Source organism: Streptomyces misionensis, from assembly GCF_007896895.1.
Classification (GTDB): domain Bacteria; phylum Actinomycetota; class Actinomycetes; order Streptomycetales; family Streptomycetaceae; genus Streptomyces; species Streptomyces misionensis_A.
Genome location: NZ_VOGW01000035.1, coordinates 27,076 through 69,026, shown reverse-complemented (window position 1 = coordinate 69,026; position 41,951 = coordinate 27,076). Strand labels below are relative to the sequence as shown.

Below are 41,951 nucleotides of genomic sequence, written 5' to 3'. Positions count from 1 at the left end.
ACGCGACGGGGTGATCTCCGCGGTCGGGGAGGCGGCCGACACACGCGACTGGCGCGGCCCCGGCACCGAGGTCGTCGACCTGCGCGGAGCGCATCTGGTGCCCGGCCTGGTCGACTCCCACAGCCACCCGGTGTGGGGGCTGGAGATGGCGACCGGTACGGATCTGTCGGGCGTGCGCGACCTGGCCGGGCTGCGCGCGGCCCTCGCCGGGGCCGAGCGCGTCGGGGGCTGGGTGCTCGGGCACGGCCTAGACCACAACGCTTTCGAGGGCCGCCCGATCCACCACGACCTGGTGGCCGGCGTCCTCGGCGACACCCCCGCCGTGCTGCGCCTCTACGACGGCCACTCCGCCCTCGCCAACGCCGCCGCGCTGGCCGCCGCCGGGGTGTCCGGGCCGCGCTCCTTCGCGCAGCGCGCGGAGGTGGTCTGCGACGCCTCCGGGAGGCCCACCGGACACCTGGTCGAGCACGCCGCGATGGACCTGGTGACGGCCGTCGCGCCCAGCCCCACGCCCGCCGAACGCCGGGCGCGGTTGCTGGAGTTGCTGTCCGCCATGGCCGCCACCGGGCTGACCGGCGCCCATGTGATGGACGGCGGGGACCTGGAGCTGGTGACGGCGGTGGCGGAGGAGACGGTCCTGCCGGTGCGGCTGCGGTTCGCGCCCTGGTGCATGCCGGGCGCGGACGCCGAGGCGCTGGACGAGCTGATCGCGCTGCAGGGCCGGAGCGGGCGGCACTGGCAGGTCGGCGGGGTGAAGTTCTTCATGGACGGCACCGTGGAGGGCGGCACCGCCTGGCTGGACCACCCCGACTGCCACGGCCGGGGCACGGACGCGTTCTGGCCCGACCCGCACGCCTACGCGAAGGCCGTGCGCACCCTGCACGCGGCCGGGGTCCGCGCCGCCACCCACGCCATCGGGGACGCCGCCGTACGGCACGTCCTGGACACCGTCGCCTCGCTCGGGCCGGGCGGCCGGGGGGCGCACCGGATCGAGCACATCGAGACGGCCCCCGACGAACTCCTTCCGCGTTTCGCCGAGTTGGGCGTGGCGGCGTCCATGCAGCCCCCGCACACCGGCTACACCCGCGAGGACGGTTCCGACGAGTGGTCACGCCGGCTCGGCGGTGCGCGGGCGGCGCGGGCCTGGCGGTTGCGGGATCTGCGGGAGGCGGGCGCCACGGTCGCGCTCGGCTCGGACTGGCCCATCGCGCACTACGACGTCCGCGCCGTGCTCGCGACCGCCCAGCGCCCCAGGGGCGCCGCCGCGCACCGCACCGGCCTGACGCCGCTCCAGGCCCTGGAGGGCTGCACCACACACGCGGCCGCGGCGGCGGGCGAGTCCGCCGTCGCCGGCCGCGTCGCCCCCGGCCACCGCGCCGACCTCACCGCCCTCGGCGTGGACCCGGCGCACGCGAGCGCCGACGAACTCGCCGACGCACCGGTGGTGTTGACGGTGACGGGCGGCCACGTGACGCACCGGGGCGCCGTCTGACGTCAGCGCCGTGTCAGCGCCCTACGGCACTGTTCTTCCTGTGACCGGCACGGAACACCGGAACCGGTCACGGGGAGAGGTGCCCGGAGTGGCTTATCGGGGACCACGAGCACGCCTCACGGTCGGGCCCCACGGGGCCCGCGCAGGTTCGAATCCTGCCCTCTCCGCGCGACGGCCTCGTCGCGACGGCCTCTTCCAAGGATCTCGGTCACTCGAAGAGGGCGACGAGCCCGTTCACCCAGATGGCCAGGAACGCGAGCAGGGCCACCAGACACCCGGCCCCCGCCGCCGAACCGGCGAAGGAGCGCCCGCGGCCGTCCTGTTCCCCGCCGGACGGCACCGCGTCCCAGTCGACGGGGCGCCCCACGGCCCGGGAGCAGGAGACTCGTACCGCCGCCAGTCGCTCTCTCGCGAAGTCCGTCCTGGCGAGCGACTCCGGCCCCCGCCAGGCGAGCGCCCGCATGCGGTCGGCAGCTGTCCGGTACCTCGCCTCGAAGGCCGCTGTCTCCGCCGCCTCCCGGTCCGGTTCGAGGTACATCCAGCGGCCCGCCTCCGCGGGCTCGCCGTACAGGCGGTACACCTCGGCCAGCCGCCGGCGAGGCGCCGGGTCGTCGGGGTAGGACGACACCAGCCCGCGCAGACGCTGACGCGCGACGGGGACGCGGCCGGCGGCCAGATCCGCGTCGACTCGGGCGAGGGTGTCCCTCAACGGCATGAACACATGATCGGACGACGGGGCCCGGGCCGTCGAACCGGTTTCGCCGCCACGGCGGTCGCGGGGTGCCCCAGTGAAGGGACGCCCGCGCCGGGGGGCCATGATGATGCTCATGGACCGACCGAGCCAGATCATCGAATGCGAGGGCTTCGTCCTGCGGCGCTGGCGGGGGTAGCGGGATTTCGCCCAGGCGTTCACGCTCATCGAGGAGTCCCGGGACCACCTGAGCCCCTGGATGCCGTGGGTCGAGGGGCACGACGAGCAGAGCACCCGGGACTTCCTGGCGAGGTCCGAGGCGAAGTGGGCGAGCGGCGAGGTCTTCACCTACGCCGTCGTGCCGGACGGCACGCCCGTCGGCATGTGCCAGACGTACCGCTGGGACGGGTCGGCGGGATGGCGGCTGGGGTACTGGCTGCACCCTGCCGCCGCCGGCCGGGGCATCGCCACCCGGGCGACGGCGGCCCTGGTCGCGGAGATGTTCGCGCTGCCGCACGTGGCGTACCTGGAGATCACCCACGATCTGGCCAACACCGCCAGCAGCGCCGTACCGCGCCGGCTGGGGTTCACCGAGGTCCGGCGCGAACCGGCACCGCCGCCCGCGGCTCCGTCCGGCGTCGGCGTCGACGTGGTCTGGCGCCTGGACCGCCCCGCACCGTCCGCTCCTTGAACCGCCCTCCCCTCAACTCGGCCTCACTCGTGCCTCACTCGTGCGGTACGACCGCGACCGGGCACTCCGCGTGCTGGACGACCGCGTGGGCGACACGGCCGAGGCGTTCCCCGAACCGGCTGCCGGTGATGCGGCGGCCCACCACGACGAGTCCCGCCTCGGCCGTGGCGCGCACGAGTTCGTCACCGGGCCGGCCTTCGACGACGGTCGTCGCGACGGACAGGTCCGGGTACTTCTCGCGCCACGGCCGCAGCAGCGCGATGACGGCGTGCTCGGCGGCGGCCGCCCCCTCGGACGCGCTCTCACCGGAGACCGGCTCGTAGACGTGGCACACGCGCAGTTCGGTGGCGCGCCGCCGGGCGGCCTCGAAGGCGAACCCGACCGGCTCGTCGCAGGAGTTGCGGACGTCCAGGCCGAGCACGACGGCGCGGTACGGGATGGTCGGGATCTCGTCGGGCGCGAGTCCGGGGGCGGCCGGCAGGTGCTCGTCGGCGGCGCTGCGGCCGGCCCGCACCAGCACCACCGGGCAGGGCGAGCGGCCCGTGACGCGCAGGGAGACCGAGCCGACGAGGACCCCGGCCGCACGGCTGAGCCCGAGCGAGCCCAGCACGAGCGTGTCGGCCTCCTCGGCCGCCGACAGCAGCGCGGGGACCGGCGAGTCGCCGATCAGCCGGCCGGTCACGGGCAGCGTGGGATGCGCCGCCCGCACGCTGCCCACCGCCTCCCGCAGCACGCGCTCGGCCCAGCCCTGTTCGGTGCTGTCCCGGGTCGCGATCGGCGCCGGGCGCACGTTCGGCAGCCAGGCGTGCACCACGACCAGTTCCGCGCCCCGGCGCACCGCCTCCTGCGCGGCCCAGTGGGCGGCGGCGACGCTCTGCGGGGAGCCGTCGACTCCCGCCGCGATGTGACCAGCCATGATGCGTCCTCCGGATCCGGGCCGAGACTTGCCGCCGCCGTACGCCGGGCGTCGTTCCGTAGCTCAAGCGTGCCCCCTGGAGCGGCCTCCCGCCCGTGGGCCGCTCGGGCCCTCCTCCGGCCGCGTGGGGGCGATGCCAGGGCGGGCCGGCACCCTCCGTACGCAGATGGCACCCGCCGTGCCGCACGCGGCGGTGGCGGCAGCGGGGGCGGCGGTGGTCGCCGGAACCGTACGGCTGGTGAGGCCGGGACCAAAGGTCCCCTTGACGGGGGCGCCCGGCCCTCGGATCGGCGCGGCCGAGGCGGCAGGGTGGGGGGACCGGCTCGGACGGGCGGGGAGGCGCGCGGCCGGGGCGTCGCGCGGGCCGAGGGGAGGGGCGGGGCCGCCGCTCAGGGCTCGCGCACCGGAGAAAGAGCGCACCGGAGAAGGAGGAAGGCCCGTGATCCACAGCACGATCGGCGAGGTGATGACCGACGATGTCGTCACCGTGTCGGAGACGACGCCGTCCACGGACGTGGCCCGGTTGCTGGACCGGCACGGCATCAGCGGGCTGCCGGTGATCGACCGCGACGACAAGGTGCTCGGCGTGGTCTCGGCCTCCGACCTGGTCCGCGCACGCGCCGCCCGGTGGCCGGACGTGACCGGCGAGCCGCCCGCACGCGAGGTGATGTCGACGCCCGCCGTCACCGTCCACCCCGAGCAGCGGGTGCCGGACGCGGCCCGGCTGATGGAGCGGCGCGGCGTGGAGCGCCTGCCCGTGGTGGACGAGGAGGACCGGCTGATCGGCATCGTCACCCGCCGGGACCTGCTGCGGGTCTTTCTGCGCGGCGACGACGAGATCCGCCGCCAGGTCCGCGAGGAGATCGTGGCGGGCGAGCTGGGGCTGCCGCCCGACGCGGTCGGTGTCTCCGTGCGCGACGGTGTGGTGACCCTGGCGGGCGGCGCGGAACTGCGCGGCGCCATCGCCCGGGCCGGCTTCGCGGCGTGGCGACTGGACGGCGTCGTCGGGGTCGTCAACCTCGTGCCGCCCGTACCCCCGCAGGAGGTGGCACGGCCCGGGTGACGTGCCGGGCGCCCGGGCGCCGCCGGACGACCACCGGTGCGCGCCCGGTCCGACCCGTCGGACACCCGTCATGCAGAACCCCGGACCGGACCGGCGCCCTCAGCCCACCTCGATACGGCGTCCCGTGAACGCCGTCGGCTCGATCCGCACCCACAGGTCGCGCTCCCCGCCCGCCCAGGGTTCGCTGTACGCCCGCTCGGCGAGGCGCGCCGCCTCCGCCTCGTCGGTCACCGGCTGGGCGGTGCCGCGCACCAGGACGCTCCAGCCCTGGCTCAGCGCGTCGTCCACCCGGTCCACCTCGAAGGCCACCTCGCGGCCGAACCCCTCGCTGATCACGGAGCCCTCACGGGTGCGGAACACGATCGCGTCGTCCACGACGGTGTAGTTCACCGGCAGGACGACGGGCGCGCCCTCGGTGCTGACGGAGAACCGGCCGACCCCGTGCGTCGACAGCAGTTCCCTGCACTCCTGTTCGCCCAACTCGCCGAGGCGCGGGTTGCGGGAGGCCCGTCCGAGGCCGGAGGGCAGCCCGGCGTATCCGCCGCCGAGTTCCTGGGGGCTGGTGCGCAGCGCCCCGGCCAGCCGCAGCAGGGTGCCGGAGTCGGGCGCGGCGGTGCTGTGCCGCTCCAGATGGGCGACGTAGGCCTCGGCCATGCCCGCGCGGGCGGCCACCTCCTCCCGGGTGAGCCCGAGTTCCGCGCGGCGCCTCCGCAGGCGCCGTCCGAGGTCGCCCCGCGCGGGGCCGTCCTCCGGGTCCGGCGCGCCGTGCCGCGGTGTGGGGCGTTCTGCCATGCTCGCTCACTCCTCGCCCTCGGGCCGCCGGGGGCCCTGGCTCGTACCACGTGTACCACCGGTGCGCGGCGCCCACCACCGCGCTACGCCGTGCACCGGCGGCCGGCGCACCGCCGTCGTGCTCGGCCTCCCCCCACTGGAGGCCGAGCACGACGCCGTACGGGACAGACCCTAGGGGCGGGCGGCTCCCGGGCGCCCTGGGCCGAACGGCCCCCGTGGGTGGGCGGACGGCCGCCCGTGTAGCCTGCTGGGCATGTCGAGTCCCGAGTCGGTCGAGGTGGGGGCTTTCGGTCACGCCGTCAGCCCCTGAACCACCGGCTTCACCACCGTCCGGCCGTGCCCGCGAGTGCCACGGCCGGACGAAGTGCGCCCTCGGGTGCTGACCGCGGTGACGAGATGACCCTCTCGTGCTTCTCCTCACCCCGGAGCCTTCCTCGATGCCTCTCGCGCTCTATCTGCTCGCCCTGGCCGTCTTCGCCATGGGCACCTCGGAGTTCATGCTCGCCGGCCTCGTGCCGGACATCGCCTCGGACCTCGGCGTCACCCTCGGCACCGCGGGCCTGCTCACCTCGGCGTTCGCGCTGGGGATGACCATCGGCGCCCCGCTGATGGCCGCGCTCTCCCGCCGCCGGCCCGGACGCTCCAGCCTGCTCTGCTTCCTCCTGCTCTTCGCGGCGGCCCACGCGGTGGGCGCCACCGTCTCCGGTTTCCCGGTGCTCTGCGCGACCCGGGTGGTGGCGGCGCTCGCGAACGCCGGGTTCCTCGCCGTGGCGCTCACGACGGCCGCCACGCTGGTGCCGCCCGACCGCAAGGGCCGGGCGCTCGCCGTGCTGCTGTCGGGCACGACGGCGGCCACCGTCGCCGGTGTCCCGGCGGGGGCGCTGCTCGGTACGCTGCTCGGCTGGCGTGCCACGTTCTGGGCCGTGGCCGCCCTGTGTCTGCCCGCGGCCCTCGGCATCCTCAGGGGAGTCCCCGCGCCCGCGAGCACGCGGGGCGCGAGCGGTGGGCTGCGGGGGGAGCTGGCGCAGCTGCGCCGTCCGCGGCTGCTGCTGGTCATGCTGCTCGGCGCGCTGGTGAACGCGGCGACCTTCGCGAGCTTCACCTTCCTCGCCCCCGTGGTGACCGGCGTCGCCGGGCTGGGCGAGCTGTGGGTCTCCGTCGCCCTGGTGCTGTTCGGCGCCGGTTCCTTCTTCGGGGTGAGCGCCGCCGGGCGCCTGGCCGACCGGCGTCCCGGCCTCGTGCTCGCGGCCGGCGGCCCGCTGCTGCTCGTCGGCTGGCCGGCCCTGGCGCTGTTGGCCCACCGGCCGGTCGCGCTGCTCGCCCTGGTGTTCACGCAGGGCGCGCTGTCGTTCGCGCTGGGCGGCACCCTGATCACCCGGGTCCTCTACGAGGCCGCGCAGGCCCCCACCATGGCCGGCTCCTACGCGACCGCCGCGCTCAACGTGGGTGCCGCCACCGGTCCCCTCGTCGCCGCGGCCGCCCTCACCGGCGGGCTGGGCGACACCGGGCCGCTGTGGGCGAGCGGAGCGCTGATCGCCGTGGCCCTCGCCGTCGCGATTCCGGTCCGCGCCGTACGGGCGGCCGGCTGAGGTCAGCCGTGTGTCAGGGCGCGGTCAGCGCCCTCTGGCACCGTTCTTCCTGTGACCGGCACGGAACACCGGAACCGGTCACGGGGAGAGGTGCCCGGAGTGGCTTATCGGGGACCACGAGCACGCCTCACGGTCGGGCCCCACGGGGCCCACGCAGGTTCGAATCCTGCCCTCTCCGCTGCGCCGAACGGCTGACTAGAGTGGACGGCGGCATCGCGTGCCGGTCACCGACCGGGTGAGGCATGGAGGTGCCAGGACATGCCCTGGAGGCATTCCTTGCCGGTCGAGTTGAACCACACCATCGTCCATTCCCGCGACAACCGGGAGTCCGCCCGCTTCTTCACGGAGATAGTGGGCCTGGACATCACCTCGGAGTGGGGCCCGTTCATCGCCGTCGCCCTGGACAACGGCGTCACGCTGGACTTCGCCACCGTTCCCGAGGACACCATCACCCCGCAGCACTACGCGTTCCTGGTCTCCGAGGAGGAGTTCGACGCCGCGTACGCCCGGATCACCGAACGCGGCACAGAGCACTATGCCGACCCGCACAAGAAGCACCCCGGCACCATCAACCGCAATGACGGCGGCAAGGGTGTGTACTTCATGGACCCGGTGGGGCACACCATGGAACTGCTCACCGTTCCCTACGGCGGGTGGCCCACCGCGTAGGCCCCTCTCCCCGCGGCCGGCCGGACCGGCCGCGGGGTCTTCGGGGGCCGATTCGGTTCCCGCGGGGGCTCCGGGCGAGGATGGACCCCATGGTGTCGACGTGTGGGTCGATGGGACGGGCCTTCGGGGCGGGGCCGCTGGGCGCGGGTCGCCGGGCCGGTGAAGGGACGGTCCGGTGAGCAAGCCGCGGTACCAGCTGAAGGCCGAGTTCTTCAAGACGCTCGGCCATCCGGCCCGCATCCGCGTCCTGGAACTGCTCGGCGAACGCGAGCACGCGGTCGCCGAGATGCTGCCCGAGGTGGGCATCGAGCCCGCCCATCTCTCCCAGCAGCTGGCGGTGCTGCGCCGCGCCAACCTGGTCAAGACACGCAAGGAAGGCTCGAACGTCCACTACTCGCTGACCAGTCCGCACGTGGCCGAGCTGCTGCGGGTGGCCCGCACCACCCTCTCCGGGGTCCTCGCGGAACAGGCCGAGCTGCTCGCCGATCTCCAGGCGGCCCAGGGCGAGCGGCACCCACGCGCCTGAGCGGGGCCGAAGGTCACTCGCCGGGCGCCACGGTGCGCGCGACGATACGGGCCGCCTCCCTGATGAGCGCCTCGTCGACCGGCGCGTCCTTCTCGTTCCCGGTCGACAGCACGGCCAGGACGACGGGGGTGTGCCGGGTGGTCCAGGCGACGCCGATGTCGTGGGCGCTCGCGTAGAAGCCGGTGCCGGTCTTGTCCGCGAGGGTCCAGCCCTCGGGCAGTCCGGCGCGGAACCGCGCGCCGCTGGTGGTGTTGCCCTTCATCCAGGTGACGAGCCGCTCGCGGTCGGAGGGGGCCAGTGCCCGGCCGAGGATCAGCCGCTCGATGCCCGTGGCGATGGCCTCGGGGGTCGTGGTGTCGCGCAGGTCGCCCGGGACCGCCGTGTTGAGCTCCGGCTCCCACCGGTCCTGCCGGCTCACCCGGTCGCCGAGCGAGCGGAAGAACCGGGTGAGGCCGGCCGGGCCGCCCAGCTGCTGCAACAGCAGGTTGCCCGCCGTGTTGTCGCTGTACCGGATCGCCGCCGCGCACAGGTCGGCCACCGTCATGCCGGTCTCCTGGTTCTCCTCGGTGCGCGGCGAGTTGGGCAGGAGGGCGTGCGGCGGATAGTGGACCACCTTGTCCAGTGGGGCGCAGCCGGAGTGGTCGCGCAGGACGGCGGCCGCCGCGAACGCCTTGAACACCGAGCAGTGCGCGAACCGCTCCCCCGCCCGGTGGGCCAGCACCCGCCCGGTGCGCACATTGCGCGCGTACACGCCGAGCCGGACACCGAAGCGGCGCTCCAGGTCGTCCAGTTCACCGCCGGCCGACGCGGCCGGGGCAGCGGCGGCCGTGCCGGTCGACGCCACGACGGCGGCGGATGTGAGCGCGAGGCCCGCCCTGAGCAGGCCACGGCGTGCCAGCGGTCCGGAAGCGGTCATGGTGCAGTCCTCCTGATCGTCGCCCGTCGGGCGGTGCGGATCTCCGTGCGGGACAGCGAAACAGCAGGAGCGCGCTCATGTCCAAGAGTGAACTGTGCGCGCTCCATGCCTTTTTGATATGAGTGCTGGATGGACCTGCTGGCACACCTGGAGGCGTACGTGGCGACCGCCGACGAGGCGAGCTTCTCCCGCGCCGCCGACCGGCTCGGCATCGCGCAGCCGTTGCTCAGCCGCCGCGTCAGGACGCTGGAGGGCCACTTCGGCGGCCCGCTGTTCGACCGCTCCCGGCGGCAGATCACGACCACCGAACTGGGCGTGCTGCTCCTCCCCTATGCGCGGGACGTCCTGGACCGCGCCCAGCGGCTGCGGCAGGCCGCCCGCTCCGCCCGGCACTCGCGGGTGCGTGCCGTCGGGGTGCCCGCGGACTGCGCCCCGGCCGCGCTGGCCCGCGCCCTGCGCGCCGCCACCGAGCACGGGATCACCCTCGGCATGCGTGAACTGCCGCCGCTGGAAAGGGAGTCGGGTCTGGTCGACGGCTCGCTCGGGTACGCGCTCGTCCGGACCGCGCCGGAACGCGCCGCCTTCCGGGTGCCGTTGGGCCTGGCGTCCGCGCCGGGCGCCGCGGACCCGGAGGCACCACGCGCGGTCCACCTGGAAGAGCTGCGGCCGCGCCGCCGCCGTGCCGGTGCACCGCCCGCGCCCGCACCGCCCCCGATCCTGGTCCTCGCGGAGGACCAGGTCCCGTACTTCGACGACAGGTTCGCGCGCGCGGTCGCGCGCGCCGGGCTGCCCGAGGGGCGGATCCGGCCGGCCGGTCCGCCGTCCGACGCGTTCGCCGGGACCCTGGCCGGGCGCGCCCTGCTGCTGTGCACCGAGCCGTACGCCCGTCGGTACGGCGCCGCCTGGGCCCCGCTGGGCGACCCCGCCCTGCACCGGGGGTACGACGTGAGCGCGCCACCGGGTCCGCGCGGCACGCCGGACGTGCCGGACTGGCTGGCCCGGCTGCTGGCGGCGTCGGTCGGGGCGTCCGGGGCGACGCGGGAGCGGGCGCGCTCCGGTCCCGCCGGTGACCCCTCCGCCCGGCTGGCGGCCCGCGGATGAGCCCGGCCGAGGCGGGCGGCGCGCAGGCGTACCGGCCCGGCTGCGTGGGGGACGACGGCGCCCTGGTGGACGTCGCCGAGGAGATCGCGGCGGACTGGGCGGCGCTGGGTGTGCGCGGTTCCTTCCTCGCCCTGCACCTGGACACCGGCGCCCGGCTGGGCTTCGGCATCGACGAGCCGGTGCCGCTCGCGTCGGTGGCGAAGGTCCCGCTCGCCCTGGTGGTACTGGACCGGATCGCGGCCGGGGAACTGGACGCCGGGCACCCGGTGACCCTCGACCCGGGCCGCAGCAGCGTCGGCCCCACCGGCTTCGCGGCGTTCCGGCACCCGGTCACCGCGGCCGTCGGCGATCTGCTGCTGATGATGCTGTCGGTGAGCGACAACGCGGCCGCGGACGCCCTGTTCGACCTGGTGCCGGCGGCGGAGGTGGACGCGCGGCTGTGCGCGTGGGGGTGCGACGGCATCCGGATGCGGCACCGGATGAACCACATGTACGAGTGCGCGGCCGGCGCGGCGGGCGACGACTTCTCCCTCGCGCTGGAGCTGGCCGTGCGGGACGAACGGGCGGGCCGGCCCACCATCGAGACCCTGGAACCGGCGCACGCCAACACCGGCTCGGCCAGGGCACTGGTCGCCCTGCTGCGGCGGGTGTGGTGCGACGAGATCGCCGTACCGGAGGCGACGGCGGAACTGCGGCGGCTGATGGGGCTCCAGCTCTTCACCCACCGGCTGGCGTGCGAGCTGCGCACGGACACGCTGCGGTGGAGCGGGAAGACGGGCACGTTCCTGCATCTGCGGCACGAGATCGGCGTGGTGGAGGCGGAGTCCGGGGACCGGGTGGCCATGGCCGCGCTGACCCGCGCCGACCGGCGGGCCGGTCTCGCCCCGGACATCGAGCTGGCGCTCGGGGCGGCCGCCCGCGACGCCTTCGAGGCACTGCGCCGCTGAGCGGCGGGGGTCAGGGCAGCAGGCGCTGCTCCTTCGCCACGGCGACCGCGCCCGCACGGGTGTCCACGCCGAGCTTGTCGTAGATGCGGCGCAGATGGGTCTTGACGGTGGCCTCGCTGATGTACAGGGCGCGGGCGATGGCGTGGTTCGGCAGTCCCTGGGCGAGCTGGGCGAGGATGTCGCGCTCGCGCGGGGTGAGGGCGGGGCGCGGGTTGCGCAGCCGGGACATCACCCGGCCGGCGACCGGCGGCGAGAGCGCGGGGCGGCCCTGTGCGGCGGCGTGGATCGCGGTGAACAGGTCCTCGGCGCGCTCGGCCTTGAGCAGATAGCCGGTGGCGCCCGCCTCGACCGCCCGGGTGACGTCGGCGTCCGTGTCGTAGGTGGTGAGGACCAGGACGTGCGGTGCGGGGGTCGTGGCGCGCAGTCGGCGGGTGGTCTCGACGCCGTCGATGCCCGCGCCGAGTTGCAGGTCCATCAGGACGACGTCCGGTGCCGTCCGGCGGGCCAGCGCCAGCGCCTCCTCGCCGCTGCCCGCCTCGCCGACGACCTCGATGTCCGGGGCGCTGTGCAGCAGGGCGAGCAGTCCGGCACGTACGACGGCGTGGTCGTCGCAGACGAGGATGCGGACGGGGGTCCCGGTCATCGTGGCTCCAGGGGGATCGCCGCGGACAGGACGGTGCCCCGGCCCGGCGCCGACTCGACGGTGAGGGTGCCGCCGAGCTGCCGCAGCCGGGCGCGGATCGCGGGCAGCCCGTGACCGCGCCGTTCGTCCCCGGCGGTGGGCCGGACACGCGCGGGGTCGAAGCCGCGGCCGTCGTCCATGACGTCCAGCACGACCTGGTCGTCCAGGCAGGTCAGCGTGAGGGTGGCGGTGGTGGCGCCCGCGTGTTCGCGGACGTTGGCGAGAGCGCCCTGGGCGATGCGCAGCAGGGCGGACTCGACGGGTGCGGACAGCGGTGCGGGCGGGGCGCCCTCGGTGTGCACGCGGACGGTGAGGCCGTCCGTCGTCTCCCGGTCGGCGACGGCGCGCAGGGCCCGCGGCAGGCCCCCGCCCCCGGCGAGGTCGGCGGGGGTCAGGTCGTGCACGAAGCGGCGGGCCTCGGCGAGGCTGCGCTCGGCGATCGCCGCGGCCGTGCGGATGTGCTCGCGGGCGGTGCCGGGCGCGGTGTCCCAGAGCCGGTCGGCGGCCTGGAGCAGCATGCGCTGGCTGGACAGGCCCTGCGCGAGGGTGTCGTGGATCTCCCGGGCGAGCCGTTCGCGTTCGGCGAGGGTGCCCTCCCGGCGCTCGGTGGCGGCGAGGTCGCGGCGGGTGCGGACCAGGTCGTCGATGAGGGCGTGCTGGCGGGCGGTCCGGCGATGCATGACGACGTAGACGGTGGTGGCCACGGCGGCCACGGCCGGCGGGGCGAGCAGCACGTTCGGGTCGGGCCAGCCGGCGAGTTCCAGCTGGGCGGCCACCGCGAGCGCCGTCAGCAGCGCGACCAGCGGGATCGCGGCGCGGGGCGGGAGGGTGCGCAGGCCGGTGTAGAAGAGCGGGACCGCGCACCAGGCGAAGCTGGGGGCCGCCACGACGAGCAGTGCCCAGGCCGCCACCACCAGGGCGAGCCAGATCAGGCGGCGCGGGGTGGGGCGGGTGCCGAGGGCGGGTCCGAGGACGTAGAGCACGGCGAGCAGCAGGGACAGGCCGGCGATCCAGGGGGTGTGCGGGCCGTCGCCGTGCCGGGCCAGATAGCGGGCGAGCGAGGCGGCCAGCAGCACGAAGAAGGCGGTGTGCATGACGATCGTGAGGGCGCGGGTGTCGTCCTGTGCGGGCTCCGGCACCGCCACCACCTCCCGTGTCACCGCGCTGAACTGGGCAAACAAGCTCCATTGTGCCCACGCTCCGCGCGCTGTCGGGTCATCCGATCGGATGACCCCGGGGGCCACCGGTCCGACGACGGGAGACGGCCCCGGGGGGCTCCAGGATCGGAACCGAGGCGATTCGGCCTCGGCCCGGCCGTCCCTCGGCCGCGGTCTTTTGCCACAGGAAGGTTGCCCGTCATGTCCAGCCGCAGGAAGCCGTCCCGCCGTACCCGTGTCCTCGTGGGCGGCGCCGCTCTGGCCGTCGTCGGCGCGGGTGTCGTCGGCACGGTCGCCGCCAACGCCGCCGACACGAACGGCGCCGCCCCGGCCGCCGCGCCCGTCGCGGCCCGGGCCGGTGATCTCACCCAGAGCACGCACCTCACGCTGAAGGCCGCGGAGAAGGCGGCGCGGGCCGCGCTGGAGGCCGCCGTCGAGGACGGCCGGCAGGTGTCGGTGGCCGTGGTCGACCGCGACGGCAACACGCTGGTCACCCTGCGCGGGGACGGCGCGGGCCCGCAGTCGTACGAGTCCGCCGAGCGCAAGGCGTTCACCGCGGTGTCCTGGAACGCGCCCACCTCGGAACTGGCCGGGCGGCTGGCCCAGGCGCCGGGCCTGAAGGACATCCCCGGCACGCTGTTCCTCGCGGGCGGCGCCCCGGTGACCGCCAAGGGCGCCCCGGTCGCGGGCATCGGCGTCGCGGGCGCCCCCTCCGGGGACCTGGACGAGAGGTACGCCCGGGCGGGCGCGGCGGCGCTGGGCCGCTGACGCGTGCCGGCGCCCGGGGCCCCTGCCGAGGGCCCCGGGCGCCGGACAACCGGCGTACCGGCCGGATCAGGCGAGGTCGAACCGGTCCAGGTTCATGACCTTGTCGAACGCGGCGACGAAGTCCTTGACGAACTTCTCCTTCGCGTCGTCGCTGGCGTAGACCTCGGCGACGGCCCGCAGCTCGGAGTTGGAGCCGAAGACGAGGTCGGCGCGGCTGCCGGCCCACTTCAGCTCGCCCGTGGCGGCGTCCCGGCCCTCGAAGGTGGTCTGGTCCTCGGAGGTCGACTTCCACGTGGTGCCCATGTCGAGCAGGTTGACGAAGAAGTCGTTGGTGAGGACGCCGGGCGTCTTGGTGAAGACGCCGAGCTGGGACTGCTGGTAGTTGGCGCCGAGCACTCGCAGGCCGCCGACCAGGACGGTCAGCTCGGGGGCGCTGAGGGTGAGCAGGTTGGCCCGGTCGAGCAGCAGGTACTCGGCCGGCAGCCGGTTGCCCTTGCCGAGGTAGTTGCGGAAGCCGTCCGCGGTCGGCTCCAGCGCCTCGAAGGACTCGGTGTCGGTCTGCTCCTCGGTGGCGTCCACCCGGCCCGGCGTGAACGGCACCCGGACCTCGAAGCCGCCCTCCTTGGCCGCCTTCTCGACCGCGGCGACGCCACCGAGGACGATCAGGTCGGCGAGCGAGACCTTCTTGGCGCCGGAGCCGGCGTTGAAGTCCCGCTGGACGCCCTCCAGGGTGCGCAGCACCTGGGCCAGCTCGTCGGGCTCGTTGACCTCCCACTCGCGCTGCGGGGCGAGCCGGATGCGGGCGCCGTTGGCGCCGCCGCGCTTGTCGCTGCCGCGGAAGGTGGAGGCGGAGGCCCAGGCGGTGGTGACCAGCTGGGACACGCTGAGGCCCGAGTCGAGCACCTTGGCCTTCAGCGCCGCGATGTCCGCGTCGTCGATCAGCTCGCCCTCGGGCTCCGGCAGCGGGTCCTGCCAGATCAGGGTCTCCTCGGGGACCTCGGGGCCGAGGTAGAGGGACTTCGGGCCCATGTCGCGGTGGGTGAGCTTGTACCAGGCGCGGGCGAAGGCGTCCGCGAACTCCTGCGGGTTCTCGTGGAAGCGGCGGGCGATCGGCTCGTAGATCGGGTCGAAGCGCAGGGAGAGGTCCGTGGTGAGCATCGTGGGCAGACGCTTCTGGGTCGGGTCCTGCGGGTCGGGGATCGTGGCCTCGGCGTCCTTGGCGACCCACTGCTTGGCACCGGCCGGGGACTCGGTCAGCTCCCACTCGTGGCCGAAGAGGTTGTCGAAGAAGCCGTTGCCCCAGCGGGTCGGGGTTGAGGTCCAGGTGACCTCCAGGCCGGAGCCGATGGCGTCCCTGCCCTTGCCGGAGCGGTAGGTGCTCTTCCAGCCGAGGCCCTGCTCCTCCAGGCCGGCGGCCTCGGGGTCGAGGCCGACGTGGTCGGCGGGGCCGGCACCGTGGGTCTTGCCGAAGGTGTGACCACCGGCGATCAGGGCGACGGTCTCCTCGTCGTTCATGGCCATGCGGCGGAAGGTCTCACGGATGTCGCGGGCCGCGGCCAGCGGGTCCGGGTTGCCGTTGGGACCCTCGGGGTTGACGTAGATCAGGCCCATCTGGACGGCGCCGAGCGGGTTCTCCAGCTCCCGGTCGCCCGTGTAGCGCTTGTCGTCCAGCCAGGTGGTCTCGGGACCCCAGTAGACGTCCTCCTCCGGCTCCCACACGTCCTTGCGGCCGCCGCCGAAGCCGAAGGTCTCGAAGCCCATGGACTCCAGCGCCACGTTGCCGGCGAGGATCATCAGGTCGCCCCAGGAGATCTTCTGGCCGTACTTCTTCTTGATCGGCCACAGCAGCCGGCGGGCCCGGTCCAGCAGGACGTTGTCCGGCCAGCTGTTCAGCGGGGCGAAGCGCTGCTGGCCGTGGCCGGCGCCGCCGCGGCCGTCGCTGATGCGGTAGGTGCCGGCGCTGTGCCAGGCCATCCGGACCATCAGCGGCCCGTAGTGGCCGAAGTCGGCGGGCCACCAGTCCTGCGAGGTGGTGAGCAGCTCCTGGATGTCCTGCTTCACGGCGGGCAGGTCCAGGCTCTGGAAGGCGGCGGCGTAGTCGAAATCCTCGCCCAGCGGGTCGGCCGCGGGCGGGTTCTTCGCGAGGATCTTCAGATTGAGCCGGTCCGGCCACCACTGGCGGTTGCCGCCGCCCTGGGTCGGGTGCGGGGCCCGGTCGTGGGCGACGGGGCAGCCGCCGCTCCCCTCCCCCGCCTTCGCGTCTGTGACGATCGCGTCGTGGTTCTCAGTCATGGCAATCCTTCCGAACTAAGCGGAACCAGGTGCTCAGGAACTGCGGCCGGTGAAACAGTCGGGGCACACGCCCCAGTAGACGACCTCGGCTTCGTCGATGGCGAAGCCCCGGTCGTCCGCGGCGGTCAGGCAGGGCGCGTCGCCGACGGCACAGTCGACGTCGACGACGGCGCCGCACGACCGGCACACGATGTGGTGGTGGTTGTCGCCGACGCGCCCCTCGAACCGGGCCGGGTGGCCCGCCGGTTCGATGCGGCGCACGAGCCCCGCGGCGGTCAGCGCGTGCAGGGCTTCGTAGACGGCTTGCAGGGAGATGTGGCCTACGCGGTCGCGGACCCCGGAGGCGATCGCCTCGGCACCGAGGTGGTCGCCGTCCCGGACCGTCTCCAGCAGCGCGACGCGGGCCGCCGTCACGCGCAGGCCGGCACCGCGGAGCTCCTCGGCGGTGGTCGGAGTCGGGGAGGCGGTCATGCGGCCGAACCTACTCTCACAAACACGAGGGGTTCAAGAAAACGAACCATGCAATTCCGGTCGCCCGCCGGAGTGCGGTGCTCACCGCCGCGTGGCTTTGCTCGGGGGCATGCACGCATCATGTGGCCCCACCCCGTTCTCCCCGGACGCGGCAAGCCGAACCGTCCACCGTTCGGGCGACAGGGGCGGGCGAGCGGCCCCGTCGGCTACTTCAGGATGTTGACGGCGCGCGCCACCACCAGGGCGACGGTCACCAGGGACACCGAGGACTGCACCAGCATCAGCATCTTGGACCAGCGCGACAGGGGCATGACGTCGGTCGGGCTGAAGGCGGTGGCGTTGGTGAAGGAGAGGTACAGGTAGTCGAGGAACTCCGGTTCCCAGTCCGCGGGCGCCAGTTCGGGGTTCTGCATCTGCACGAAGAGGAAGTCGGCGTACTGCCGCTCCCCGCGCATCCGGGCCATCGGGCCGCCGCGGTCGGATTCCCAGTACCACAGCGCGAAGACGATGACGTTGGTGAACCAGATGACGGCGCCGGCCCGCAGCAGCGGCACCGCGTCCTGGCCCCCGCCGCCGTGCACGAGGTCGATCACGAGCCGGGCCGCCGACCATCCGTTGGCCAGGCTGATGACCCCGATCAGGACCAGTCCCAGCCAGCGCAGCCACCGCGTGCGCGCCTCGACCCGCCGGGGGTTGCCCGCCACCAGCGCCAGCAGCAGGACGAACTCCAGCACCGGCAGCACCCAGACCGGCCGCAGCAGTGTGAGCCGGTGCGGCAGCACCAGTTGCAGGGCGATCGCGGCCAGCATCACGGCCGTCACGGCCCAGCGCGTCTCACCCTGTGTCGCCCGGCGCCACGCGGGGACCAGTTCCTGCTCACCGCTGCGCAGCAGCCGCTCGATCCTGGCCAGCCTGCTGTCGGCGTCGTCCCTGTCGTCGGTCATGCCGGTCATTGTCCCGGGCCCGCGGCCGGCGGTGGCGGACGGGACCGCACGCCGGACGCGTCCGCCTCAGACGGACCGCTCCTCGCGCGTCCCCGGCCGGCTCCGGGCGGGCTCGCGCCGCCAGGCGGGGAGCACCTCGCGGCCGTGGGCCTCGTTGATGACGCCGGCCGCCGACGCGTACCAGGCGGCGAGGCCGGTGAGGATGCCCAGCCAGCCGCCGATCTGGGTCGTGACGTGCGGCGGGGCACCCGTCTGGAACGACCCGATGGCCAGGAAGAGGAAGGTCAGGGTCAGCAGCACGAACACCGCCAGCACGGGGAGGCTGACGCGCAGGGCGCCCACGGTCATGTAGGCGGTGAAGATCGCCCACCCGAGCAGGTACAGCCCCAGCCCGTTGTGCGCGTCCCCGGCGAGCGCGACGCGCGGCGCTATCCACCAGTAGGACAGCCAGAAGGCGGCGAACGAGACGAACGCCGTCGCGCCGAACGTGTTGCCCCTGCGGAACTCGAAGAGCCCGGCTGCGAACTGGGCGAGGCCGCCGTAGAACGCGGCGAGGCCCAGGACCGGCAGGATGGCGGCGGGCTCCTTCAGCAGGTTGGTGTTGACGATCGACAGCAGCAGCGTCGTCAGGGCGAAGCCGGCCAGACCCAGGGGGGCGGGATCGGCCCAGGCCGCCGAGCGCGGGGCCGCCTCGGGCGGCCGCTCCGGGAGGGGGCTCCTCGTGTCCTCGTGCATAACCGGCATTCCCTTCGGCCAGTGGTCAGCAGGGCCGACGGCCCTGGCGCGCCCAGCCCGCAAACATGCTGGTCAGTGCCCCCGAGGCGGGCGGTGACACTCGCGTGCCACGTAGATACACCTGTACAGAAAGTACCCATTCGCACCAGTTGTTAGCCCTGAGATTCCCCGTCGGCCCGCCCTTGCGCCGCCGGCCCCGCATCCCGGCCGCGCGCATCCCCGTCGGACCGGGTTCGCGCAGCGGTGCGGCGGGGACCGGCCGATGTCGCGGTGACCGGCGACGCGCCCTTCCGCCGGTGCCGGTCGCGGGCCTAGGGTGAGCCGGCCGTCCGCCGCCGCCGGGAGGGGAAGTGATGGTGCGCAGGACCGGGTTGCTCCGCCACGCCGCGCTCTGCGCGGCCGCCGTGCTGCTCTCGGGCGGTCCGGCCGCCGCGGCCGCCGCGAAGTCCGCGCCGCCAGGGCCGGACCCCGTCGCCGCCCGGCTCGACGCCTACTGGACGCCGGCCCGCATGGCGGCCGCCCTGCCCGCCGGCCCCGTGAAGGGCGCGGGGGCGGGTGCCACCGCTTCGCCCTCCGTGGACGGCCCCCGGCCCGGCGAGTACATCCCGCCCAGCCGCAGCTTCACGGGCATCCCGCAGGCCGGCACGTTCTTCTGGACCGACGCCCAGGGCACCGGCCGGACCTGCAGCGGCTCGGTCGTCCGCAGCCCCGGGCGCGACCTGGTGCTGAGCGCGGGGCACTGCCTCAAGGGCTACTCGGGCACCGCCCCGCGGCGCCGGCTGGCCTTCGTCCCCCAGTACCACGACGGGCTCAAGCCCTTCGGGATCTTCCCGGTCGTGACGAACGGCGTCTACGTCCCGCAGCAGTACTACGACCTGGGCGAACACGCCGGCGCCGGCTACGACTTCGCCTTCGCGGTCACCGGACCCAACGAGGACGGGACGGCCCTGCAGGACGCGGTCGGCGGGGTACGGCTGCTCACCGGGACGGGCTACCTGCACGCACCGGTGCGGATGATCGGCTATCCGGCGGGGGCGGCGGAGCCGCTGGAGTGCTGGAGTTGGACCACCGCGTGGGTCAGCGACGACCCGGCCGACCCGGGCACCTTCCCGCGCATCGCCTGTGACGCCTTCGTCGGCGGCACCAGCGGCGGCCCCATGCTGGTCCCGTGGTTCGACGGCTGGGCGGTCGTCGGCGTCATCGGCGGCTACCACACCGGCGGCAACACGTCCCAGATCTCCTACAGCGCCTACTTCGGCACCGCGACCCGCGCCCTGTACCGCGCCGCCGTCGCCGGAGCCCCGCCCGCGGGCCCGACCCCTACGGAACCCCGAGCGAAAGACCAGGGTTGATCCCTGATGGCCGGGATGGTGACGGGCCGTCACCCTGGGTCCATGACCGATGAACATCCGCGCGGACGCCGCCGGGGCGAGGGGTTACGGACCCTCCTCGCCTGCGCGGTCGCCGCCTTCTGCACCCTCGCGGCGTCCCTGCCCGCCGCCGCGGCCTCCGGCGCCGCGCCCTCCACCGCGCCGCCGCCCCGCCGCCTGGCGCTGCCGTCCCCGACCGGGCCGCACCCCGTCGGCGAGGTGTCGTTGCACCTGGTGGACACCGCACGTCCCGATCCCTGGCGTCAGGGACCGCGCCACCGCGAGTTGATGGTCAGCGTGTTCTACCCGGCGGCACGCACGGCCGGCCGCCCGCAGGCCCCGTACATGCCGCCCGCCGCGGCGGCCCACTTCGACCGCGTCACCGCCGACGACTACCTCCGGCTCGGCGTTCCCCCGGGCCGGGCCGACTGGGCCGGCGCGAAGACCCACGTGGCACTCGGCGCTCCGGTGGCCCCGGGCCGAAGAGGGCGGCTTCCGGTGGTCCTCTACTCCCCGGGGCTCGGCGAGCCCCGCACCTGGGGCACCACACTGGTGACGGACCTGGCCGGCCGTGGCTACGCCGTCGTGACCGTCGACCACACCTACGAGTCCCCCGAGGTCCAGTTCCCGGACGGCTCGCTCGCCACCATGGTGCCGCCCGGCGATCCCGACGCCTTCATCCGCGAGTCCCTGGCCGTCCGGGTCGCGGACACCCGCTTCGTGCTGGACCGGCTGCGGCTGCTCGACGGCGGTCACGACCCCGACGCGGACGGGCAGCGCCTGCCAAAGGGGCTGCCCGGCGCGCTGGATCTGTCGAGGGTGGGCATGTTCGGCCACTCGATGGGCGGCAGCGCCGCGGCCCTGGCGATGGACGCCGACCGCAGGATCACCGCGGGCATCGACATGGACGGCAACCTGACCTACGTCGACGGCTCCCCGATGCCGGTCGCCCGGCACGGCCTGGACCGGCCGTTCCTGCTGCTGGGCAAGGACGGCGAGACCGACACCGGCCCCGGCTGGCAGGCCTTCCGCGCCCACACTCCGGGCTGGACGCGTCAGCTCACCCTGCGCGGCTCGGGCCACGCCTCGACCACCGACGCGGAGGCTCTCCTCCCTCAGCTGCACCTGCCACCGTCCGTAGAGGCCGCCGCCCTCGGCACCCTCGACCCGGCCACGGCGATCCGGACCAGCGAGGCGTACGTGGCCGCGTACTTCGACCACTGGCTGCGCGGCGGCAGCGGACGGCTGCTGGAGGGGCCGTCGCCGGCCTACCCGGCCATGGAGTTCGTCGGCTGACCCGGCCCGCGCGGATGCGGCGGCAACGGCTCCGTCGCCGGCGGTGCTAGCGGCCGGCACGGGCAGACACACCCCTCCCTGGCAGGCCCACTCAGCCGGACACTGCGTCCAGGAGGCCATAGAGGATCTGATAGGTGACGAAGGACGCGGGGATCGCCACAGCGAGGCTCAGGCCGCGTTCCTTCCAGGTGCGCCCCAACAGCAGCGGAAGACCGCAGGCGAGAGCGCCGCAGACCACTGCCTGCGGTAGGTACCCCAGGCCGAGCCAGTAGTGGAGGCCTTCACTGCCGAAGAGGCCGCCGAGTGCGCCGAGCGCCACGTATCGCCGCCAGGGTCGCGTAGCGCGTCTCGACCACGCGCCCGCGACGCCGAACAGTGGCCCCGCGACGCATGCCATGGAGAGCCAGAGCAGTGGAAAGGTGAGCGAGCCCATTCCGTCCCGCCCGAACTCGGCGTACCCGTAGTAGCCGACGACGAGGCCGATCTCCGCCAGGGCTCCGACTGCCGCCGGAAGGCGATGGCCGTCGGTGCGGTGTGCCAGGGAGGCGCCCGCGGCAAACGCGAACATCGTCCACACCGCACCGGAGTTCGCCAAGTTGTTCCACGCCCCGGGCAGCCAGCCCTGCGCCAGGTTCGTCAGGATGCCCCCGACGAGCCCTGCGCCGAGGCACAGAACAGCCGCGCCCGGGGCGTTCTTCAAGCGCAGGCGGGGTGAAACGACCGAATCGGTAGCAGCCATGTTCCGACTATACACAGAGTATATACACCTGTTTTATAGGCGCGGTTTATAGCTGGACGTAGGTCATCGCTCGGGCGATTGACACCACTCACCGAGATCCGGTCAGGCGGGGACGCAACCAGCCAGCCGGCGATGAGGCCGAGGATTTCAGGGACGACGGGATTGCCCAGCAGGCGACGATAGGCGAGGAGCGAGGCATTGGCGGAGGTGCGGCCCAGAAGGAGAGTGAGACCGCGGACCGGTGGATCTCGACTCCGCCCCCCCGGCAAGGCCCTCTCGCTTTCGTCGTCAGGGGTGGCAACTCCAACGACTGCACCCGGTTCACCACCGTGATGGAAGGGCCCGGGTGCCCCGGACCGGACCGGGACGGCCCCTCACCCGGCCTGATCACATCCTGAGCGACAAGGGCTGCCGCTCAAAGGCGATCCGCGCCTGGCTCCGCCGTCGGGCATACCGCACGCAATCCCCGAGCGTTCCGACGAAGTGACCGTCACCCTCACATCACTCTTGATATGGGCGTGACATTTGACGACAGAACCTAGCAGGCGGTCGGCGCGTAGCGCGCCAGCTGGTCCTTGATCCACGGGTCGTAGACCGCCAGCTTGCGCTTGGCGGCGGGGTCGAACTGGGCCAGCTGTCCCTCGATCCAGGGGTCGAGGCGGTGGTGCCGGCGAGAGCAGACGGAGGTGGACGGGGCCGTCGCGGCGCGGGCGCCGGTCCCCGGGGCGTGCTGGGGCGCGGCCGACGCGGAGCCCGCGCCGGCCAGCAGCGCGCCACCGACCAGTGCGGCCGAGGCTCCCACCGCTCCTGCGTGCCGTATCAGCTTGATCATGACGTTCTCCTTCCTGCGCGGCCGGTGACGAGCCCGGGGCGCCCTGTGGTGGCTCACCCCGTCGGTGCACGACCGGCCGGTGGGGGCGTCTACCCCACCACTCACGCCTCACTCGTCCGCGTGCGCGGACGGAAGGAGTCGCCCCCGGCTCAGGCGCTCGGCTGCGCCTCGGTGGGCGCCGGCGCTGCCCCGCCGCCCACACCCGCCGGCGCGCTTCCCGCGGCCACGGCCTTGAGCTGCTCCAGCGAGTCCCGTGCCACCCGGACGAGGGGGCGCTGCTCGTCCGCGGTGATCCAGCGTTCGAAGGCGACCTTGAAGACGGCGACGCCCGTCTCGGCGGTCAGGCTCGCGACCGGTTCCGGGACGCCGCGGCGGCGCAGGGTGTCGGCGAGGGCGGCCGCCAGTGAGGCCAGCTTGATCAGTTCGCGCTCGCGCAGCTCGGCGGTCGCCGAGATCACGGCGTGCCGCTTGCCCGCGAACTCGCGCCGCTCCTCAAACATTTCGCAGACCGCGTCCAGACCGGCCGCCAGCGCGTCGAGGGGCGTCGCGGAGGGCGGGACGTCGGCGACCGCGTCGGCGAACAGCCGCTCCAGTTCACCGGACCCGGCGAACAGGACTTCGCGCTTGTCGGCGTAGTGCCGGAAGAACGTGCGCTCGGTGAGTCCGGCGCGTTTCGCGATCTCCGCCACGGTGGTCTGTTCGAATCCGCGCTCGCCGTACAGCTCCAGCGCCGCCTTCGCCAGGCGCTCCCGCCCGTTCGGCTCCCATCTGCCCATAGCGCGCATCCTACGTGATGACAGTCACCGACATCAGTGCTAGCGTTGACGACAGTAACTGACATCAGAGATGTGGGGAATTCCTATGCGCGTTTTCGTGACCGGTGCGTCCGGCTGGATCGGTTCCGCCGTCGTTCCGGAACTCCTCGACGCGGGCCACCAGGTGGTCGGCCTGGCCCGTTCCGAGGCCTCCGCCGCCGCTCTCACCGCGGCGGGCGCCGAGGTCGTCCGCGGCGGCCTGGACGACCTCGACGTCCTCGCGTCCGCCGCCGCCGACTCGGACGGGGTGATCCACCTCGCCTTCAAGCACGACATCGCCTTCTCCGGCGATTTCCGGGGCGCGGCCGAGGCGGACCGCAGGGCCGTCGACACCCTCACCGGCGCGCTCGCCGGGAGCGACCGCCCCTTCGTCATCGCCTCCGGGGTCGCCGGGCTCAAGCCGGGCCAGGTGTCGACGGAGCGGGACATGCCCAGGGTCGAGGGCGACTCGCCGGTCCTGATCCGGGCGATCACCGCGGATGCCGTACTGGCGTGCGCGGAGCGGGGGGTGCGCTCCAGCGTGGTACGGCTCGCCCCCACCTGCCACGGCGAGGGGGACCACGGGTTCGTCGCCGCTCTGATCGGCATCGCGCGGGAGAAGGGCGTCTCCGGGTACGTGGGCGACGGCGCCAACCGCTGGCCGGCCGTGCACCGGCTCGACGCGGCGCGGCTGTTCCGGCTCGCGGTCGAGCAGGCCCCGGCGGGCACCGTGCTCCACGGCATCGCCGAGGAGGGCGTGCCGGTCCGTGAGGTGGCCGAGGTGATCGGCCGTCATCTCGGTCTGCCGGCGGTCTCGGTGAGCGCCGAGGACGCGGCCGCGCACTTCGGCTGGATGAGCGGCTTCGCGGCGATGGACGCCCCCGCGTCGAACGACCTCACCCGCAAGCTGCTCGACTGGGAGCCGACCCGGCCCGGCCTGCTCGCCGACCTGGAGGAGGGGCACTACTTCCGCGCCCCGGCGGGCGGCACCGCCTGACCCCGGCCAGGCACGCGGCACGCGGCCTCGCGGTCCGCGGGCCCGCTCCCGGCCGGGTCCGAGATCCGGTCGGCCCGGTCCCCGGTGGCAGCAGTCACCGGGGACCGGGCCGGGTCGGGCGCACCGGCCTCCGACGTTTCTAGTCGAGCGGCGCGCCGAACCACCTCCGCGTCTGGTGGGCCAGGTCCGCCGGGTCCTCTCCGGCCCAGACCACATGGCCGTCCGGGCGCAGCAGCACCGCGGGGACGTCCAGCCGCTCGCTGCCGTCGCGGACATGGTCGATCCGGTCCGCCCAGCCGGTCACCGAGAGGCGGCCGGTGCCGTCGAGCAGCAGGCCGCGGCCGTGGCGCATCAGCTCGTAGAGGCGGCCGTGCTTCAGCGGCATGTCGGGCAGCCGTCGGCCGAGCAGGTCGTGGCCCTCGCCGACGTCGTAGCGGATCGCGGTCGCGATGATCTTCTCGGTGAGGTGGCGGTTCACCTCCTCGAAGTCCATCAGCTCCGTCACCAGTCGGCGCACCGCCCGGGCGCCCGGTTCGAGGGAGACCAGCTCCATCTGCGCCCGGGTGTTCTCCAGTACGTCGGCGGCGACGGGATGCCGTTCACGGTGGTAGGTGTCCAGCAGGTCCGCGGGCGCCCAGCCGGCGATCTCGGCGGCCAGTTTCCAGCCGAGGTTGAAGGCGTCCTGGAGGCCGAGGTTGAGCCCCTGCCCGCCCATCGGCGGGTGGACGTGCGCCGCGTCACCGGCCAGCAGGACCCGGCCGTCCCGGTAGCGCTCGGCCTGCCGGGTGCCGTCGCCGAAGCGGGCGAGCCGGCGCGGTTCGTGCATGCCGAAGTCGGTGCCGGCGACGGCCCGCAGCTGCCGTCGGACCTCCTCGGGCGTCGGCGGGAGCGCACGGTCCTCGGCCACCCCGTCGGCGGGTACGACGACGCGGTACACGCCCTCGCCGATGGGCATGGCGCCGAAGCGCAGCTGTGTTGTGCGGACGTCGGCGACCACGGCGGCCACCTCCTCCGGGGACGCCGTCAGCCGCATCTCGCCCAGCAGGGTGTCGACCCGCGAGGGCTCGCCCGGAAACCCGATGCCGAGCAGCTTGCGCACCGTGCTGCGACCGCCGTCGCAGCCGACGAGATAGCGCGAGCGCAGCCGGGTGCCGTCGGCCAGCTCGGCGCTCACCCCGTCCGCGTCCTGGCTCAGTCCGGTCAGTTCGCTGCCGCGGCGGAGTTCGGCGCCCAGTTCGACGGCGCGCTCGGCCAGCAGGCGGTCGGTCACGGGCTGCGGGATGCCGAGGACGTACCCGTGCGCGGTGTCCAGGCCCTGCGGCTCCGGCTTGCGGATGCCCGCGAAGAAGCCGCCGAGCGGATGCCGCCGGCCGAGCGCCAGGAACCGGTCCAGCAGGCCGCGCTGGTCCAGCACCTCGATGCTGCGCACGTGCAGGCCGAGCGCCCGGACGATCCCGGTCGGCTCCGTCTCCTTCTCCAGCACGACCGTGCGCACGCCGTGCAGCCGCAGCTCGGCGGTGAGCATCAGTCCGGTCGGCCCGCCGCCCGCGATGATCACGTCGATCAAGGAAATCCCCCCATGCGCCCAGGTCACGGACCGCGCTGCCACCGGCGGCCCGCCGTTCAGGCTGGTGATTGTGCGCCGTGTACGGGGGCTTGCCGCAAGGCCCCCCACCCGCTATACGTTGAGAGTGGCAAGGAGTACGCACTCCTTGCCTTTCCTGTGCGCGTCTCCGGTTTCGTTGAGCCGGACGGGTGACATCCCTTCGGGTGAACGCCGGGTGAGGCACGGCCCGTGGACGGCGTTCCGGGGGCCTTCCGCCGCCGAGTGGTCACCGCGGACGCATCGACGCAGCGCGTTGTCAAGGTCGCGGAGGGTGACGAGGCGGGAGGGTCGCGGGTCCGCGATAAACGGGAGGCATGAGACCGTTCCGCATCCAGTCCTGGGCCGCCGCCGTGCTCCTCGCGGGCGCCTGCGCCCTCACCGGTCCGGCGACCGCTCCGGCCGTACAGGGAGCGCCGAACAGGGCGGCCGTGGCCTATGTGGCCCTCGGTGACTCGTACTCGTCCGGGGTGGGCGCCGGCAGCTATCTCGCCTCGGGCGCGGACTGCCTGCGCAGCAGCAAGGCGTACCCCGCCCTGTGGGCCTCGGCCCACGCCTCGTCCTTCGCCTTCGTCGCCTGCAACGGCGCCAGGACGGGCGACGTGCTGGCCAAGCAGCTGGGGCCCCTCGACGCCCGGACCACCCTGGTCAGCGTCACCGCCGGCGGCAGTGACGCGAGCTGGGCGAAGGTCATGGGGATCTGCGCCCTGCCCGGCACCACCACGTGCATGTCGGCCATCGCCAACGCGCGCGACTACGTCGACAAGAATCTCCCGGCCAACCTGGACCGGCTCTACTCGGCGATCCGGAGCAAGGCGCCGTCCGCCCATGTCGTGGTGCTCGGGTATCCGCATTTCTACCAGCTGCACGGCACCTGTGCGCGCGGGCTCGACGACAGCGAGCGGGCCGCGCTCAACGCGGCCATCGACCATCTCGACAGCCTGATCGCCCAGCGCGCCACCCGGCACGGCTTCACCTTCGCGGACGCCCGCAAGGCGTTCAGCGGCCACGAGATCTGCTCGGCCGGTCCCTGGATGCGCAGCGTCGACCTGCTGGACCTGACGGAGTCGTACCACCCCACGGCCTCGGGCCACTCCCTCGGCTATCTGCCCCTGTTCACCCGCTCGGCCTGAACCCGCCGGGGCGGGGCACCACCGTCGGCGAGCGCCTGGGACCCGCTCGGCCTGAACCCGTCAGGGCGGGGCACCTCCATCGGCGAGCGCCCGCGCCTCCGGCGTCAGCGGTCGCCGGAGGCGCGGTCGGGACGGCCGCGGGTGGCGCCGAAGCCGGTCTCGTGGTCCCAGACGTGGGTGCAGGTGGGGCACTGGAGGTGGAGCACACTGCCGGTGTTCGACAGCAGGTAGCGCCAGTGCTTGCCGCACCTGCGGCGTTCCTCGCAGGTGGCGCAGCCGCGGTGGTCCGCGCAGTGGGGGCAGGTCACCCAGGCGCGGCGGCCGATGTCGGCGTGCGGATCAAGCGGCAGCACGGCCGTCTCCGCGCTCGGGCAGGACACCGGCGGCGACCAGTTCGTCGTAGATGCGCTGCTGCTCCTCGTCCAGGCCGGAGTAGAGCAGATCGCGGGCGGCGTCCTCGTCCCGCAGCGCCTTGACGGGGTCCCACCCGGGGCTGACGGCGTCCATGACATGGGCCCGGCGGAGCATCTCGTGGGCGGTGAGGTCGACGGAGAACTCGACCGGGGCGGCGGGGGTGGGGTCATACGTGGACATACGTACGAACTTAGGGATCGCTTCTCCGCTGCGGCAAGGCTGGGTGGGGGACCTCACAGCAGGTCGGCGGCATGGACGGCGACCGGCCCGGTGCCGCCGCGCGGAACCGGGCCGGTCGATCACGGGAACGCCGGGTCAGCGCTCTTCACGGAAGAGGACGTGTCCTTGGGCCACCGGGTCGTACTTGCGCAGGACGAGCCGGTCGGGGTCGTTGAGACGGTTCTTTCGCGTCACGTAGGTGACGCCGGTCCCGGCGGTCGACTTCAGCTTGACGACGGGACGCGTGGTGCTGCGTGCCATGGGATACCTTTCCGCCCGGCCTCCGCCCTCTTCGGGCCATGTCCCGGGCATGCCAATCACCGGGATCAACCGGGCCGGCGGCCGGGATATTCCACCGCCGGGGCCGCCCGGCGCCCTCTCCCGCTGGGAGTTTTCTGTGGGATCCCGGCGGTGGACGCCCGGCGCGGGCGGCATCGGGGCCGGACTCTCCGGAAACTCCCAGGATCTCTCCGGAACCGGACAGCGGGCACTGTCAGGCTCGGCGCTCCCCGAAGAGCACGACGTGATCTGGAGTCGCCCCCGTGGCCTCGTTCCTTTGCAAGCTGGGCCGGTTCTCCTTCCGGAAACGCTGGTTCGTGGTGGTGGTGTGGACCGGCCTGCTGGTGCTGGCCGGCATGCTGGCCGCCCGGGCCGCCCCGGCGCCCCCCAACGACTTCTCCATGCCGGGCACGGAGGCACAGCACGCCTCCGACCTGCTGGCGGACGGTTTCCCCGGGCTGCACGCCGACGGCGCCACGGCCCGGGTGGTGTTCCGGGTCAAGGACGGGAGGATCTCCGATCCTGAGGTCAAGGGGGAAGTGGAGGCGACCGTCCGCGCGCTGGGCGCGGATCCCCAGGTGAGCCAGGCGACCGATCCGTTCCGGACGGGTTCGGTGAGCAAGGACGGCTCGACCGCCTACAGCCAGGTCTCCTACGAAGTCTCCTCCTCGCATCTCGAGGACTCCTCGCGGTCGGCGCTGCTCAAGACCGTGGAGGACGCCCGGTCCTCCACGCTGACCGTGGAGGCGGGGGGCAATGCCGTCTCGGCGGTGACGGCCGGCGGCCACTCCAAGGAGGCGATCGGCCTCGCGGTGGCCGCGGTGGTCCTGGTCCTCACCTTCGGTTCGCTCGTGGCGGCGGGGCTGCCGCTGCTGACGGCCCTGCTGGGCGTAGGCACCGGCGCCTGCGTGATCAAGGCACTGTCCGCCCCGCTGGGTCTCGGCACCACCACCACCGGCCTGGCCACCATGATCGGCCTGGCCGTGGGCATCGACTACGCGCTGTTCGTGGTCTCCCGCTACCGCGCCGAACTCGCCCTGGGCCGTGACCGCGAGGACGCTGCCGCACATGCGGTGGGCACGGCCGGGTCGGCCGTGGTCTTCGCCGGCACGACCGTGGTGATCGCGCTGGTCGGACTGCTGGTGGTGAACATCCCGCTGCTCACGCAGATGGGCTTCGCCGCGGCGGGCACGGTGGTACTCGCGGTGCTGATCGCCCTCACCCTGATCCCGGCGCTGCTCGGGATCGCGGGCCGGCGCATCGGGCCGGCGCGTCCGCCGCGCCGTCGCACGGGCCGTACGGCCCGGGACGGCCTCGGGGTGCGCTGGGCGCGCTTCGTCGTCCGCCGACCGGTCGCCGTTCTGCTGACCGGGGTCGCCGCGCTGGCCGCGGTGGCCGTTCCGGTCGCCTCGCTCCAGATGGGGCTGCCCGGCGACGCGAGCCAGCCGGTGTCGACCACCCAGCGCAGGGCCTACGACCTGGTCACCCAGGGCTTCGGACCCGGCTTCAACGGCCCGCTGACCGTGGTCGTCCGGTCCGCCTCCGGGGGCCCCGCCAAGGCCGCCGCCGAGAAGACCGCCCACCAGGTCAGCGGCTTGGACGACGTCGCCTCGGTGGGACGGCCTCGGCTCAGCGAGTCCGGTGACACCGCGGTCCTCAACGTCGTACCGGCGAGCCCGCCCGGCAGCGAGCAGACCTCCGATCTGCTGAACGCCCTGCGCGACCCGGGCCTGGCGCACACGGCGGACGCCCGGATCCTGGTCGGCGGCAGCACCGCCATGAACGCCGACGTCTCCCAGAAGCTGTCCGACGCCCTGCTGCCCTATCTCGCCCTCGTGGTGGGCCTGGCGTTCCTGCTGCTGATCGCCGTCTTCCGGTCCCTGCTCGTCCCGCTCAAGGCGGCGCTCGGCTTCCTGCTGTCGGTCCTGGCAGGTCTGGGCGCGGTCGTCGCCGTGTTCCAGTGGGGCTGGCTGGCGCAGCTCTTCGGAGTCGCCCAGCCGGGCCCGGTGATGTCGATGATGCCGATCTTCATGGTCGGTGTGGTCTTCGGTCTGGCCATGGACTACGAGGTCTTCCTGGTGACGCGGATGCGCGAGGCGTACGTCCACGGCAGGACGCCGCTCGAAGCGATCGCGGACGGGTTCCGGCACAGCGCGCGGGTCGTCGTCGCGGCGGCGGTGATCATGATCTCGGTGTTCGCCGCCTTCATGGGTTCGGACGAGCAGATGCTCAAGACCATCGGATTCGGCCTCGCGATCGCGGTGTTCTTCGACGCGTTCGTCGTCCGGATGGCGATCGTGCCGGCGGTGCTCGCCCTGCTCGGCGACCGTGCCTGGCGGCTGCCGCGGCTGCTGGACCGCTTCGTGCCGAACCTGGACGTGGAGGGCGAACGGCTGCAAGCGGCCACGGTGCCCGCCGCGCCCGCGCCCGAGGAGCCGGCCGTCCACTGCGACGAGACCGCCGAGGCGGGTCGGCTCGGTCCCGGCGCCTGACCACCAGCCGTACCCGCCCCTTCGCACCGTCCCGCTCGTCACCCGCAGAGGAGTCAGCCCATGCCCGCCTCGCCGCAGCCCGGCACCGCCCCGCCGCGTGGACCGTGGTGCCATGCCCTGGAAGGAGGCCTCGCCGTCCTGGCCGCGGTGGCGGTGATGGCCGTCACCGCCTGGGCGGGTCTGCTGGCCCTGGGGGCCGGCGCGATCGCACCGCTGTCCCGGCTCGTGCCCACCGTGCTGAGCATGGCTTTCGGCGGCGCAGTCGGCCTGGAGTCCGCTCCCTCGGCCGCACCGGCGGCCGGGGGCGGGCTGCTCGGCGCGCTGGGCGGCTCGGGTGGTGGTCTCGGCCTGAGCGTCGACGGGGAGGTGCGGGCCCTGCCGTTGATGCTGACGTTCCTGGGCACGGCCGTCCTGGCGACGGTGTTCTTCCGGCCGCTGCGCCGCCGGTCCCGCCCGCTCCCGGCCTTGCTGTGGGCCCGCGCGGGCGGGGCGCTGAGCACCGCCGCGGTGCTGCTGCCGGTCCTCGCGCTGCTCGGCCGGGGGACGGCGCGGCTGCCCGGCTCGGTGACGGAACGGCTCGGCGCCAAGGCGGGCGGCGCCGGCGGGGCCATGGGCGGCCTGGGGGGCCTCGGCGCGGGCACGGGCGGCTCCGGCAAGGGCCTGGGCGGCGCGCTCTCCTCGGTGGCCTTCCACTCCGACGTCGTGTCCACCGCCTTCCTCGGGGTGCTGGGGGTCTGCGCCGTGCTGGGGATCGGCTGTGTGGCGGCACGGCGTACGAGCCTGCCCCGGCCGGTGGCGCTGAGCCGGATGCGCCTGAAGTGGCACCCCGTGGCCTCCACGCTGACCGGGATGGTCGCCGTGGCGTGCTTCCTCGTCCTCGCGCTGGCGGTGCTGGCCGGGGCGGCATCGCTGGCCGGCCGGGAGCAGGCGGCCCGGGCCGCCGGTGCGCTGCTGCTGGCCGGGCCCGGGCTGCTCGCCGTCCTGCTCACCTCCGGTCTCGGCGCCTCCTGGGAGGCCGCCTTCCGGCGCGATCAGGGCAACGGCGCCGGGATGCTCGGGATGCTCGGCGGCGAGGCCAGGGGCGCGGGTGCGGGCAAGGACAGGTCACTCGCCGTGGGCGACTGGTCCGGCGCCGGTGCGCCGCTGTGGCTGATCGGGCTGGTGCTGCTGTTGGTCCTGCTGGTGCTCGCGGGATATCTGATCGCGGCCCGCACACCGGCTCGCTCCGCGCGCGAGGAGGCGGACGCCCTGCTCGGCCGGCATCTGGAGCTGGCGCTGCGGACGGGCGTCGCGGCGGCCGGAACCGTGCTGCTGTGCTGTCTGACGGCCCGGGTCTCCCTGCGGATGGGCATCAACGTGATGGGCGGCGAGATGGGCGCGGTGACGGCCGGCCTGGACGCGGCGGTGCGGATGAGCGCTCTCACCGGATTCGTGACGGCCACCGCCGCGTCGTACGCGGGCAGCCGGTTGCACGGACTGCGGGCCGCGCACCGGCCCCAGGTGCCGGGTCCGCCCCGCCCGGGTCCCCGCCGCCGCACGATGACGTCCGAATCGTCCCCCGGGGCCGGTGTGGTCTCATGAACGAGGGCCCCGGTTTCCCGGGGCCCTCACCCGGCCTCCCCTCCCCCGATGTCTGCGAGGCAGCACTCCGCACATGGCGACACCGACTTCCACAGGGCGCTCCACGACAGGCCAGGACCATCTGCTCGTGGTGGACGACGAGCCCACCGTCCGGGAGCTGCTGCGCACGGCCTTGTGCTACGCGGGCTTCGACGTCGACGCGGCGGCGACCGGGCAGGAGGCCCTCGACCTGGCCGTCCAGTGCCCGCCGGACCTGGTCCTGCTCGACGTCATGCTGCCCGACATGGACGGTTTCGAGGTCATCCGCCGATTGCGCGCCCTGCCTCGCTCCCTGCCCGGGCGGGGTGGCGACGTGCCCGTGCTGTTCGTGACCGCGCGCGAGACCCGTCAGGACCGTCTCGACGGACTGCGGCTCGGCGCCGACGACTATGTCACCAAGCCCTTCGACCTGGAGGAGCTGATCGCACGGATCAACGCGGTCCTGCGCCGCACCAGGGGCGAGGCGCCGGCCCGGCTGGTCGTCGGCGATCTGGAGCTCGTGCCCGAGGGGCATCACGTCACCCGCGCGGGGCGGACCGTACGGCTGTCCCCGACCGAGTTCCGGCTGCTGCACTTCCTGATGGCGAACGCCGGGCGGACGATGAGCAAGGGGCAGATCCTGCAGAGCGTGTGGGAGTACGACTTCGGGGGCGATCCGAGCATCGTCGACACGTACATCAGCTATCTGCGGCGCAAGATCGACGCCGAGGAACCCAAGCTCATCCACACCGTGCGGGGCATCGGCTACGTCGTGCGCGAGCCCCGGTCGTGAGGCGGCACCCGCTGGCCCTGCCCGGCCGGCTGCTGCACCGCACCTCGCTGCGCACCCGGTTGCTGTGCCTGGCCACGGCGCTGGTCGCCGTGGGGCTGATCGCGACGGGTGTGATCGTCACCACCTCGCTGCACGGCTACCTCCAGGACCGGGTGGACGACCGGCTCTCCCTGACCGCGCAGATCGCCGCCCGGCTGACCCCGCCTTCCGGCGACGACGCCACCCGGGTGGCGAAGGCGGTGTCCCTGCTGCGGGAGACGTCCGTGACCTACGTGGACGACCGCGGCACCGTCCGCCGGGCCTTCGACGCCCACGCGACACCGTCCGGCGGGGTGCCGGATCTGCCCCGGCTGGATCGCGGGGCCGTACTGGCGCACGGCGGTCGTCCGTTCACGGTGGCCTCGCGCGACGGCGACCACGCCTGGCGGGTCCTCGCCGTGGTCCAGCCGGACCAGCGCATCCCGGCCGGGGCCACCGCCACGCCGGGCAGCGTCGTCGTGGCCACCTCGCTGGACGAGGTCGACCGCACTGTCGCCAAGACCCGGGGCCTGTCGCTGACCGCGGGGCTCGTGCTGGTGGCGGTGCTCGCGGTGGCCGGCCGGTTCGCGATGCGCTCCGGGCTGCGCCCCCTGACCCGGATCGAGGAGGCCGCCAACCGGATCGCGGCCGGGGACCTCGCCCACCGGGTGCCCGAACTCGCCGATCCCCGCACCGAGGTGGGGCGGCTGACCGCCTGCCTCAACCAGATGCTCGCCCAGATCGACACGGCCTTCCAGGCCCGCGCCGAGGCCGAGTCGAGGATGCGGCGGTTCTTCGCCGACGCCAGTCACGAACTGCGCACCCCCCTGGTCGGCATCAAGGGCTACACCGACCTGTACCGCATGGGCGCCCTGGCCTCACGGGGCGACATCGACCAGACCATGGCCCGGATCGCCCAGGAGTCCGAACGCCTCACCCGGCTGGTGGAGGACATGCTGCTCCTGGCCCGGCTGGACGAGGACACCGTGCACGGCCCGGCCGGCAACCCGGTCTTCCCGCTCGATCTCGCGCCGATGGACCTGCGCACCCTGGCCGCCGACGCGCTGCACGACCTGGGGGCCCTGGACGCCACCCGCCCGGTCACGCTCACCGGCCCGGGCGGCGGGCGGCCCGGCACCGCACCCGCCCTGGCCGACGAGGCACGGCTGCGCCAGGTGGTCACCAACCTCGTCGGCAACGCCGTCGCGCACACCCCCGCCGGCACCCCCGTCCGGATCGGCGTCGGCACGGCGGACGGCGAGGCCGTGCTGGAGGTCGCCGACCGGGGCCCGGGGCTGACCGAGGAGCAACGCGCCCGTGTCTTCGACCGGTTCTACCGCGCCGACGACTCCCGCACCCGTGCCTTGGGCGGCGGCTCCGGGCTCGGCCTGGCCATCGCGCACGCCCTGGTCGCGGCGCACGGCGGGCGCATCGAGCTGCGCACCGCGCCGGGCGAGGGCTGCACGTTCCGGGTGCTGCTGCCGCTTTTGGAACGCGCCCTCGCGGCGGACGCGCACCCCGAGGACTCCCCTCCGGCGTCCGGGAGTTGACCGCCGTCACAGACCGACCGTGGCCCTGCGCTGCGCCTGGTCGAACTCGGTGAGCGGATCGCCACCGGTGTTCCAGGGCCAGGGCGTGACGATGCCGCCGATGGTCTCGAAGAGCGCGGCGGCCTCGCGGCGGCGGTCGGCGGCCATCAGCGCGTAGGCCAGCAGGTTGAGGTCGGCCAGGGCCCTGGCATGCCGGAGGAAGCCGGGCTGGTTCCAGGTGTGGGCCACCCGGTCGAGGGCCCGTACGGCCATGGCGTGGGACCAGTGGTTGCGCGCCACCAGTGCCTCGAACCCGCCCCGGCGCAGGACGGAGTGGTACTGGAGCACCTGGGCGGTGAGTTCGACGGACGCGCAGGGGGCGTTGGCCGGCATGCGGGCGCTCAGGGTGTCCACGAACTCCAGCACCTGGATGCGCGAGCCGCCCTCCTCGGGGCTGAGGTAGCCGAGCATGGCGAGGTAGGCCTCGCGGTTCCAGCGGTCGCGGGCGAGCACCTCGTTCCACACGCCGAACGCCTGGGGCTGCGCCCAGCGTTGCAGCCGGGCCACCGCCAGCAGGACGACCCAGGGGGCGGGGTCCTCGGGGGCGAGGCCGGCGGCCTTGACGCAGAGGTCGGCGGCCGCCGAGGCGTCGTCCGGGCGCCCTTCGGCGCGGGCGCGGATCACCTGTGACCAGGCGTGCAGCACCAGCGCGTCCGGGTTGCGCGGCTCCCGGGCGGCCCAGGCACCGGGCAGGTGCGAATCCGTCATGAACGCGGCCAGGACGTCCATGCGGTGGGTGCGACGGTCCCACTCGCCCGGTTCGTGGTCCAGCAGGCGGGTGATCTGCGCCGCGCACAGGTCGGTCGTGGCGATCGTCCCCGTCCGTGTGGTCGCCCGCAGGGATTTGAGCAGTCTGCCCAGCTCCTGGTCGTCAAGTTCCGGAGCCAGCCGCGTTCTGCGGCGGCGACCTGAGAGAAATGCCATGCAGGGAGGCTAGGGGCGCCCGGGCATCGCACAAGGTTTTCGCCGAGATCGTTATGGATCACCCGGCTCACCGGCCGCCGCCCGCCGGTTTCCCGGGTGCCGGCCGTCCGTGCCGCGCCCCGCGCGGACGGCCGCGGCGGGCGGGCGCTCGCGCCGGGCGCCGTACGCGATGAAGTAGGCGGGCAGCCGGCGCAGCCGGCGGGAACCGGCGAGCAGCCGGGCGACGCGGCGCGCCCGGTCCGCGTCGCCGAGGGGCGGCCGGCCCTGGAGCACGGGGCGGATGATCCGGGCGTGCGCCGCCCGCTGGAGGGCCTGGGTGGCGACCGTGGTGGGCCGGCGGTGGCGCTGGAGCGCGCGCAGGTCGCGGGGGCGCACGGTGCCGCGGCGCAGTGGGTCCACGAGATGGCGGGCGGTGGCCACGGCGTCCTGGACCGCGAGGTTGATGCCGATGCCGAAGACCGGGGACATGGCGTGGGCCGCGTCGCCGATGCACAGCAGGCCGGGGCGGTGCCAGCGGCGCAGCCGGTCCAGGCGTACGTCGAGGAGCTTGACCTCGTCCCAGGAGCGCAGGGCATCGGCGCGGTCGGCGAGCCAGGGGACGGCGGCGGTGAACTCGGCCCGGAACCGGTCGAGTCCGGCGGCGCGGCGGGCGCGGTCGGTGCCCTTGGGGATGAGGACGGCGCACTGCCAGTAGTCGCCGCGGTCGATCATCGCGGTGAGGAAGCGGTCGCCCGCGCCGCCGACCAGTCCGCCCGGATCGCCCGCGCGGCGCGGCAGCCGGAACCACCACGCGTCCATCGGGCAGGCGAACCGGCGCAGGCCCAGCTCCGGCCGGGTGCGGGCGAGCGAGCCGCGGCCGTCGCAGGCCACGGTGAGCAGGGCGCGCAGCTCGCCGGTGCGGCCGTCGGCGGTGCGGTAGCGCACGCCGGTCACCCGGCCGCCCTCGGTCAAGAAGCCGGTCGCCTCGGTGTTCATCCGCAGCTCGAAGGCGGGTTCGCGGCGGGCCTCGTCCGCCAGGAGGTCGAGCAGGTCCCACTGGGGCACCATCGCCACGTAGTCGTAGGGACCGCGCAGCACCGACAGGTCGGCGACCGTGACCTCGGGGCGGCCGGGATCGACCGGCAGCCGGACGGTGCGCACCCGGCGCTGCGGCAGCCGGGCGAAGCGCTCGGCCAGGCCCAGCTCGTCCAGCAGCGCCAGGGTGGAGGGGTGGACGGTGTCGCCGCGGAAGTCGCGCAGGAAGTCGGCGTGTTTCTCCAGCACCGTCACCTCCACGCCGGACCGGGCCAGCAGCAGCGCGAGCACCATGCCCGCGGGGCCGCCGCCCACCACACAGCACGTGGTCCTGTCCCGTGTGTCCATCGCGCTCCTGCCCTTCGCCCGAGCAGTAATTCACCGAACGATGAATAACTACCCTCGGGGTCGCCCGCTCACACCCCCGCCGCGACGGTCGGCGGCCGGTCCCGGTGGATCGGGGCCCGCCCCCCGGTCAGCGGCGCGCCGGTGCCGCCCCGCCGGGCCGCGACGATCTCCGCGGCGATCGACAGGGCGGTCTCCTCGGGCGTACGGGCACCCAGGTCGAGGCCGATCGGCGAGCGCAGCCGGGCCAGTTCCCGCTCGCTCACGCCCTCCGCGCGCAGCCGCCGCTCGCGGTCCTCGTGGGTGCGCCGCGAGCCCATCGCGCCGATGAAGGCCACCGGCATGCCGAGGGCCACCTTGAGCAGCGGTACGTCGAACTTCGCGTCGTGGGTGAGCACGCACAGCACCGTGCGGGCGTCGGTCGCGGTGCGCCGCAGATAGCGGTGCGGCCAGTCGACCACCACCTCGTCGGCGTCCGGGAACCGGGCCGGGGTGGCGAAGACGGGCCGGGCGTCGCAGACGGTCACATGGTGGCCGAGGAACTTCCCGGCCCGCGCCAGCGCCGCGGCGAAGTCCACCGCACCGAAGATGATCATGCGCGGGGGCGGCACGTCCGACTCGACCAGCAGGGTGAGGCCGCCGGGGCAGTGCGAGCCGTCCGCCGAGACCTCCACCGTGCCGGTGCGCCCCGCCTCCAGCAGGGCGCGGGCCTCGGCCGCCGCGGTCCGGTCCAGGTCGGCGTGGCCGCCGAGGGTGCCCTCGGGCGTGCCGTCGGGCCGTACCAGCAGGGCGTGGCCCAGCAGGTCGGCCGGGCCGCGGGCGACCCGGGCGAGGGCCGTCGGCCCGCCCTCGGCGGCGAGCGCGAGGGCGCGGGCGAGGACCGGCCGGGCGGGCGCCTGGGCGCCCACCGGGGTGACCAGGACCTCGATCACCCCGCCGCAGGTCAGCCCCACGGCGAAGGCGTCCTCGTCGCTGTAGCCGAACCGCTCGACCACGCTCCGGCCGGTCTCCAGCGCCTCCTGGCACAGCTCGTAGACCGCGCCCTCCACACAGCCGCCGGAGACCGAGCCGATGACGGTGCCCGCGCGGTCCACGGCGAGGGCCGCGCCCGGATCGCGCGGGGCGCTGCCACCGACGGAGACCACGGTGGCGACGGCGAACTCCCGGCCCTCGCCCAGCCACCCGGTCAGCTCCGCGGCCAGGTCAAGCATCCGGCGCTCCCTCCCGCGCGGCCGCCGACAGGACACGGTCCGGCCGGATGGGCAGGGTGCGGTGGCGCACGCCGGTCGCGTGCCAGACGGCGTTGGCGACGGCGGCCGCGGCGCCCACGATGCCGATCTCGCCGATGCCCTTGATGCCGACCGGGTCGTTCGGGTCCGGGTCGTCGATCCAGTCGGCCTCGATGCGCGGCACGTCGGCGTGGGTGGGCACGTGGTAGCCGGCCAGATCGGCGCCGACGAGGCCGCCCGAGGCGTGGTCCCGCACCGCCTCCTCGTGCAGGGCCATGGAGATGCCCCAGATCATGCCGCCGAGCAGCTGGTTGCGCGCGGTGAGCGGGTTGACGATCCGGCCCGCCGCGAAGATGCCCAGCATCCGGCGCACGCGCACCTCGCCGGTGCCGGGGTCCACGGCCACCTCGGCGAACTGGGCGCCGAAGGAGTGCCGTTCGGCCGGGGTGAGCGCGCCGATGGCCTCGGCGGTGTTGGCACGGACCGTGATGCCCTCGGCCGGGATGTCGGTGCCGAGGGCGAGCCGCTCGCGCACCTCCTGGGCCGCGGTCTGCACGGCCCAGGACCACGAGCGGGTGCCCATGGAGCCGCCGGCGATCATGGCGGGTCCGAAGTCGCTGTCGCCGATGCGCACGTGGATGCGCTCCGGGTCGGCGTGCAGCGCGTCCGCGGCGACCAGGGTGAGCGCGGTACGGGCCCCGGTGCCGATGTCGGCGGCGGCGATCCGCACGGTGAAGCGGCCGTCCGGGTGCGCGGTCACGGTCGCCGTGGAGGGTGCCACGCCCGCCGGGAAGGAGGCCGCCGCGGTGCCGGTGCCGAGCAGCCAGCGGCCGTCGCGGCGCAGTCCGGGGCGCGGGTCGCGGTCGGCCCAGCCGAACCTGCGGGCGCCCTCCCGGAAGCAGTCGGACAGCCGGCGGCTCGCGAACGGCAGCCCCGAGACCGGCCCCCGCTCGGCGTCGTTGCGCAGCCGCAGCGCGACCGGGTCCTGGCCGCAGGCCACGGCGAGTTCGTCCATCGCCGACTCCAGCGCGAACGACCCCGGCGCCTCGCCGGGGGCCCGCATGAACGTCGGGGACGGCACGTCGAGGCGCACCACGCGGTTCTCGGTGCGGTGGGCGTCGGCGTCGTACATCACCCGCGCCACCCCGGAACTGGGCTCCACGAACTCGAACACGGTGGAGGTGGCGCTGAGGGAGCGGTGCTCCAGGGCACGGATGCGGCCGTCGGCGTCGGCGCCGAGCCTGATCCGCTGGACGGTGGGGCTGCGGTAGCCGATCAGCGTGAACATCTGACGGCGCGTCATGACCACGCGCACCGGGCGGCGCAGCACGCTCGCGGCCATCACGGCGGCCACCTGGTGGGCGCGCACGCCCTTGCTGCCGAAGCCGCCGCCGACGTGTTCGGAGCGCACGCGCACGGTGGCCGGATCGATCGAGAAGAGGTTGGCGAGGTCGCCGACGACCCAGGTGGCGCCCTGGTTGGAGTCGAAGACCTCCAGGCGGTCGCCGTCCCAGTGGGCGGTGGCCGCGTGCGGTTCCATCGGGTTGTGGTGCTCTTCGGGGGTGGTGTACTCGGCGTCCACCACCACGTCGGCGGCGGCGAGTTCGGCCTCCAGGTCGCCCTTCTCCGTCACCGCGGGCATGATGCCGTCCGCCCGGTAGGCGTCGGGGCGGTCCGCGCCGAAGTCGGTGTCGTGCGGCTCCTCCTCGTAGTGCACCACGAGCGACTCCGCGGCCTCCCGGGCCTGTTCGGAGGTCTCGGCCAGCACGAGCGCCACCGGCCAGCCCCGGTGCGGCACCCGGCCGTGCTGGAAGACGGCACAGGTCGGGTCGGGGCGCATGCCCAGCAGGCTGGCGAAGTCGGTGTTCAGGCGCGGGGCGTTGCGGTGGTCCAGGACGGCGAGCACGCCCGGCATGGCGAGGACCGGCTCGGTGTCGAGGGCGCGGATGCGGCCGTGCGCGACCGTGGAGAGGACCAGCCAGCCGTGGACGAGGCCGGCGAAGGGGATCTCGCCCGCGTACCGGGCGGCACCGGTGACCTTCTCCCTGCCCTCCACGCGGGTGCGGGCGGTGCCGACGGAGGGCGCGCGGGTGCCGGTCCTGGGAGTGGTGGCGGTGGTCATCGGGCGGCCTCCTCGGCGAGTTCGGTCAGCACGGCCACGACCAGGTTGCGCATCAGGTCCACCTTGTATCCGTTGTGCGGCAGCGGGCGCGCCGCGGCCAGTTCGGCGTCCGCCGCGGCGGCGTAGGTCTCGGGGGTCGCCGGTGCCCCGGTCAGCACTCGTTCGGCCGCGTGGGCCCGCCAGGGCCGGGAGGCGACCGCGCCGAGGGCCAGTCGCGCCTCGTGCACGACGCCGCCTCGGACGTCGAGCGCGGCGGCGAGGGAGCCGATGGCGAACGCGTAGGAGGCGCGCTCGCGCACCTTGCGGTAGCGGGAGCGGGCGGCGACCGGCGCGGGCGGCAGGACGACGCCGGTGATCAGCGCGCCGGCCGGCAGCGCGGTCTCGCGCTCCGGGGTGTCGCCGACGGGCGGATAGAACTCCGTGAGCGGCAACTCGCCCGGACCGTCCGCGGTTTCGAACCGTACGACCGCGTCGAAGGCGGCGAGCGGTACGGCCATGTCCGAGGGGTGGACGGCCACACAGCGCTCGGAGGCGCCCAGGATCGCGTGGTTGTGGTGCTCGCCCTCCAGCGCGGGGCAACCGCTGCCGGGGACGCGCTTGTTGCAGGGCCGGGTGACATCGGTGAAGTAGCCGCAGCGGGTGCGCTGGAGCAGATTGCCGCCGACCGTCGCCATGTTGCGCAGCTGTCCGGAGGCACCGGCCAGCAGCGCCTGGGCCAGCGCCGGGTAGCGGCGCCGCACCTCGGGGTGGGCGGCGAGGTCCGCGTTGGTGACGGTGGCGCCGATGCGCAGCCCGCCCTCGGGCGTCGACTCGACGCGGTCGAGCGGCAGTTCGCGGATGTCGACCAGCCGGGCGGGGCGTTCGACACCCGCCTTCATCAGGTCGACCAGATTGGTGCCGCCGCCGAGGTAGCGGCTGTCCGGGTCGGCGCCGAGCAGGGCGACGGCACCGGCGACATCGGCGGCCCGCTGGTAGTCGAACTCCCTCATGCCACATCCTCCTCGGACACGGTCGCGGCACCGGTGGCACGCGGGTCCGCCGCCGCCTTGGCCACGGCGTCCACGATGGCGACGTAGGCGCCGCAGCGGCACAGGTTGCCGCTCATCCGCTCACGGATCTCCTCGGGGGTCAGCGGCGGCGGTCCCGCTTCGGGCCGGATGTCGTCGGTGACGGCGCTCGGCCGACCCTCCGCGTGCTCGCGCAGCACCCCGATCGCGGAGCAGATCTGCCCCGGTGTGCAGTAGCCGCACTGGAACCCGTCGAGGTCGAGGAAGGCCTGCTGCACCGGGTGCAGCCGGTCGCCGTCCGCGACGCCCTCGATGGTGGTGATCTCCCGCCCCTCGGCCGCCACGGCCAGTTGCAGGCAGGAGACGGTCCGGCGCCCGTCCAACAGGACGGTGCAGGCGCCGCATTGGCCTTGGTCACAGCCCTTCTTGGTGCCGGTCAGGGTGAGGCGTTCACGCAGTGCGTCGAGCAGGGTGGTGCGGTGGTCGACGGGCAGTGTGAACTTCTCGCCGTTGATGTGCAGGGTGACGACACTGGACGTCGAGGTGGCCATGGCAGCTTCTTTCGCGTTTCCGGAGCAGTCGGCGGGCAGCTTGTGCGGGAGCGGACGGACCGGCGGCCGGGCCGCCGGTCACAGCGCCGGGGAGCTGGCCGACGGCGGGGTGCTCGTCGGCGCTGTCGTGCGGGTAGTACTCGGCGACCC

Annotated in this window: 40 protein-coding genes and 2 pseudogenes; 19 read left to right on the top strand and 23 right to left on the bottom strand. The window is 74.3% G+C overall.

What is annotated here, in order from left to right:
* Both FRZ03_RS06000 and FRZ03_RS38820 read left to right on the top strand, forming a co-directional pair.
* On the top strand, positions 1-1,492 hold a 1,492-nt coding region (locus FRZ03_RS06000), incomplete at its 5' end, for an amidohydrolase (RefSeq protein ID WP_146464111.1).
* A 73-nt stretch (positions 1,493-1,565) separates the two neighbouring features.
* Positions 1,566-1,659 (top strand): annotated as a pseudogene (locus tag FRZ03_RS38820).
* Positions 1,660-1,700: 41 nt separating this feature from the next.
* Here FRZ03_RS38820 and FRZ03_RS05995 read toward each other — a convergent pair.
* Positions 1,701-2,207, bottom strand: coding sequence for a DUF6584 family protein (locus FRZ03_RS05995; RefSeq protein ID WP_146464074.1), 507 nt, complete (start codon positions 2,205-2,207; stop codon positions 1,701-1,703).
* Positions 2,208-2,409: 202 nt separating this feature from the next.
* Between FRZ03_RS05995 and FRZ03_RS05990 the strand changes: the two genes are divergently transcribed.
* Positions 2,410-2,874 (top strand): GNAT family N-acetyltransferase, encoded by a 465-nt coding sequence (locus tag FRZ03_RS05990; RefSeq protein WP_398659787.1) that lies wholly within the window; start codon positions 2,410-2,412, stop codon positions 2,872-2,874.
* A 34-nt stretch (positions 2,875-2,908) separates the two neighbouring features.
* Here the strand turns inward: FRZ03_RS05990 and FRZ03_RS05985 are convergent, their stop codons facing one another.
* The gene (locus FRZ03_RS05985; protein ID WP_146464073.1) at positions 2,909-3,790 is read right to left on the bottom strand and encodes a universal stress protein; all 882 of its coding nucleotides are present in this window, start codon (positions 3,788-3,790) and stop codon (positions 2,909-2,911) included.
* Between the two features lie 466 nt (positions 3,791-4,256).
* On the opposite strand from FRZ03_RS05985, the gene FRZ03_RS05980 reads away from it, so the two are divergent.
* Positions 4,257-4,853 carry a CBS domain-containing protein gene (locus FRZ03_RS05980; protein ID WP_146464110.1) on the top strand — a complete coding sequence of 199 codons (597 nt, stop codon included), beginning with the start codon at positions 4,257-4,259 and terminating at the stop codon, positions 4,851-4,853.
* 99 nt (positions 4,854-4,952) lie between these two features.
* Here FRZ03_RS05980 and FRZ03_RS05975 read toward each other — a convergent pair whose 3' ends face one another.
* A complete protein-coding gene (locus tag FRZ03_RS05975) occupies positions 4,953-5,645 on the bottom strand; it encodes a helix-turn-helix domain-containing protein (protein ID WP_146464072.1) in 693 nt (230 codons plus the stop codon).
* A 437-nt stretch (positions 5,646-6,082) separates the two neighbouring features.
* On the opposite strand from FRZ03_RS05975, the gene FRZ03_RS05970 reads away from it, so the two are divergent.
* The 4 genes and pseudogenes from FRZ03_RS05970 (at position 6,083) to FRZ03_RS05960 (ending at position 8,429) form a co-directional block, all read left to right on the top strand.
* Entirely contained in the window at positions 6,083-7,234 is a 1,152-nt protein-coding gene (locus FRZ03_RS05970) for a Cmx/CmrA family chloramphenicol efflux MFS transporter (RefSeq protein WP_146464071.1), read from the top strand.
* An 84-nt stretch (positions 7,235-7,318) separates the two neighbouring features.
* Positions 7,319-7,412, top strand: a pseudogene (locus FRZ03_RS38815).
* Positions 7,413-7,510: 98 nt separating this feature from the next.
* Positions 7,511-7,903, top strand: coding sequence for a VOC family protein (locus FRZ03_RS05965; protein WP_146464109.1), 393 nt, complete (start codon positions 7,511-7,513; stop codon positions 7,901-7,903).
* Positions 7,904-8,078: 175 nt separating this feature from the next.
* Positions 8,079-8,429 carry an ArsR/SmtB family transcription factor gene (locus FRZ03_RS05960; RefSeq protein ID WP_146464070.1) on the top strand — a complete coding sequence of 117 codons (351 nt, stop codon included), beginning with the start codon at positions 8,079-8,081 and terminating at the stop codon, positions 8,427-8,429.
* A 13-nt stretch (positions 8,430-8,442) separates the two neighbouring features.
* On the opposite strand, the gene bla is transcribed toward FRZ03_RS05960, so the two are convergent.
* Positions 8,443-9,327: a class A beta-lactamase gene (gene bla / locus FRZ03_RS05955; protein ID WP_398659785.1), complete on the bottom strand. Its 885-nt coding sequence runs from the start codon at positions 9,325-9,327 to the stop codon at positions 8,443-8,445.
* A 147-nt stretch (positions 9,328-9,474) separates the two neighbouring features.
* Between bla and FRZ03_RS05950 the strand changes: the two genes are divergently transcribed.
* Both FRZ03_RS05950 and FRZ03_RS05945 read left to right on the top strand, forming a co-directional pair.
* On the top strand, positions 9,475-10,446 hold the full coding sequence (locus FRZ03_RS05950; protein ID WP_146464068.1) for a LysR family transcriptional regulator: 972 nt from the start codon (positions 9,475-9,477) through the stop codon (positions 10,444-10,446).
* Positions 10,443-11,393: a serine hydrolase gene (locus FRZ03_RS05945; RefSeq protein ID WP_146464067.1), complete on the top strand. Its 951-nt coding sequence runs from the start codon at positions 10,443-10,445 to the stop codon at positions 11,391-11,393. Before FRZ03_RS05950 ends, FRZ03_RS05945 begins: the two co-directional genes overlap by 4 nt.
* A 10-nt stretch (positions 11,394-11,403) precedes the next feature.
* On the opposite strand, the gene FRZ03_RS05940 is transcribed toward FRZ03_RS05945, so the two are convergent.
* Both FRZ03_RS05940 and FRZ03_RS05935 read right to left on the bottom strand, forming a co-directional pair.
* Positions 11,404-12,036: a response regulator gene (locus FRZ03_RS05940; protein WP_146464066.1), complete on the bottom strand. Its 633-nt coding sequence runs from the start codon at positions 12,034-12,036 to the stop codon at positions 11,404-11,406.
* Positions 12,033-13,223 (bottom strand): sensor histidine kinase, encoded by a 1,191-nt coding sequence (locus FRZ03_RS05935; protein WP_146464108.1) that lies wholly within the window; start codon positions 13,221-13,223, stop codon positions 12,033-12,035. The genes FRZ03_RS05940 and FRZ03_RS05935 overlap by 4 nt, the downstream gene beginning before the upstream one ends.
* Before the next feature lie 210 nt (positions 13,224-13,433).
* On the opposite strand from FRZ03_RS05935, the gene FRZ03_RS05930 reads away from it, so the two are divergent.
* Positions 13,434-14,000 carry a GlcG/HbpS family heme-binding protein gene (locus tag FRZ03_RS05930; protein ID WP_146464065.1) on the top strand — a complete coding sequence of 189 codons (567 nt, stop codon included), beginning with the start codon at positions 13,434-13,436 and terminating at the stop codon, positions 13,998-14,000.
* A 66-nt stretch (positions 14,001-14,066) separates the two neighbouring features.
* Here FRZ03_RS05930 and katG read toward each other — a convergent pair whose 3' ends face one another.
* The 4 genes from katG to FRZ03_RS05910 form a co-directional block, all read right to left on the bottom strand.
* The gene (gene katG, locus FRZ03_RS05925) at positions 14,067-16,292 is read right to left on the bottom strand and encodes a catalase/peroxidase HPI (RefSeq protein ID WP_146464064.1); all 2,226 of its coding nucleotides are present in this window, start codon (positions 16,290-16,292) and stop codon (positions 14,067-14,069) included.
* 33 nt (positions 16,293-16,325) lie between these two features.
* Positions 16,326-16,763, bottom strand: coding sequence for a Fur family transcriptional regulator (locus FRZ03_RS05920; protein WP_146464063.1), 438 nt, complete (start codon positions 16,761-16,763; stop codon positions 16,326-16,328).
* A gap of 206 nt (positions 16,764-16,969) precedes the next feature.
* Entirely contained in the window at positions 16,970-17,707 is a 738-nt protein-coding gene (locus FRZ03_RS05915; RefSeq protein ID WP_146464062.1) for a DUF1345 domain-containing protein, read from the bottom strand.
* 66 nt (positions 17,708-17,773) lie between these two features.
* Positions 17,774-18,442 carry an acetate uptake transporter gene (locus FRZ03_RS05910; RefSeq protein ID WP_146464061.1) on the bottom strand — a complete coding sequence of 223 codons (669 nt, stop codon included), beginning with the start codon at positions 18,440-18,442 and terminating at the stop codon, positions 17,774-17,776.
* 353 nt (positions 18,443-18,795) lie between these two features.
* On the opposite strand from FRZ03_RS05910, the gene FRZ03_RS05905 reads away from it, so the two are divergent.
* Positions 18,796-19,794 (top strand): trypsin-like serine peptidase, encoded by a 999-nt coding sequence (locus FRZ03_RS05905; protein WP_261398602.1) that lies wholly within the window; start codon positions 18,796-18,798, stop codon positions 19,792-19,794.
* 42 nt (positions 19,795-19,836) lie between these two features.
* Positions 19,837-21,108, top strand: a complete 1,272-nt coding sequence (locus FRZ03_RS05900) for an alpha/beta hydrolase family protein (protein ID WP_146464060.1) — start codon at positions 19,837-19,839, stop codon at positions 21,106-21,108.
* Between the two features lie 91 nt (positions 21,109-21,199).
* On the opposite strand, the gene FRZ03_RS39700 is transcribed toward FRZ03_RS05900, so the two are convergent.
* From FRZ03_RS39700 to FRZ03_RS05885, 3 genes are all read right to left on the bottom strand, one after another.
* Complete coding sequence (locus tag FRZ03_RS39700) at positions 21,200-21,847, bottom strand: DUF6518 family protein (protein ID WP_222443342.1); 648 nt, start codon at positions 21,845-21,847, stop codon at positions 21,200-21,202.
* 538 nt (positions 21,848-22,385) lie between these two features.
* Positions 22,386-22,679 carry a hypothetical protein gene (locus FRZ03_RS05890; protein WP_146464059.1) on the bottom strand — a complete coding sequence of 98 codons (294 nt, stop codon included), beginning with the start codon at positions 22,677-22,679 and terminating at the stop codon, positions 22,386-22,388.
* 149 nt (positions 22,680-22,828) lie between these two features.
* A complete protein-coding gene (locus tag FRZ03_RS05885) occupies positions 22,829-23,455 on the bottom strand; it encodes a TetR/AcrR family transcriptional regulator (RefSeq protein WP_146464058.1) in 627 nt (208 codons plus the stop codon).
* A gap of 85 nt (positions 23,456-23,540) precedes the next feature.
* On the opposite strand from FRZ03_RS05885, the gene FRZ03_RS05880 reads away from it, so the two are divergent.
* A complete protein-coding gene (locus FRZ03_RS05880; protein WP_146464057.1) occupies positions 23,541-24,470 on the top strand; it encodes an SDR family oxidoreductase in 930 nt (309 codons plus the stop codon).
* Positions 24,471-24,609: 139 nt separating this feature from the next.
* On the opposite strand, the gene rox is transcribed toward FRZ03_RS05880, so the two are convergent.
* Positions 24,610-26,037 carry a rifampin monooxygenase gene (gene rox / locus FRZ03_RS05875; RefSeq protein WP_146464056.1) on the bottom strand — a complete coding sequence of 476 codons (1,428 nt, stop codon included), beginning with the start codon at positions 26,035-26,037 and terminating at the stop codon, positions 24,610-24,612.
* Positions 26,038-26,390: 353 nt separating this feature from the next.
* Between rox and FRZ03_RS05870 the strand changes: the two genes are divergently transcribed.
* A complete protein-coding gene (locus FRZ03_RS05870; RefSeq protein ID WP_146464055.1) occupies positions 26,391-27,206 on the top strand; it encodes an SGNH/GDSL hydrolase family protein in 816 nt (271 codons plus the stop codon).
* A gap of 104 nt (positions 27,207-27,310) precedes the next feature.
* Here the strand turns inward: FRZ03_RS05870 and FRZ03_RS05865 are convergent, their stop codons facing one another.
* The 3 genes from FRZ03_RS05865 to rpmG form a co-directional block, all read right to left on the bottom strand.
* Positions 27,311-27,559, bottom strand: a complete 249-nt coding sequence (locus FRZ03_RS05865; protein ID WP_146464054.1) for a hypothetical protein — start codon at positions 27,557-27,559, stop codon at positions 27,311-27,313.
* On the bottom strand, positions 27,546-27,800 hold the full coding sequence (locus tag FRZ03_RS05860; protein WP_146464053.1) for a DUF6400 family protein: 255 nt from the start codon (positions 27,798-27,800) through the stop codon (positions 27,546-27,548). Before FRZ03_RS05860 ends, FRZ03_RS05865 begins: the two co-directional genes overlap by 14 nt.
* A 135-nt stretch (positions 27,801-27,935) precedes the next feature.
* Positions 27,936-28,100 (bottom strand): 50S ribosomal protein L33, encoded by a 165-nt coding sequence (gene rpmG, locus FRZ03_RS05855; protein WP_146464052.1) that lies wholly within the window; start codon positions 28,098-28,100, stop codon positions 27,936-27,938.
* Positions 28,101-28,381: 281 nt separating this feature from the next.
* On the opposite strand from rpmG, the gene FRZ03_RS05850 reads away from it, so the two are divergent.
* From FRZ03_RS05850 to FRZ03_RS05835, 4 genes are all read left to right on the top strand, one after another.
* Positions 28,382-30,610: an MMPL family transporter gene (locus FRZ03_RS05850; protein WP_146464051.1), complete on the top strand. Its 2,229-nt coding sequence runs from the start codon at positions 28,382-28,384 to the stop codon at positions 30,608-30,610.
* Positions 30,611-30,670: 60 nt separating this feature from the next.
* Positions 30,671-32,191 carry a streptophobe family protein gene (locus tag FRZ03_RS05845; protein WP_186785271.1) on the top strand — a complete coding sequence of 507 codons (1,521 nt, stop codon included), beginning with the start codon at positions 30,671-30,673 and terminating at the stop codon, positions 32,189-32,191.
* A 73-nt stretch (positions 32,192-32,264) separates the two neighbouring features.
* Positions 32,265-33,002: a response regulator transcription factor gene (locus FRZ03_RS05840; protein ID WP_146464050.1), complete on the top strand. Its 738-nt coding sequence runs from the start codon at positions 32,265-32,267 to the stop codon at positions 33,000-33,002.
* Positions 32,999-34,570 (top strand): HAMP domain-containing sensor histidine kinase, encoded by a 1,572-nt coding sequence (locus FRZ03_RS05835; protein WP_261398601.1) that lies wholly within the window; start codon positions 32,999-33,001, stop codon positions 34,568-34,570. Before FRZ03_RS05840 ends, FRZ03_RS05835 begins: the two co-directional genes overlap by 4 nt.
* Before the next feature lie 6 nt (positions 34,571-34,576).
* On the opposite strand, the gene FRZ03_RS05830 is transcribed toward FRZ03_RS05835, so the two are convergent.
* The 6 genes from FRZ03_RS05830 to FRZ03_RS05805 form a co-directional block, all read right to left on the bottom strand.
* Positions 34,577-35,533, bottom strand: coding sequence for a hypothetical protein (locus FRZ03_RS05830; RefSeq protein ID WP_146464049.1), 957 nt, complete (start codon positions 35,531-35,533; stop codon positions 34,577-34,579).
* Between the two features lie 51 nt (positions 35,534-35,584).
* The gene (locus tag FRZ03_RS05825; protein ID WP_146464048.1) at positions 35,585-36,895 is read right to left on the bottom strand and encodes an FAD-dependent oxidoreductase; all 1,311 of its coding nucleotides are present in this window, start codon (positions 36,893-36,895) and stop codon (positions 35,585-35,587) included.
* 68 nt (positions 36,896-36,963) lie between these two features.
* Positions 36,964-38,103: an XdhC family protein gene (locus FRZ03_RS05820; RefSeq protein WP_146464047.1), complete on the bottom strand. Its 1,140-nt coding sequence runs from the start codon at positions 38,101-38,103 to the stop codon at positions 36,964-36,966.
* Positions 38,096-40,243 (bottom strand): xanthine dehydrogenase family protein molybdopterin-binding subunit, encoded by a 2,148-nt coding sequence (locus FRZ03_RS05815; protein WP_146464046.1) that lies wholly within the window; start codon positions 40,241-40,243, stop codon positions 38,096-38,098. Before FRZ03_RS05815 ends, FRZ03_RS05820 begins: the two co-directional genes overlap by 8 nt.
* The gene (locus tag FRZ03_RS05810; protein WP_146464045.1) at positions 40,240-41,232 is read right to left on the bottom strand and encodes an FAD binding domain-containing protein; all 993 of its coding nucleotides are present in this window, start codon (positions 41,230-41,232) and stop codon (positions 40,240-40,242) included. The genes FRZ03_RS05815 and FRZ03_RS05810 overlap by 4 nt, the downstream gene beginning before the upstream one ends.
* Positions 41,229-41,801, bottom strand: a complete 573-nt coding sequence (locus FRZ03_RS05805) for a (2Fe-2S)-binding protein (protein WP_146464044.1) — start codon at positions 41,799-41,801, stop codon at positions 41,229-41,231. The genes FRZ03_RS05810 and FRZ03_RS05805 overlap by 4 nt, the downstream gene beginning before the upstream one ends.
* Positions 41,802-41,951: the final 150 nt, after the last annotated feature.

Excerpts from the sequence above, each read along its gene's own strand:
- FRZ03_RS05900 (WP_146464060.1), top strand. The coding sequence starts at position 19,837 with ATGACCGATGAACATCCGCGCGGACGCCGCCGGGGCGAGGGGTTACGG.
- FRZ03_RS05985 (WP_146464073.1), bottom strand. The coding sequence starts at position 3,790 with ATGGCTGGTCACATCGCGGCGGGAGTCGACGGCTCCCCGCAGAGCGTC.
- FRZ03_RS05910 (WP_146464061.1), bottom strand. The coding sequence starts at position 18,442 with ATGCACGAGGACACGAGGAGCCCCCTCCCGGAGCGGCCGCCCGAGGCG.
- katG (WP_146464064.1), bottom strand. The coding sequence starts at position 16,292 with ATGACTGAGAACCACGACGCGATCGTCACAGACGCGAAGGCGGGGGAG.
- FRZ03_RS05945 (WP_146464067.1), top strand. The coding sequence starts at position 10,443 with ATGAGCCCGGCCGAGGCGGGCGGCGCGCAGGCGTACCGGCCCGGCTGC.
- FRZ03_RS05805 (WP_146464044.1), bottom strand. The coding sequence starts at position 41,801 with ATGGCCACCTCGACGTCCAGTGTCGTCACCCTGCACATCAACGGCGAG.
- FRZ03_RS05820 (WP_146464047.1), bottom strand. The coding sequence starts at position 38,103 with ATGCTTGACCTGGCCGCGGAGCTGACCGGGTGGCTGGGCGAGGGCCGG.
- FRZ03_RS05845 (WP_186785271.1), top strand. The coding sequence starts at position 30,671 with ATGCCCGCCTCGCCGCAGCCCGGCACCGCCCCGCCGCGTGGACCGTGG.
- FRZ03_RS05930 (WP_146464065.1), top strand. The coding sequence starts at position 13,434 with ATGTCCAGCCGCAGGAAGCCGTCCCGCCGTACCCGTGTCCTCGTGGGC.
- FRZ03_RS05830 (WP_146464049.1), bottom strand. The coding sequence starts at position 35,533 with ATGGCATTTCTCTCAGGTCGCCGCCGCAGAACGCGGCTGGCTCCGGAA.
- FRZ03_RS05915 (WP_146464062.1), bottom strand. The coding sequence starts at position 17,707 with ATGACCGACGACAGGGACGACGCCGACAGCAGGCTGGCCAGGATCGAG.
- FRZ03_RS05940 (WP_146464066.1), bottom strand. The coding sequence starts at position 12,036 with ATGACCGGGACCCCCGTCCGCATCCTCGTCTGCGACGACCACGCCGTC.
- FRZ03_RS05975 (WP_146464072.1), bottom strand. The coding sequence starts at position 5,645 with ATGGCAGAACGCCCCACACCGCGGCACGGCGCGCCGGACCCGGAGGAC.
- FRZ03_RS05815 (WP_146464046.1), bottom strand. The coding sequence starts at position 40,243 with ATGACCACCGCCACCACTCCCAGGACCGGCACCCGCGCGCCCTCCGTC.
- FRZ03_RS05810 (WP_146464045.1), bottom strand. The coding sequence starts at position 41,232 with ATGAGGGAGTTCGACTACCAGCGGGCCGCCGATGTCGCCGGTGCCGTC.
- FRZ03_RS39700 (WP_222443342.1), bottom strand. The coding sequence starts at position 21,847 with ATGGCTGCTACCGATTCGGTCGTTTCACCCCGCCTGCGCTTGAAGAAC.
- FRZ03_RS05840 (WP_146464050.1), top strand. The coding sequence starts at position 32,265 with ATGGCGACACCGACTTCCACAGGGCGCTCCACGACAGGCCAGGACCAT.
- FRZ03_RS05950 (WP_146464068.1), top strand. The coding sequence starts at position 9,475 with ATGGACCTGCTGGCACACCTGGAGGCGTACGTGGCGACCGCCGACGAG.
- FRZ03_RS05920 (WP_146464063.1), bottom strand. The coding sequence starts at position 16,763 with ATGACCGCCTCCCCGACTCCGACCACCGCCGAGGAGCTCCGCGGTGCC.
- FRZ03_RS05870 (WP_146464055.1), top strand. The coding sequence starts at position 26,391 with ATGAGACCGTTCCGCATCCAGTCCTGGGCCGCCGCCGTGCTCCTCGCG.
- FRZ03_RS05995 (WP_146464074.1), bottom strand. The coding sequence starts at position 2,207 with ATGCCGTTGAGGGACACCCTCGCCCGAGTCGACGCGGATCTGGCCGCC.
- FRZ03_RS05880 (WP_146464057.1), top strand. The coding sequence starts at position 23,541 with ATGCGCGTTTTCGTGACCGGTGCGTCCGGCTGGATCGGTTCCGCCGTC.
- FRZ03_RS05905 (WP_261398602.1), top strand. The coding sequence starts at position 18,796 with ATGGTGCGCAGGACCGGGTTGCTCCGCCACGCCGCGCTCTGCGCGGCC.
- rpmG (WP_146464052.1), bottom strand. The coding sequence starts at position 28,100 with ATGGCACGCAGCACCACGCGTCCCGTCGTCAAGCTGAAGTCGACCGCC.
- FRZ03_RS05860 (WP_146464053.1), bottom strand. The coding sequence starts at position 27,800 with ATGTCCACGTATGACCCCACCCCCGCCGCCCCGGTCGAGTTCTCCGTC.
- FRZ03_RS05890 (WP_146464059.1), bottom strand. The coding sequence starts at position 22,679 with ATGATCAAGCTGATACGGCACGCAGGAGCGGTGGGAGCCTCGGCCGCA.
- FRZ03_RS05825 (WP_146464048.1), bottom strand. The coding sequence starts at position 36,895 with ATGGACACACGGGACAGGACCACGTGCTGTGTGGTGGGCGGCGGCCCC.
- FRZ03_RS05885 (WP_146464058.1), bottom strand. The coding sequence starts at position 23,455 with ATGGGCAGATGGGAGCCGAACGGGCGGGAGCGCCTGGCGAAGGCGGCG.
- FRZ03_RS05970 (WP_146464071.1), top strand. The coding sequence starts at position 6,083 with ATGCCTCTCGCGCTCTATCTGCTCGCCCTGGCCGTCTTCGCCATGGGC.
- FRZ03_RS05980 (WP_146464110.1), top strand. The coding sequence starts at position 4,257 with ATGACCGACGATGTCGTCACCGTGTCGGAGACGACGCCGTCCACGGAC.